Origin of the sequence: Streptomyces sp. NPDC013455 (genome assembly GCF_040632975.1) — a bacterium.
GTDB lineage: Bacteria > Actinomycetota > Actinomycetes > Streptomycetales > Streptomycetaceae > Streptomyces.
On the sequence record NZ_JBEYCX010000006.1, the window covers coordinates 1 to 56,909 of the forward strand.

General features: G+C 73.9%; 48 protein-coding genes and 2 pseudogenes. 31 read left to right on the forward strand and 19 right to left on the reverse strand.

Going from position 1 to position 56,909, the window contains the following annotated elements; genetic code table 11:
• The 4 genes from ABZ576_RS12140 to ABZ576_RS12155 form a co-directional block, all read left to right on the forward strand.
• Positions 1–573, forward strand: a 573-nt coding sequence (locus ABZ576_RS12140) for an alpha-glucosidase C-terminal domain-containing protein (RefSeq protein WP_360739163.1), incomplete at its 5' end; no start/stop codon positions are given.
• Between the two features lie 31 nt (positions 574–604).
• Positions 605–1,969 (forward strand): maltokinase, encoded by a 1,365-nt coding sequence (locus ABZ576_RS12145; protein ID WP_360739165.1) that lies wholly within the window; start codon positions 605–607, stop codon positions 1,967–1,969.
• A 3-nt stretch (positions 1,970–1,972) separates the two neighbouring features.
• Positions 1,973–4,174, forward strand: a complete 2,202-nt coding sequence (glgB, locus tag ABZ576_RS12150; RefSeq protein ID WP_360739167.1) for a 1,4-alpha-glucan branching enzyme — start codon at positions 1,973–1,975, stop codon at positions 4,172–4,174.
• A gap of 91 nt (positions 4,175–4,265) precedes the next feature.
• Entirely contained in the window at positions 4,266–5,354 is a 1,089-nt protein-coding gene (locus tag ABZ576_RS12155) for a glutamate--cysteine ligase (protein ID WP_360739169.1), read from the forward strand.
• A 9-nt stretch (positions 5,355–5,363) separates the two neighbouring features.
• Here the strand turns inward: ABZ576_RS12155 and ABZ576_RS12160 are convergent, their stop codons facing one another.
• The gene (locus ABZ576_RS12160; protein WP_360739171.1) at positions 5,364–5,597 is read right to left on the reverse strand and encodes a DUF6480 family protein; all 234 of its coding nucleotides are present in this window, start codon (positions 5,595–5,597) and stop codon (positions 5,364–5,366) included.
• 149 nt (positions 5,598–5,746) lie between these two features.
• Here ABZ576_RS12160 and ABZ576_RS12165 point away from each other — a divergent pair, with 149 nt between their 5' ends.
• From ABZ576_RS12165 to ABZ576_RS12185, 5 genes and pseudogenes are all read left to right on the forward strand, one after another.
• Positions 5,747–7,642 carry an AMP-dependent synthetase/ligase gene (locus ABZ576_RS12165; protein ID WP_360739173.1) on the forward strand — a complete coding sequence of 632 codons (1,896 nt, stop codon included), beginning with the start codon at positions 5,747–5,749 and terminating at the stop codon, positions 7,640–7,642.
• Between the two features lie 143 nt (positions 7,643–7,785).
• Entirely contained in the window at positions 7,786–8,220 is a 435-nt protein-coding gene (locus ABZ576_RS12170) for an ATP-binding protein (RefSeq protein WP_360739175.1), read from the forward strand.
• A gap of 218 nt (positions 8,221–8,438) precedes the next feature.
• A complete protein-coding gene (locus ABZ576_RS12175) occupies positions 8,439–9,815 on the forward strand; it encodes an NAD(P)/FAD-dependent oxidoreductase (RefSeq protein WP_360739177.1) in 1,377 nt (458 codons plus the stop codon).
• Between the two features lie 3 nt (positions 9,816–9,818).
• A pseudogene (locus ABZ576_RS12180) lies at positions 9,819–10,010 on the forward strand (DUF4287 domain-containing protein); the annotation flags it as partial.
• 96 nt (positions 10,011–10,106) lie between these two features.
• Positions 10,107–12,329, forward strand: a complete 2,223-nt coding sequence (locus ABZ576_RS12185) for an FUSC family protein (protein WP_360739179.1) — start codon at positions 10,107–10,109, stop codon at positions 12,327–12,329.
• A 4-nt stretch (positions 12,330–12,333) separates the two neighbouring features.
• Here the strand turns inward: ABZ576_RS12185 and ABZ576_RS12190 are convergent, their stop codons facing one another.
• Both ABZ576_RS12190 and ABZ576_RS12195 read right to left on the reverse strand, forming a co-directional pair.
• Entirely contained in the window at positions 12,334–13,200 is an 867-nt protein-coding gene (locus tag ABZ576_RS12190; protein ID WP_360739181.1) for an RNA polymerase sigma factor SigF, read from the reverse strand.
• 227 nt (positions 13,201–13,427) lie between these two features.
• Positions 13,428–13,865, reverse strand: coding sequence for an ATP-binding protein (locus ABZ576_RS12195; RefSeq protein ID WP_360739183.1), 438 nt, complete (start codon positions 13,863–13,865; stop codon positions 13,428–13,430).
• Positions 13,866–13,991: 126 nt separating this feature from the next.
• Between ABZ576_RS12195 and ABZ576_RS12200 the strand changes: the two genes are divergently transcribed.
• On the forward strand, positions 13,992–14,234 hold the full coding sequence (locus tag ABZ576_RS12200) for a hypothetical protein (protein ID WP_360739185.1): 243 nt from the start codon (positions 13,992–13,994) through the stop codon (positions 14,232–14,234).
• Between the two features lie 278 nt (positions 14,235–14,512).
• Positions 14,513–14,968 (forward strand): cyclic nucleotide-binding domain-containing protein, encoded by a 456-nt coding sequence (locus ABZ576_RS12205; RefSeq protein WP_360739187.1) that lies wholly within the window; start codon positions 14,513–14,515, stop codon positions 14,966–14,968.
• 4 nt (positions 14,969–14,972) lie between these two features.
• On the opposite strand, the gene ABZ576_RS12210 is transcribed toward ABZ576_RS12205, so the two are convergent.
• Both ABZ576_RS12210 and ABZ576_RS12215 read right to left on the reverse strand, forming a co-directional pair.
• The gene (locus ABZ576_RS12210; RefSeq protein WP_360739188.1) at positions 14,973–16,268 is read right to left on the reverse strand and encodes an MFS transporter; all 1,296 of its coding nucleotides are present in this window, start codon (positions 16,266–16,268) and stop codon (positions 14,973–14,975) included.
• 83 nt (positions 16,269–16,351) lie between these two features.
• On the reverse strand, positions 16,352–16,966 hold the full coding sequence (locus ABZ576_RS12215; RefSeq protein ID WP_360739190.1) for a LysE/ArgO family amino acid transporter: 615 nt from the start codon (positions 16,964–16,966) through the stop codon (positions 16,352–16,354).
• Positions 16,967–17,032: 66 nt separating this feature from the next.
• On the opposite strand from ABZ576_RS12215, the gene ABZ576_RS12220 reads away from it, so the two are divergent.
• Positions 17,033–17,920: a LysR family transcriptional regulator ArgP gene (locus ABZ576_RS12220; RefSeq protein ID WP_360739192.1), complete on the forward strand. Its 888-nt coding sequence runs from the start codon at positions 17,033–17,035 to the stop codon at positions 17,918–17,920.
• Between the two features lie 278 nt (positions 17,921–18,198).
• Entirely contained in the window at positions 18,199–18,450 is a 252-nt protein-coding gene (locus ABZ576_RS12225; protein ID WP_360739194.1) for a WhiB family transcriptional regulator, read from the forward strand.
• A 93-nt stretch (positions 18,451–18,543) separates the two neighbouring features.
• On the opposite strand, the gene ABZ576_RS12230 is transcribed toward ABZ576_RS12225, so the two are convergent.
• Both ABZ576_RS12230 and ABZ576_RS12235 read right to left on the reverse strand, forming a co-directional pair.
• Positions 18,544–18,993 carry a DUF6098 family protein gene (locus ABZ576_RS12230; RefSeq protein ID WP_360739196.1) on the reverse strand — a complete coding sequence of 150 codons (450 nt, stop codon included), beginning with the start codon at positions 18,991–18,993 and terminating at the stop codon, positions 18,544–18,546.
• A 202-nt stretch (positions 18,994–19,195) separates the two neighbouring features.
• Positions 19,196–20,608 carry a M1 family metallopeptidase gene (locus ABZ576_RS12235; protein ID WP_360739198.1) on the reverse strand — a complete coding sequence of 471 codons (1,413 nt, stop codon included), beginning with the start codon at positions 20,606–20,608 and terminating at the stop codon, positions 19,196–19,198.
• A gap of 169 nt (positions 20,609–20,777) precedes the next feature.
• Here ABZ576_RS12235 and ABZ576_RS12240 point away from each other — a divergent pair, with 169 nt between their 5' ends.
• A complete protein-coding gene (locus tag ABZ576_RS12240; protein WP_360739200.1) occupies positions 20,778–21,128 on the forward strand; it encodes a DUF488 family protein in 351 nt (116 codons plus the stop codon).
• 2 nt (positions 21,129–21,130) lie between these two features.
• On the opposite strand, the gene ABZ576_RS12245 is transcribed toward ABZ576_RS12240, so the two are convergent.
• Together ABZ576_RS12245 and ABZ576_RS12250 are read right to left on the reverse strand one after the other, a co-directional pair.
• Entirely contained in the window at positions 21,131–22,804 is a 1,674-nt protein-coding gene (locus ABZ576_RS12245; RefSeq protein WP_360739576.1) for an FAD-binding dehydrogenase, read from the reverse strand.
• A 139-nt stretch (positions 22,805–22,943) separates the two neighbouring features.
• The gene (locus tag ABZ576_RS12250; protein ID WP_360739202.1) at positions 22,944–23,564 is read right to left on the reverse strand and encodes a TetR/AcrR family transcriptional regulator; all 621 of its coding nucleotides are present in this window, start codon (positions 23,562–23,564) and stop codon (positions 22,944–22,946) included.
• Positions 23,565–23,701: 137 nt separating this feature from the next.
• On the opposite strand from ABZ576_RS12250, the gene ABZ576_RS12255 reads away from it, so the two are divergent.
• The 3 genes from ABZ576_RS12255 to ABZ576_RS12265 all read left to right on the forward strand — a co-directional run bounded on the left by ABZ576_RS12255 (position 23,702) and on the right by ABZ576_RS12265 (position 26,469).
• Positions 23,702–24,331 carry an alpha-ketoglutarate-dependent dioxygenase AlkB gene (locus tag ABZ576_RS12255; protein ID WP_360739204.1) on the forward strand — a complete coding sequence of 210 codons (630 nt, stop codon included), beginning with the start codon at positions 23,702–23,704 and terminating at the stop codon, positions 24,329–24,331.
• An 85-nt stretch (positions 24,332–24,416) separates the two neighbouring features.
• Positions 24,417–25,163, forward strand: a complete 747-nt coding sequence (locus ABZ576_RS12260) for an MBL fold metallo-hydrolase (RefSeq protein ID WP_360739206.1) — start codon at positions 24,417–24,419, stop codon at positions 25,161–25,163.
• Positions 25,164–25,194: 31 nt separating this feature from the next.
• A complete protein-coding gene (locus tag ABZ576_RS12265; RefSeq protein ID WP_360739208.1) occupies positions 25,195–26,469 on the forward strand; it encodes a DUF4032 domain-containing protein in 1,275 nt (424 codons plus the stop codon).
• 1 nt (position 26,470) lies between these two features.
• Here the strand turns inward: ABZ576_RS12265 and ABZ576_RS12270 are convergent, their stop codons facing one another.
• Positions 26,471–27,337 carry a universal stress protein gene (locus ABZ576_RS12270; protein ID WP_360739210.1) on the reverse strand — a complete coding sequence of 289 codons (867 nt, stop codon included), beginning with the start codon at positions 27,335–27,337 and terminating at the stop codon, positions 26,471–26,473.
• A gap of 266 nt (positions 27,338–27,603) precedes the next feature.
• Between ABZ576_RS12270 and ABZ576_RS12275 the strand changes: the two genes are divergently transcribed.
• From ABZ576_RS12275 to ABZ576_RS12285, 3 genes are read left to right on the forward strand one after another with little or no spacing between them, the layout of a single operon-like run.
• On the forward strand, positions 27,604–29,280 hold the full coding sequence (locus ABZ576_RS12275) for an FAD-dependent oxidoreductase (protein ID WP_360739212.1): 1,677 nt from the start codon (positions 27,604–27,606) through the stop codon (positions 29,278–29,280).
• Positions 29,277–30,728, forward strand: coding sequence for an ATP-binding protein (locus tag ABZ576_RS12280; RefSeq protein ID WP_360739214.1), 1,452 nt, complete (start codon positions 29,277–29,279; stop codon positions 30,726–30,728). The genes ABZ576_RS12275 and ABZ576_RS12280 overlap by 4 nt, the downstream gene beginning before the upstream one ends.
• The gene (locus tag ABZ576_RS12285) at positions 30,725–31,072 is read left to right on the forward strand and encodes a UBP-type zinc finger domain-containing protein (RefSeq protein WP_360739216.1); all 348 of its coding nucleotides are present in this window, start codon (positions 30,725–30,727) and stop codon (positions 31,070–31,072) included. The genes ABZ576_RS12280 and ABZ576_RS12285 overlap by 4 nt, the downstream gene beginning before the upstream one ends.
• A gap of 24 nt (positions 31,073–31,096) precedes the next feature.
• On the opposite strand, the gene ABZ576_RS12290 is transcribed toward ABZ576_RS12285, so the two are convergent.
• Together ABZ576_RS12290 and ABZ576_RS12295 are read right to left on the reverse strand one after the other, a co-directional pair.
• Complete coding sequence (locus ABZ576_RS12290) at positions 31,097–32,341, reverse strand: SGNH/GDSL hydrolase family protein (protein ID WP_360739218.1); 1,245 nt, start codon at positions 32,339–32,341, stop codon at positions 31,097–31,099.
• 228 nt (positions 32,342–32,569) lie between these two features.
• Positions 32,570–34,351, reverse strand: coding sequence for a M4 family metallopeptidase (locus ABZ576_RS12295; protein ID WP_360739220.1), 1,782 nt, complete (start codon positions 34,349–34,351; stop codon positions 32,570–32,572).
• Positions 34,352–34,664: 313 nt separating this feature from the next.
• On the opposite strand from ABZ576_RS12295, the gene ABZ576_RS12300 reads away from it, so the two are divergent.
• Entirely contained in the window at positions 34,665–35,897 is a 1,233-nt protein-coding gene (locus ABZ576_RS12300) for a serine hydrolase domain-containing protein (protein ID WP_360739222.1), read from the forward strand.
• On the opposite strand, the gene ABZ576_RS12305 is transcribed toward ABZ576_RS12300, so the two are convergent.
• The 3 genes from ABZ576_RS12305 to ABZ576_RS12315 all read right to left on the reverse strand — a co-directional run bounded on the left by ABZ576_RS12305 (position 35,894) and on the right by ABZ576_RS12315 (position 42,091).
• Positions 35,894–37,321 carry a helix-turn-helix domain-containing protein gene (locus ABZ576_RS12305; protein ID WP_360739224.1) on the reverse strand — a complete coding sequence of 476 codons (1,428 nt, stop codon included), beginning with the start codon at positions 37,319–37,321 and terminating at the stop codon, positions 35,894–35,896. The two genes, ABZ576_RS12300 and ABZ576_RS12305, sit on opposite strands and share 4 nt — an antisense overlap.
• A gap of 242 nt (positions 37,322–37,563) precedes the next feature.
• Positions 37,564–40,917: a LuxR C-terminal-related transcriptional regulator gene (locus ABZ576_RS12310; RefSeq protein WP_360739226.1), complete on the reverse strand. Its 3,354-nt coding sequence runs from the start codon at positions 40,915–40,917 to the stop codon at positions 37,564–37,566.
• A 235-nt stretch (positions 40,918–41,152) separates the two neighbouring features.
• A complete protein-coding gene (locus ABZ576_RS12315; protein ID WP_360739228.1) occupies positions 41,153–42,091 on the reverse strand; it encodes an alpha/beta hydrolase in 939 nt (312 codons plus the stop codon).
• A 366-nt stretch (positions 42,092–42,457) separates the two neighbouring features.
• Between ABZ576_RS12315 and ABZ576_RS12320 the strand changes: the two genes are divergently transcribed.
• The 8 genes from ABZ576_RS12320 (at position 42,458) to ABZ576_RS12355 (ending at position 52,604) form a co-directional block, all read left to right on the forward strand.
• A complete protein-coding gene (locus ABZ576_RS12320; protein WP_360739230.1) occupies positions 42,458–43,135 on the forward strand; it encodes an AIM24 family protein in 678 nt (225 codons plus the stop codon).
• 164 nt (positions 43,136–43,299) lie between these two features.
• Complete coding sequence (locus ABZ576_RS12325) at positions 43,300–44,340, forward strand: tetratricopeptide repeat protein (RefSeq protein ID WP_360739232.1); 1,041 nt, start codon at positions 43,300–43,302, stop codon at positions 44,338–44,340.
• Positions 44,337–45,362 (forward strand): polyprenyl synthetase family protein, encoded by a 1,026-nt coding sequence (locus ABZ576_RS12330; protein WP_360739234.1) that lies wholly within the window; start codon positions 44,337–44,339, stop codon positions 45,360–45,362. Before ABZ576_RS12325 ends, ABZ576_RS12330 begins: the two co-directional genes overlap by 4 nt.
• Positions 45,363–45,589: 227 nt before the next feature.
• Complete coding sequence (locus tag ABZ576_RS12335) at positions 45,590–47,215, forward strand: serine/threonine-protein kinase (RefSeq protein WP_360739236.1); 1,626 nt, start codon at positions 45,590–45,592, stop codon at positions 47,213–47,215.
• A 49-nt stretch (positions 47,216–47,264) separates the two neighbouring features.
• The gene (locus tag ABZ576_RS12340; RefSeq protein ID WP_360739238.1) at positions 47,265–48,236 is read left to right on the forward strand and encodes an LLM class F420-dependent oxidoreductase; all 972 of its coding nucleotides are present in this window, start codon (positions 47,265–47,267) and stop codon (positions 48,234–48,236) included.
• 192 nt (positions 48,237–48,428) lie between these two features.
• On the forward strand, positions 48,429–48,854 hold the full coding sequence (locus ABZ576_RS12345; protein WP_360739240.1) for an SsgA family sporulation/cell division regulator: 426 nt from the start codon (positions 48,429–48,431) through the stop codon (positions 48,852–48,854).
• Between the two features lie 364 nt (positions 48,855–49,218).
• Positions 49,219–50,436, forward strand: coding sequence for a S1 family peptidase (locus ABZ576_RS12350; protein WP_360739242.1), 1,218 nt, complete (start codon positions 49,219–49,221; stop codon positions 50,434–50,436).
• A gap of 566 nt (positions 50,437–51,002) precedes the next feature.
• On the forward strand, positions 51,003–52,604 hold the full coding sequence (locus ABZ576_RS12355; protein ID WP_360739244.1) for a TROVE domain-containing protein: 1,602 nt from the start codon (positions 51,003–51,005) through the stop codon (positions 52,602–52,604).
• Here the strand turns inward: ABZ576_RS12355 and ABZ576_RS12360 are convergent.
• A complete protein-coding gene (locus ABZ576_RS12360) occupies positions 52,522–53,859 on the reverse strand; it encodes an MFS transporter (RefSeq protein ID WP_360739578.1) in 1,338 nt (445 codons plus the stop codon). The two genes, ABZ576_RS12355 and ABZ576_RS12360, sit on opposite strands and share 83 nt — an antisense overlap.
• A 7-nt stretch (positions 53,860–53,866) precedes the next feature.
• A complete protein-coding gene (locus ABZ576_RS12365; protein WP_360739246.1) occupies positions 53,867–55,246 on the reverse strand; it encodes an NAD(P)-binding domain-containing protein in 1,380 nt (459 codons plus the stop codon).
• A 233-nt stretch (positions 55,247–55,479) separates the two neighbouring features.
• Between ABZ576_RS12365 and ABZ576_RS12370 the strand changes: the two genes are divergently transcribed.
• Positions 55,480–55,842 (forward strand): metalloregulator ArsR/SmtB family transcription factor, encoded by a 363-nt coding sequence (locus ABZ576_RS12370; protein ID WP_360739248.1) that lies wholly within the window; start codon positions 55,480–55,482, stop codon positions 55,840–55,842.
• 23 nt (positions 55,843–55,865) lie between these two features.
• Positions 55,866–55,982, forward strand: a pseudogene (locus ABZ576_RS12375) (N-acetyltransferase); the annotation flags it as partial.
• A 55-nt stretch (positions 55,983–56,037) separates the two neighbouring features.
• On the opposite strand, the gene ABZ576_RS12380 reads toward ABZ576_RS12375, so the two are convergent.
• Positions 56,038–56,376 carry a metalloregulator ArsR/SmtB family transcription factor gene (locus ABZ576_RS12380; RefSeq protein WP_360739579.1) on the reverse strand — a complete coding sequence of 113 codons (339 nt, stop codon included), beginning with the start codon at positions 56,374–56,376 and terminating at the stop codon, positions 56,038–56,040.
• 68 nt (positions 56,377–56,444) lie between these two features.
• Complete coding sequence (locus ABZ576_RS12385) at positions 56,445–56,774, reverse strand: metalloregulator ArsR/SmtB family transcription factor (protein ID WP_229832930.1); 330 nt, start codon at positions 56,772–56,774, stop codon at positions 56,445–56,447.
• Positions 56,775–56,909: the final 135 nt, after the last annotated feature.

Sequence of the window (56,909 nt, forward strand, 5' to 3'; positions counted from 1 at the left end):
CTGCTGTCCCTGCCCGGCTCGCCGATCCTCTACTACGGCGACGAGATCGGCATGGGCGACAACATCTGGCTCGGCGACCGCGACGCCGTCCGCACCCCGATGCAGTGGACCCCCGACCGCAACGCCGGCTTCTCGACCTGCGACCCGGGCCGGCTCTACCTGCCGACCATCATGGACCCGGTCTACGGCTACCAGGTCACCAACGTCGAGGCGTCGATGTCCTCGCCCTCGTCGCTGCTGCACTGGACCCGCCGCATGATCGAGATCCGCAAGCAGAACCCCGCCTTCGGACTCGGCTCCTTCACCGACCTGCAGTCCTCCAACCCCGCGGTGCTGGCGTTCCTGCGCGAGTACGGCGACGACCTGGTGCTGTGCGTGAACAACTTCTCCCGCTTCGCCCAGCCCACCGAACTCGATCTGCGGGCCTACGACGGACGGCATCCGGTCGAGCTGATCGGCGGGGTGCGCTTCCCCGCCATCGGTGAACTGCCCTACCTGCTGACCCTCCAGGGCCACGGCTTCTACTGGTTCCGGCTCACCCGAGTCGCATCCCGCATCGGCCGCCGCCGCTGAACGCCCGGCGCCGAGGAAAGGACGCGTCACCATGCCGAACACCATCACCCCCCGACCGCGCACGGCGGCCGGCCTCGACGGGCCCTTGGCCTCGCTGGGCGGGCTGTTGCGCGAGTGGCTGCCGAGGCAACGCTGGTTCGCGGGCAAGGACCGGCCGGTCACCGATCTGTCGGTGCTGTCCATGACCGAGCTGTTCCCGGGGTGTCTGCATCTGCTGGTGCACGCCTCGCACGCGCCGGTGCCCACCCCCGGCGGCACTCCCCCGCCCGGGGACTGCTACCAGCTGCTGCTGGGCCTGCGCCCGCACCTCGCGCCGCGGCTGGAACGGGCGTTCATCGGCCGCGCCGAGGGCGGTCCGCTGGCCGGGCTCGCGGTCTACGACGCGCTGCACGACCCGCGCTCGGCCCATCTGCTGCTGGAGCGGCTGCGCCGGCCCGGCGCGGCCGGCCCGCTGCGCTTCGAGGCGGACCCGGCCGCCCATGTGCCCGGCGGACTGCCGCCGCGGCTGCTGGACGCCGAGCAGTCCAACTCCTCGATCGTGTACGGCGACGCGTACATCCTGAAGGTGTTCCGGCGGATCCAGCCGGGCGTCAACCCGGACCTGGAGGTGCCGGCCGCGCTGGCCGCGCAGGGCTGCGCCCGGGTGCCCGCGCCGGTGGCCTGGTTCACCACGACCGCCCCGCGCCCCGCCACCCTGGGGGTGCTCCAGCCGTTCCTGCCGGCCGCCACCGACGGCTGGACCCTGGCGCTGCGGGCGCTCGCCGCGGGGGACGACTTCACGGCCGAGGCCCGGGCGCTCGGCCGGGCCATGGCCGAGGTGCACCTGGCACTGGCCGGGGCGTTCCCGCCGGCCGGGCCGGGCGAGAACGGCCGTACCGCCGAGGCGATGTGCGCGCGGCTGGACGCGGCGGCGCACGCCGTGCCCGGGCTGCTGCCCTACGTGCCCGGCCTCAAGGCCGCGTTCGGGGCACTCGCCACCTGCGACACCGGGCCGCCGGCCCAGCGCATCCACGGCGATCTGCACCTCGGTCAGGTGCTGCGGGCCGGCCGCGACTGGTTCGTCATCGACTTCGAGGGCGAACCGTCCCGCCCGCTCGCCGAGCGGCGGGCCGCGCAGTCCCCGGTGCGGGACGTCGCCGGGATGCTGCGCTCCTTCGACTACGCGGCCCGGCAGCGCCGCCCCTGGCGACCCGAGTGGGCGCGCCGCTGCCGGGAGGCGTTCTGCGCGGGCTACGCGGCCCGCGCCGGCTGGGATCCACGCAAGAAGCACGCGCTGCTGCGCGCGCACGAGACGGACAGGGCGGTCTACGAGGTGCTGTACGAGGCGAGACACCGGCCGGACTGGCTGCCGGTTCCGATGGCGGCGATCAAACGACTCGCCGTGTGGGGAGGCTGACGCATGGCACTGCGCGACACCACCCGTCCCGAGACCGCGGGCCCCGTGCCGCCCCCGGCCGTGCCGCTGGACCCGGCCGACCGCGGCCGGCTGCTCGCCGGCGCGCACCACGATCCGCACGCCCTGCTGGGCGCCCGTCCGGTACCGGGCGGCACGCTGTTCCGGGCGCTGCGGCCCAACGCCCGGGCGGTGAGCGTCGTGATCGACGGGGCGCGCACCGAGATGTGGTCGGAGGGCGACGGTCTCTTCGCGACCGTCCTGCCCTGCCCCGAGGTCCCGGAGTACACGCTGCTGGTGGCGTACGACGGGACCGAGCAGGAGGTGCACGACCCCTACCGCTTCCTGCCCGCCCTTGGCGAGCTGGACCTGCACCTGATCCGGGAGGGCCGGCACGAGCAGCTGTGGCGGGCGCTCGGTGCCGAGCCGATGGTCCACCAGGGCGTGGCCGGCACCCGCTTCACCGTGTGGGCGCCGAACGCGCAGGGGGTGCGGCTGGCCGGGGACTTCACCTACTGGGACGGTACGCAGTACCCGATGCGGTCGCTCGGCGCGTCCGGGGTGTGGGAGCTGTTCCTGCCCGGCATCGGCGAGGGCACCCGGTACAAGTTCGAGATCACCTCCCGCCACGGCCACCGGTTCCTGAAGGCGGACCCGATGGCGCGGCGCACGGAGGTGCCGCCGGACACGGCGTCGATCGTGACGTCCTCGCGGTACGCGTGGGGGGACGCCGACTGGATGGCGCACCGCGGCGACACCCCCGTGCACGAGGCGCCGTTCTCGGTGTACGAGGTGCACCTGCCGTCCTGGCGGCCGGGGGCGACGTACCGGCAGCTGGCGGACGAGCTCCCGGCCTACGTGAAGGAGATGGGCTTCACGCACGTGGAGCTGATGCCGGTGGCGGGGTATCCGTTCAGCGGCTCGTGGGGCTACCAGGTCACGTCGTACTACGCGCCGACGCCGCGGCTGGGCGACCCGGACGACTTCCGGTACTTCGTGGACGCCTGCCACCGGGCCGGCATCGGCGTGATCGTGGACTGGGTGCCGGCGCACTTCCCCAAGGACGACTGGGCACTGGCCCGGTTCGACGGGGACCCGCTGTACGAACCGGGGAACGCGCTGCGCGCCGAGCACCCGGACTGGGGGACGTACACGTTCGACTACGGCCGCACGGAGGTGCGCAACTTCCTCGTCGCCAACGCCGTCTACTGGTGCGAGGAGTTCCACGTCGACGGGCTGCGCGTGGACGCCGTCGCCTCGATGCTCTACCGCGACTACTCGCGGGACTCCGGCCAGTGGGAGCCGAACGTGTTCGGCGGCCGGGAGGACCTGGACGCCGTCGCCTTCCTCCAGGAGATGAACGCCACCGTCTACCGCCGCTGCCCGGGTGTGGTGACCATCGCGGAGGAGTCCACCGCGTGGGACGGGGTGACCCGGCCGACGGACGGCGGCGGGCTCGGTTTCGGGCTGAAGTGGAACATGGGCTGGATGCACGACTCGCTGGAGTACATGCAGAAGGAGCCGGTGCACCGCAAGTACCACCACAACGAGATGACGTTCTCGATGGTGTACGCCTGGAGCGAGAACTACGTCCTGCCGATCTCCCACGACGAGGTCGTGCACGGCAAGCAGGCGCTGGTGTCGAAGATGCCCGGCGACTGGTGGCAGCGGCGCGCCAACCACCGTGCCTACCTCGGCTTCATGTGGGCCCACCCGGGCAAGCAGCTGCTGTTCATGGGACAGGAGTTCGCGCAGGGAGCGGAGTGGTCCGAGGCACACGGTCCGGAGTGGTGGCTGCTCGACGACGGCTACCACTCCGCCGGTGACCACCGGGGTGTGCGGGATCTCGTACGCGACCTGAACACGGTGTACCGGGCGACGCCGGCGCTGTGGCAGCGGGACACCGATCCGGGCGGTTTCCGGTGGGTGCTGTGCGACGCCGCGGACGACAACGTCCTGGCATTCCTGCGGTTCGCCGCGGACGGCGGCGCGCTGCTGGCGGTGTCCAACTTCTCGCCCGTCGTCCGGCACGACTACCGCCTGTGGGTCCCCGACGGGTTCCCCGCCTGGCGGGAGGAGCTGAACACCGACGACGTCCGCTACGGCGGCGGAGGGGTCGGTACCGGGGGGCCGGTGAAGGCGGTCGACGGGTTCCTGGACCTGACGCTGCCGCCGCTCGCCACCGTCTGGCTGGTGCCCGAGCGCTGACCGCCGCAGGTGTCGGCGGCCGTCCCGGGGGCAGTCGGGGTCGTACAGAACGCGACTGCCCCTTGCGGCACGGACAGAAGGGCGGCACCAGGTGCGCACCGTCGGAGTGGAGGAGGAACTCCTACTGGTCGATCCGGACAGCGGCGAGCCGAGGGCGCTGGCATCGGCCGTCCTCGCCCGTGCTGCCCAGGATCATCCCGGGCAGGACGTGTTCGAGAAGGAGCTCTTCGGGCAGATGCTGGAGTTCGCCACGCATCCGCAGTCGGACATGGCGGATCTCGGCGAGGAGATCGTGCGGTGCCGCAAGGAGGCGGCGCGGCACGCCGGGGAGATCGGCTGCGGGGTCGCGGCGCTCGCGACGTCGCCGCTGCCGGTCAGCCCGTCGCTCACGGTGAGCGAGCGCTACCGGTGGCTGGCCGAACGCTTCGGGATACCGACCTGGGAGCAGCTGGTGTGCGGCTGCCACGTGCACGTGTCGGTGGAGTCCGACGAGGAGGGCACGGCGGTCCTCGACCGGCTGCGCCCGTGGCTGCCGGTGCTGCGGGCGGCGAGCGCCAACTCCCCGTTCTGGCACGGCAGGGACACCGGTTACGCCGGCTACCGCAGCCGGGTGTGGAACCGCTGGCCGTCGGCCGGACCGACCGAGCTGTTCGGGACCGCCGAGCGGTACCACCGGCGGGTGAAGGACATGGTGGACACCGGGGTCATCCTGGACGAGGCGATGGCCTACTTCGACGCGCGGCTGTCCGCCCGTTATCCCACGGTGGAGATCCGGGTCGCGGACGTGTGCCTGGGCGCGGAGACCGCCGTACTGGTGGCGACGCTGTGCCGGGCCCTGGTGGAGACGGCCGCACGGGAGTGGCGAGCGGGCCTGCCGGCGCCGGACCCCGGCGTGAGCGTGCTCCGGCTGGCCGACTGGCAGGCCGCCCGCTTCGGCCTGGAGGAGGACCTGCTCGACCCGGTCACCGCACGGCCCCGGCCCGCCGCCCAGGTCCTGCGTTCCCTGCTGGAGCACGTCGGGGACGCGCTCACCGACAGCGGTGACGCGGACCGCGCCGAGCGGGCCGTGGCGGAACTGCTGCGGACCGGCAACGGCGCGCGCGAGCAGCGCCGGCTGCTGGAGCACACCGGCAGCCTGCGCTCGGTGGTCACCGAGTGCGTGCGGCGTACGCAGACCTGAGCGTCCGGTTCACAGGATCAGGATCAGGGCGTAGACCAGGAAGAACGCCGCTACCAGGATGACGAGGGCGAGGATCAGCGTCAGCGGCGCCTTCGCCCAGCCCTTCGTCGGATTGTGCGTCTCCCGGGGCCCGGCCTCGGGCATGCTGCTCTCGGCGGGCGGGGTCTCGCCGGGCGGGACTCCGCCGCCGGGCTCCAGCCCGGTGGTGCGGTCGGGCTCCGGATCGGGGTTCACATGACTCATGTCCCCCGAGTCCCCAGGACGCGGCCACATCATCAGCCGATCACGACTTCGCCGTTCCCGTCACCGAACGCGCTTGCCTGGGCTACATTCGAGCACCGCCGACACCGAGCCGGTCGGCGGAGTGACCCTCCGTACCACAGGAGCAGCGCATGCGGAACGTCGCCCTCGCTCCAGCCGTCGCCCCACCGCTCACCGGCGGCCTCGCCGACAGCGTGTTCGCGACGGCGGACCGGAACCCGACGCTGCCATTGCTGGCGCGCCGCGCCGCTCCCGCCGCGGCCGGCTGGGAGGAGGTGACGGCGGTCGAGCTGCGGGACGAGGTGGTCGACCTGGCCAAGGGCCTGATCGCCGCCGGTGTGTCGCCCGGGCACCGGGTGGCCCTGATGGCGCGCACCCGGTACGAGTGGACGGTGCTTGCCCACGCGCTGTGGGCCGTGGGCGCCGAGGTCGTGCCGGTCCATCCCGCCGCCGCGCGCGAGCAGGTCGAGTGGATCCTGCGGGACGCCGGCTGTGTGGCCGTGGTGGTGGAGGACGAGCAGGGCGCCATGACGGTCGGCACCGTCTGCGCCCGGCTGCCGCGGCTGCGGCACGTGTGGCAGCTGGACGCGGGCGCCCTGCACGAGCTCGTCGAGCGGGGCACGGTCGTGCCGTACACCACCGTGGAGTCGCTGCGCCGGATCGTGCTGCCGGACGCCACGGCGGCCGTCGTCTACACCTCCGGCACCTCGGGGCGTGCGATGGGCTGCGCGCTCAGCCACCGGGGCCTGGCCTACCCCTGCGACACCCTGCTGGCCGGCTGGGCGCACACCGCCGCTCCCCCCGGCGAACAGCCGTCCGTGCTGGCCTTCCTGCCGTTCTCCCACGTCTACGGCATGATGATCATGCTGATGTGCGTGCGCGGCGGGGTGCTGATGGCGCACGAGCCGGAGCTGACCGAGGCGGCCCTGACGTCGGCGCTGAGCACGTTCCGGCCGACGTACCTGTACGGGGTGCCGTCGGTGTTCGAGAAGCTCTACACGACCTTCCTGCGCACCGCCCGACAAGGCGGGCGCGGCGCCCTGTTCGAGCGGGCGGCGGAGACCGCGCGGGAGTTCGCCGCGGCCGAGGAGCGCCGGCGGCTGGGCGCCGGGCCGGGCCCCGGCCTGGAACTGCGGCTCCAGCACGCCCTGTACGAGCGGACGGTGTACCGCAGACTGCGGGCCGCGCTGGGCGGCCGGGTGGTGCGCGGCACCTCCGGCGGATCGGCCCTGGGCCGTGAACTGTGCCTGTTCTACGAGGGCATCGGCGTGTTCGTCCACGACGGGTACGGGCTGACCGAGGCATCCGGCGGGATCACCATGCAGCCGCTCGGCCGGGAGAAGTCCGGGACCGTGGGCCGGCCGCTGCCGGGCACCGAGGTCCGGGTCGCCGACGACGGGGAGATCCTGGTGCGCGGGCCGTCGGTGTTCCAGGGCTACATCAGCGACGAGAGCGCGACCCGGGCCGCGCTGCGCGGCGGCTGGCTGGCCACCGGGGACATCGGCCGGCTGGACTCCGAGGGCTATCTGACGATCACCGGACGCAAGAAGGACATCATCGTCACCAGCGGCGGCAAGAGCGTGGCGCCGGCCCCGCTGGAGCAGCGGCTGCGCATGCATCCGCTGATCCACCAGGCGGTGGTGGTCGGCGACGACCGGCCGTGCGTGGGCGCCCTGATCACGCTGGACCCGGAGTTCCTCGCGCACTGGCGGGCCGCCCTGGCGCTGCAGGGCGACTCGGCGGCCCGGGAGACCCGGGAGGAGAACGCGCTGCGGGAGGAGATCGCGCGGGCCGTCGCCTCCGCCAACAGCGCGGTGTCCCGCGCCGAGTCCATCAGGGTCTACCGTGTCGTCCAGGAACCCTTCGCACCGGAGAACGGGCTGCTCACGCCCTCCATGAAGCTGCGCCGGGACGCCGTCGTGCGGCACTACGCGGCCGACATCGAGGCGATGTACCAGGCGCGCTCGCGGTCCCGGGGTCCGCGGGAGCCGGTGGAGTGGGACGAGCCGGACGACGTCTTCCGCTGAGGAGGCGTGCCGTACGGGGCCGAGGGGAGACGGATAGCCTGCGCGGGTCAGGGAACCCGCAGCGCGAGAGATCAGCGACGACGACCGTCCCGGCCGGATGGGTCCGCACGGGGCCCCTCCGGGCCGGGACCGGGGAATGCGAGATGGTGACGGAGCCGCGCTGGGACGACACGCCCCCCTCGGAGGAGAAGTACGAACGCACGTTCTCCTTCCCCGGTGAGCTGCGCAACGTCACGGGGGCACGGCTCGCCGCGGAGGAGTTCCTGGCAGCGCTCGCCCTGGCGGCTCCGCCGGGGGCGCACGAGTACTGGGACGACATCCTGCTGGTCGTGACGGAGCTGGCCGCGAACGCGATCCAGTACGCGCCCGGCCCGTTCGACCTGCGGATGCGCCGTACCTTCGACGGGGTGCACGTGACGATGCGGGACACGAGCCGGACCCGGCCGGAGCCGCGGCCGTTCCACCCCCGCACGGGCGGCGGCGGGATCGGCTGGCACCTGGTGCACACGCTGTGCACCCAGGTCAGCGTCGTCGTGCACGACCGGGGCAAGGACATCCACGTGTTCCTGCCGTGGTGAGCGTGTGCGACGTGTCGCGGTGACGGGTGTGCGACGTGTAGGTGCGCGTCAACCGGTTACTCCGCTGCCGTGCGGGGGCAGCCGCCCTCCACGCGTTCGTCTGCCTGCCGCGGCCGGGTGGCGCAACCGCCGCCCGCACGGTGGGATCGGAGTTGGCACCCAGCGATCCCGGGCACACGAACGGCGTCGATTCGGACCGCCTGGAGCCGCAGAAAGGGATGGACACCGTGACACGACCCAGGATCCTGGTGGTTGGCGCAGGCTTCGCCGGAGTGGAGTGCGTCCGCCGCCTGGAGCGGAAACTCGCCCCTGACGAGGCCGACGTCACGCTGGTGACGCCGTTCGCCTACCAGCTCTATCTGCCCCTGCTGCCCCAGGTCGCCTCCGGCGTGCTCACGCCGCAGTCGATCGCCCTGTCCTTGCGCCGCAGCAAGAAGTACCGCACCCGGATCATCCCGGGCGGCGCGATCGGCGTGGACCTGAAGGCGAAGGTGTGCGTCGTCCGCACCATCACCGACAAGATCGTCAACGAGCCCTACGACTACATCGTGCTGGCGCCGGGCAGCGTGACCCGCACCTTCGACATCCCCGGCCTGACCGAGCACGCCTTCGGGATGAAGACCCTCGCCGAGGCCGCCTACATCCGCGACCACGTCATCTCGCAGCTCGACCTCGCGGACGCCAGCGACGATCCGGCCGAGCGGGCCGCGCGCCTGCAGTTCGTGGTGGTCGGCGGCGGATACGCGGGCACCGAGACCGCGGCCTGCCTGCAACGGCTCACGCACGCCGCCGTCCAGCGCTACCCGCGCCTGGATCCCGGTCTGATCCGGTGGCACCTCATCGACGTCGCGCCCAAGCTCATGCCCGAGCTGGGCGACAAACTCGGCCGCAGCGCGCAGGAGATCCTCAAGCGGCGCGGGATCGAGGTCTCGCTGGGCGTGTCGATCGACAAGGCGGGCGCGGAGGAGGTCACCTTCACCGACGGCCGGGTGGTGCCGACCCACACCCTCATCTGGACGGCCGGTGTGGTCGCCAGCCCGCTGATCGCCACGCTCGGCGCGGAGACGGTCAAGGGCCGGCTGGCGGTCACCGCGGAGATGTGCCTGCCGGGCCACGACGGGGTGTTCGCCCTCGGCGACTCGGCGGCCGTGCCGGACCTGGCCAAGGGCCAGGAGGGCGCGGTCTGCCCGCCCACCGCGCAGCACGCCATGCGGCAGGGGAAGAAGGTCGCCGACAACGTCATCGCGACGCTGCGGGGCCTGCCGATGCAGCCGTACGTGCACAAGGACCTCGGGCTCGTCGTCGACCTCGGCGGCAAGGACGCGGTGTCCAAACCGCTGGGCATCGAGCTGCGCGGGGTGCCCGCGCAGGCGGTGGCCCGCGGCTACCACTGGTCGGCGCTGCGCACCAACGTCGCCAAGACCCGGGTGATGACCAACTGGCTGCTGAACTCGGTCGCGGGTGACGATTTCGTCCGCACCGGTTTCCAGGCCCGCAAGCCGGCCCGGCTGAAGGACTTCGAGTTCACCGACGCGTATCTGACGCCGGAGCAGGTGCGGGCGCGGGTGGAGGGCGGGGCCGCCGACCGGCCGTGATGTGAGGGACCGGCGAGCTGCCGCCCGTCGGTCGAGGCGGAGTACGGCCGCCCGGCCGGCGAGTGGCAGGAGCCGGTCCGCTCCTCGCCGCCGACCGGGCAGCCGGCGCGGGCCGGCCGGCTGACGTCGGAGCACGGCCCCGGGCACGGGCGCGCGAACGCGCTGGCGGCCGCCGCCCTGGCCGAGGCCGGCTGATCCGGTCCCGCGTGCGATGCTGGTTCCAAGATCGATGAGTGGCACGGGAGAGAGCGCGGCGGCGTGAGGGCAGCGGTACGGTCGGGACGGGTATGGATGTGGGACCGGCTCGCGGCCTCGGATCCCGGGCTGCTCCGGCTCGCCGCGGGACTGCGCACGGTCACCGCCATCGCGCTCACCCTGGCCGTCCTGGCCGTCCTGGCCGTGCCGGTGCCCCAGCTGGTCGCCGGTGCCATGGCGGCGATGGCCGCCACCTTCGCCGTGCGGGAGAAGCAGCGCGACCGGCAGGCGGTGACGCTTGCGCTGGGCCTGCCGGTCGCGCTGGCCTCGCTGTCCCTGGGCACGCTGCTGAGCGGGCGGGTGGTCGCCGGGGACCTGTTCTTCGTCGCCCTCATCTTCTGCGCCGTCTACGGCCGCCGGTTCGGCGACCGGGGTACGGCGCTGGGGCTGATCGGCTTCCAGATCTACTTCCTCTCGCTGTTCGTGCGCGCCACGCCCGCCGCGCTGCCCGCGCTGTACGGGGTCGTCTGCGTGGCGTTCGCGTGCAGTGCCACGGCCCGGTTCGTGCTGCTGCCGCAGACCCCGGCGGGCACGCTGGACCGGCTGCGGCGGGCCTTCCGCGCCCGGCTCGCCCAGTTGCTCGCCAGTCAGGCGGAGTTGCTGGACGCGGGGCCCGACGAGGTCGAGAAGGTGCTGGCGGACCTGCGCACCCGCACCGCGCGATTGCACGAGACGGCGCTGATGATCCAGGGCCGCCTGGAGGACGGCACCTCCGACCCGGCGGTGGCCCGGCTGCTCCAGCGCCGGATCGCGGACGCCGAGATCGCCGCCGAGCGGCTCGGTCTGCTGCTGCTCACGGCGCGCACCGCCGAGCGGACCGACACCCTCACGCTGCACCTGCCGGGCGCCCCGCTGCCCTCCGTGGGCGAGCCGCCGGTCCGCGACGAGGCGGCGGCCGCGCTGCGCCGGGACCTGCGGGCACTGCGGCTGCTGATGCTGCGGCCGGCCGGCGAGGCCGCGGGGACGGCGCTCGCGCAGGTGCGCAACCGGCTGCTCGGTTACCGCGAGGAGGAGAACCTGCCCACGGCGTCACCGGCCGTGCAGGACGTCTTCCGGGGCCTCGGCGAGGCCGCCCGCGCCTCGCTGGGCCTGCGGCTGGCCCTGGACGGGCCGCAGGACGAGTCCGACGATTCACCGGCGACCGCCCGCTCGCGCGAGGAACTGGACGCGGAGGACGCCGCGATCGAGAGCAGCGAGGAGAGCGAGCCCGCGGAGCCGGAGCCGGCCGGCCTGCGGCGGCCCACCACCCGGGCGGCGGTCCAGGTGGCCGTGGGTTCGTCGCTGGCCATCGCCGGTGGTGAGCTGCTGTCCAGCCAGCGCTGGTACTGGGCGGTGCTGACCTGCTGGATCGTCTTCCTCAACACCGCCTCCACCGGCGAGATCCTGGTGAAGGGCTACCGGCGGCTGCTGGGGACGGTGCTCGGCGTGGTGGCCGGCATCGGGCTCGCCGCGCTGGTCGGGCACCACACCTGGACGGCGTTCACGCTGGTGCTGCTGTTCGTCTTCGCGATGTTCTACACCGCTCCCCTGTCGTACACGCTGATGTCGTTCTTCGTCACGGCGATGCTGGGGCTGCTGTACACCCTGCTGAACACGTACAGCGCGGCCGTGCTGGTGCTGCGGGTGGAGGAGACGGCGCTCGGCGCGGCCTGCGGGGTGATCGCGGCGGCGGTGGTGCTGCCGGTCCACACCGACCGCCGCACCAACGACCTGCTGGTGGCGGTCCTCGACCGGCTCGCCGACGTCACCCGGGGCGCCGTCGACCAGTTGAGCGGCGGAACGGGCGGCGACCTGGTGGAGCAGGCCCGGGAGCTGGACCAGGCGCTGGCCGACCTGCGCGCGGCCACCCAGCCGCTGACCCACCCGATCACCCCGCTGCGCTCGCGCCGGGACACCGCGCGCTACGTGGTGGCGCTGCTGGAGACCTGCGCGTACCACGGGCGTTCGCTGGCGGCGACGGCGGAGCTGCTGCCGACGCACCCCTCGATCGCGGCGGATCCGCGGCTGCGCGGGGCGTGCGGGCGGATCGTGCACAACATCGAGGCGATCGCCGCGCATGTCGCCGACCCGCGGGCGGGGGCCGCGATCGAGACCGGCTCCAGCATCGCGTCGATGCTGGAGCCGGGTACTGCGCGGACCCCCCGCTACGGGCGGGTGACCGACCGGGTGCTGCGCCACCTCCAGCGGCTGGACGAGGCGGTCTCCGGTCTGAAGCGGCCGCTGGGCGTCGCCGGCGGTCCGGCGCGCCCAGGCGGGTGAGCGCTCACCGCGGGTCGGAACCGGGGCGGCGGCTGCCGAGCACCTCGTCGCGGACCCGGGCGCAGCTGCGGCTGATCAGCCGCGAGACGTGCATCTGGGAGATGCCCAGCCGGTCCGCGATGCGGCTCTGGGTCATGTCCTCGAAGAAGCGCATGTAGAGAATGGCACGTTCGCGCTCGGGGAGCCGGCGCAGCCCTTCCTTGGCGGCCTCGCGGTCGACCACGACGTCGTAGGACGTGTCCGGTGCGCCGAGGGTGTCGGCGAGGCTGTAGCCGTCGTCCCCGGTGGACAGCTCGGCGTCCAGTGACAGGGTGCTGAAGCTCTCCAGCGCCTCCATGCCGGCGGACACCTCTTCCTCGGTGAGTCCGGTGTGGGCGGCGATGTCGGCGACGGTGGGTTCGGGGCTGCCGGGGTTCTGGGTGAGGTCGCGCCGGGCCACGCGGACCCGGTTGCGCAGTTCCTGCACCCGGCGCGGCACCCGCAGGGCCCACATCCGGTCGCGGAAGTGCCGCTTGACCTCCCCGGTGATGGTCGGTACGGCATAGCTCTCGAAGGCGCCGCGGGACGGGTCGAACCGGTCGATGGCCTTGACCAGCCCGAGTGCGGCGACCTGGCGCAGGTCCTCGACGGACTCGCCGCGGTCGCGGAAGCGTCCGGCGATCCGGTGGGCCATGGGCAGCCAGGCGGTGACGAGTTCGTCTCGTACGGCGTCGCGCTCAGGGCCGTCGTCCAGCTCCGCCAGCCGGACGAACAGTTCCGCGGTGTCGGGGGCGTCGTCGTGGCTGCGCCGGGCGGGCGCCGCGGCGTCGGGGGCTGTCGTGCCGGTCAGGGCGGACGTGCCGGGACGGCTTGTCGACATGTCGGTCAGCATGCGGAATCGCTCCTGAACGTGGTTTCAGGGCATGGACCACATTCCGAGGTCCTGGCCCGAACGGTGGTGTCAGGGTTGCCGCGGGGTTGCCACCGGGCCCGCCAGGAGGGGGCCCAGGCAGCGGTGATGCTCCCCGCTGGGCGCGCGCCTCCGGTCCGAAGCACGAGATTCCGTCTGCCCCCCGGCCTCACGCGCAAACGCCGGTGCGCGGAACTTCGCGGACCGCTTCAGCGGAGCGGGACGACGGCCGTGATGCGCTTGCCGCCGAGGGGCAGCTCCGCCACCCGGACGTCACGGGCCAGCAGGCAGACGATGGGCCAGCCGCGGCCGCCGGGCCCGGTGCGGTCCTGGTCGCCGCCGTCCGGGGCGGCCACCGGGAGTTCGTCGCTGCGGTCGCTCACCGAGACGTACACCCCGCCGGAGTCGACGTCGACGTCGAAGCCGGTGATGCCGCCGCCGTGCACCAGGGCGTTGGTGGTGAGCTCGGAGGTGACCAGCAGGGCGTCCTGGACCGCCTGCGGGGGGCAGGGGAGCGCGCGGGCGCGGCACCTCTCCGTCATCACGCGCTTGACCGCTCTGCGGGCGTCGGCCGGCCGGCACGGCACCCTGGGGCGCGGCTCCGGCAGGGTCGCGGAGGAGCTGGACCGGTGCTGCTTGTCGCGCATCCTTTACTCCCTGAGCGGTGCCCGTATTGCCAGATTCCCTCCTCATTCGGCTCACCCTGGAAGACCCGTTTCAAACACCCTGGGTGCCGGTGCCATCACCGGCGGCCTCGCGGGTACCCGTGGGGCATGACGGATGTGGTGGACGCGGACGAGTTGTTGCGGCGGATCCGGCGCGGCCGGGAGCGCGCGGCCGAGGAGGAACGGGCCTGGCGGGAGCGGGCCCAGAGCCTCACGGCGACGGATCCCGAGGGCGCCCGGGAGGCGGCCCAGCGGGCCCGGTCGTTCGAGGCGGTCCTGCTGGTGCTGGGGGAGATCGTCCGCCCGGGCGGCGACCCGGCGCGGTCGGACGGAGTGAAACAGGTCACCTGACCCGCTTTCGGTTACCCAAAAGCACGGCAGATGGTTTACGGTTCATCCATACGTGATGCCGGAGCGGCGCGGAACCGTCCTTCCCCCCTCCCCGCGTCACCGCATACGGCCCTGGCTGGTTTCCCCCGTCCAGCCAGGGCTTTTTGCTGCCCTCACGGCGGCGCCGGGAGCCGCGGCAGGACACGAAACCGCTTCCTCCGAGGTGCTCGGGGCGGCGGCAGCGGCTGAAATGGGATGCAGCACCGCACGTCAACGCCGCCGGCGAGGAGCCCCGCGCCATGACCAAAGCGATCAAACTGCTCACCGCCCTGCCCCAGGCGCAGCGCGAGCGCCTGATGGAGCTGGCCAAGGAGGTGTCCTTCCGGGAGGACACCCGGATCTTCGAGGCCGGCGGCACGGCCGACCGGTTCTGGGTCATCCGCTCGGGCGCGGTCCACCTCGACCAGGAGGTCACCTCCCGGCAGCGGGTGACCGTGGCCAGCCTCGGCGCGGGCGACATGCTCGGCTGGTCCTGGCTGTTCCCGCCGTACCAGTGGGACTTCGGCGCGGTCGCCTTCAGCAACGTACGGGCCTACGAGTTCGACGGGCCCTCGGTGCTCGCGCTGTGCGTGGAGGACCCGCTGCTCGGGCTCTCGGTGGTGCGGACGGTGGCCGAGATCCTCGCCCACCGTCTGGAGACGACCCGCGGGAAGCTGATGGAGCAGTACACGTCCCGAAGGCGCGGGCCGCTGTAGGCGGTCAGATCCGGTAGCGCCGCAGCGCCGGGACGGCGAAGGCCAGGGCCAGCATCACGACGACGACCAGCGCGCCGCCGCCCGCCACCGCGGCGCGCGGTCCGAACGCCGAGCCGGCGGTGCCGTGCAGCACGTCGGCCAGGCGCGGACCGCCCGCGACGACCACGGTGAACACCCCCTGCATCCGGCCGCGCATCTCGTCGGTCGCCGCCGACAGCAGGATCGCCCCACGGAACACCATCGAGACCATGTCGGCGACCCCGCCCGCGGCGAGGAACGCGAAGGCGATCCAGAGGTTGCCGCTGAGCCCGAACCCGGCGACGGCCACTCCCCAGCCCACCACCGCCCCGATCACCATCCAGCCGTGCCGGCGGGCCCGCGAGAACACGCCGGAGAACAGCCCGCCGAGCACCGCGCCGACCGGGATGCCGGCGAACAGCACGCCGAGCGCGAGCCCCTCGCCCCAGGAGCCGTACGTCTCCGCGGCCAGCTGCGGGAACAGGGCGCGGGGCATGCCGAACACCATGGCGACGATGTCGGCGACGAAGGACAGCAGCAGGACCTCGCGGCGGAGGATGTACCGGAACCCGGCGGCTATCTCGCGGACTCCGGCCCGGCGGGCAGCGGCCTCGCCGAGCGGCGGCAGCGCGGGCAGCCGGACGACGGCCCACATGGTCACCGTCAGCGCCAGGGCGTCGATCAGGTACAGCTCCGGCAGCCCGACGACCGGGATGAGCGCACCGGCGAGCAGCGGGCCCGCCACCAGGCCGGTCTGCATCACCGTCGAGCCGAGCGCGCCCGCGGCGGCCAGCTGATCGGCCGGGACCAGGCGGGCGATGGAGGCGTTGCGGGCGGGCGCGTTGAGCCCGAAGAAGGCCTGCTGGAGCGCGAGCAGCGCCATGAGGACGACGACCGACTCCAGACCGGTGACGGCCTGCGCCCAGAACAGCAGCGAGGTCACCGCGATGCCGCCGTTGGTCACCAGCAGCAGCTTGCGGCGGTCCACGGTGTCGGCGACCGCCCCGCCCCACAGCGCGAAGGCCACCATGGGCAGGAGACCGGCCAGGCTCGCGTAGCCGACCCAGGCCGAGGAGTGGGTGATGTCGTAGATCTGCTTGGGCACCGCCACGGCGGTGAGCTGGCTGCCGACGGCGGTGACGATGGTCGACGACCACAGGCGCCGGTAGGCGGGGATGCGCAGGGGCCGGGTATCCATCGCCCAGCGGCGCCAGCCGCGCCGGGGCGGTTCGGCCGCCGGCGCGTCGGTGGCGGTCTCGGTGCTGCTCTCGCTCGTGTTCACGGATGTCCTGGTTGCTCGTTACACCTTTTTGCTTCGAGAGCCTAACTATCGCAGCAACACCCGTACACTTCGAACGCATTCGATCAGGAACCGGCGACCAGGGTCGCGCCCAGGCCCAGCATGGTGACGGCGACCAGGCCGTCCAGCACCCGCCACGCGGCTGGCCGGGCCAGGAACCGGCCGAGGAGCCGGGCGCCGAAGCCGAGCGCGGCGAACCAGCAGAGGCTGGCGCAGGCGGCACCGGCCCCGAAGGTCCAGCGCAGCGGGCCGCGGTCGGCGGCGATGGAGCCGAGCAGGAACACGGTGTCCAGGTAGACGTGCGGGTTCAGCCAGGTCATCGCCAGGCAGGTGAGCACCGCCCGGCGACGCGAGCCGGCCCCTTCACCCTCCGCCCGCAGCCCGGTTCCGGGCCGCAGCACCCGGCGGGCTGCCAGGGCGCCGTAGCAGAGCAGGAAGACACCGCCGACCAGGCCGATCGCGCGGAGCGCGCCCGGCCAGGCCACGACCACCGCACCGACCCCGCCGACGCCGAGGGCGATGAGCACCGCGTCGGACAGGGCGCAGATGCCGACCACGGCGAGGACGGCGTCCCGGCGCACCCCCTGACGCAGGACGAAGGCGTTCTGGGCGCCGATGGCGACGATCAGGGACAGGCCGGTGCCGAAGCCGGCGGCCGCGGCGGTCAGGGCGTGGTTCATGCGGGAGACGCTAGGAAACACCCCGCCCCAAGTACAGCTAAACATTTTCACGTACCCTTAGCTCTCGTGATGTCGGAGCTTCCGGTCGAGCAGGTGCGGACCCTGCTGGCCGTGGTGGACGAGGGCACCTTCGACGCGGCCGCCGCCGCGCTGCACGTGACGCCGTCGGCGGTCAGCCAGCGGGTCAAGGCGCTGGAGCAGCGCACCGGCCGGGTGCTCCTGCAACGCACCAAACCGGTGCGGCCCACGGAGTCCGGCGCGGTGCTGGTGCGGTTCGCCCGGCAGCTGGCCCGGCTCGAGCGGGACGCCTGGGGAGAGCTGGGGCTGAGCGGCGGCGGGGAGCCGACCCGGGTGTCGGTCGCGGTGAACGCGGACTCGCTGGCGACCTGGTTCCTGCCGGCCCTGACCCGGGTCGCGGGCCTCTGCTTCGAGCTGCACCGGGAGGACGAGGACCACACGGCCGCGCTGCTGCGCGAGGGACTGGTGATGGCGGCGGTGACCTCCTCGCCCGATCCGGTGCCCGGCTGCACGGTCCGTCCGCTGGGCCGGATGCGCTACCTGCCGGTGGCCGCCCCCGCGTTCGCCGCGACCCACCTGGACGGGCGGCCCCTGGCGGAGGCGCTGCCGGCGGCACCCGTCGTGACCTTCGACCGCAGGGACGACTTCCAGGACGGCTTCGTCCGCCGCCTGGGCGCCGGCGCGGCCGGGCGGCTGCGGCACTCCGTTCCCACCTCGGAGGGGTTCGTGGAGGCCGTCACCGCGGGGCTCGGCTGGGGCATGGTCCCGGAGGCGCAGGCCGGCCCCCTGCTGGACCGGGGGCGGCTGGTCGTGCTCGCCCCCGGCGCGTGGATGGACGTGGCGCTGCACTGGCAGCAGTGGCGACTCGACTCCCCCGCCCTGGCGGCCCTGGCCGACGCGGTGATCACCACGGCGGCGGAGACACTGCGCCGCTGAGACGCGCGGGCCCGGGCCCCGCGGGCGGGTTCCCGGGCGGTCCCAACTCCCCCGCGTCCGGGGCCGGTCGGGCGGCCCGGCGCTCTCGCGGCTCCGCTTTCCCCCCAGTTGACCGCGCGCGCTGCCCGCGCGGCCGCAAGTCCCCCCGGGCGACCGGGATGCGTTCCTTCTCCGATTCCCCTCCGGTTGTGCCGTTTCACACCGCCCCGACCGGTCACCCGAACCCGGAACGCAATCGACAGGACACGGACGACTTCGATCCGAGCCAGGAGACTTCGATGGACAACTGGCGTGACCATGCCGCGTGCCGCCACGAGGACCCCGATCTGTTCTTCCCGATCGGCACCACCGGCCCGGCGCAGGTGCAGACCCAGCAGGCCAAGGCGGTGTGCGGGCGCTGCCCGGTGCGCGAACAGTGCCTGGACTGGGCGCTGGACTCGGGCCAGATCATCGGAATCTGGGGCGGTACGACCGAGCTGGAGCGCCGGGCGCTGCGCCGCCGCGCACGCTCCCGGCCGCGCTCGGGCTGACCCGTCGCGGACCCGCCCCGGGCGGTTGCGGGCGGGCCCGGGCAACGGAGCCGGCCGGGGCGGATCCGCCCCGGCCGCCGGCCTGCGGGGGCTTCAGCGGCCCCCTCGCCGCAGGGTCCCCCACTCCCGCTGCTGCCGGGCCACCTCGTCACTGGCCGCGTCGATCACCTCGCCGGCGATCCAGCACAGCGGCTCCACGTCGGCGACCAGCGGCTCGTTGTCGGGGCCCCGGCCGGTCTCCCGTCCCCGCAGGACCCAGGGGCGCACGCCGGGGCCCTTGTCGTGCGGCAGGTGCGCGTAGTCGTACAGCCGGCGCGCCACCCACAGCTCCGGGGAACGGTCCTCCCACCACTCCTCGACGTCGAGCGGGTTGGCGGACAGGCCCGGCATGGGGACGCCGGTCAGCTCGTCGGTGCTGGAGACGTCATCGAGGTCGGTGCCGGGCCCCTTCGACCAGCGCACGTACAGGCCCCGGTGCCGTTCCACCAGGCGGGCCAGCTCGGCCAGCGTGGTCACGACCGGCAGGTCGTCCGGTGCGCTCATGGCTTGACCTCCCTCTGCTGCGCGTCGCGCGACCGGAGTACCCCCGGCGCGCGCGAGGAATCGGATCACACTCCTCCGCTCTCCGGGTCCGCCCCGGACACCATTGCCGGGGCTCTCCGCGCCCCCCTGGCCCCGGAAGAGTCCCTGATCCGGGAGGGGGCCCTTGTCGTCCGCGCCCGGCCCGTGCGGAACCTGTCAGGACTCAGGCGCTGTCCGGCTTGCCCTCCGTGTACAGCCAGGTGTGGAGCAGTCCCCCCAGCCGCTTCCCGGACGTCCGCTCGGCGAGCCGGACGAACTCCGCCGTCGTCCCGTGCCCGGCGCGGTGCCCGGTCGCCCAGGCGCGCAGGATCCGCAGGAAGTCCCGGTCGCCGACGGCCCGCCGGAGTGCGTGCAGGGCCATGGCACCGCGGGCGTAGACGGGCGTGCCGAAGATCCGCGCGCCGCTGCCGGGGTCGCCGGGCGGGTAGGCCCACAGCCCGTCGCTCGCGGGGCGGGCGTAGAGGGCGTCGAAGGTGTGCTGGGCGCTCGGGCCGCCGTGCTGTTCCGCGTAGAGCCACTCGGCGTAGGTGGCGAAGCCCTCGTTGAGCCAGATGTCCTTCCAGGCGGTGAGGGAGACGGAGTCGCCGAACCACTGGTGGGCGCTCTCGTGGACGAGGGTGTCCAGGTCGGGCGCGGAGTCGTAGACCGGCCGGGTCTGGGTCTCCAGGGCGTAGCCCACGTCCGGGGCGTGGTCGACGATCGAGCCGGCGGCCCGGAACGGGTACGGCCCGAACAGCTTGCTCTCCCACTCCAGTACGGAGGGCAGTGCGCGCAGCACGGGCGCGGCGGCGCGCGCCTCCCGGGGGTCCACGGCGTTGTACACCTGGACGCCGTCGCGGGTGGTGTACCGCTCGACCTGGAACTTCCCGATGGTGGCGGTGGCCAGGTAGGCGGCCATGGGCTGGGCGGCGCGCCAGCGGAAGGTGGTCAGCCCGTGCGCGGTGCGCCGGCCGAGCAGGACGCCGTTGGCGACCGCGGTGCGCCCCTCCGGCACGGTGATCGTGAAGTCGTACGACGCCTTGTCCCGGGGGTGGCCGTTGGCCGGGAACCAGGTCATCGCGCCCTGCGGTTCGCCCGCGACGAACGCGCCGTCGTCGGTGGGGATCCAGCCGTCGGCCGAGCCGTCGGGGTCGGTGACGGGCTCCGGGGTGCCGTGGTAGGCGACCGTGACACGGAACTCCTGTCCCTCGCGCAGGGTCCGGCGCGGGGTCACGACGAGTTCCTGGCCGTCGCGCCGGAAGGCGGCCGGCGTGCGGTCGACGGTGACGGCGGTGACCTGAAGGCCCCTCAGGTCCAGGTCGAAGCGGCCGAGCCGGTGGGTGGCGCGGGCCGTGAGCTCGGCCGTGGCGTCCAGGCGGTGGGAGCCGGTGTCGTAGCGGAGCGTCAGATCGTAGTGGCGGACGTCGTAACCGCCGTTGCCGCTGAGCGGGAAGTAGGGGTCGCCCGCACCGGACGCGCCGGTCGTGCCCGTCGCCGGGGGTCCGGCGGCGCCGAGGAGCGCCGCCACGGCGACGGGGACGGTGGCGTAGGCGGCGGTGCGGCTGCGGCGGGCGGGCAGTTGGCGGGACGGCGTCACGTACGCTCCTCCGAGGGGGTGGCCGGTGATCGACTGGCCGCCAGACTAGGCGCGGCGGGCGCCCCGGCTCCGCCCTGTTCCGGTCAAGTCCGCTCGCGTCGCCGCCCGGCGGGCGGGGCGCGCCGCAGTACGCTCGCGGAACCGTCCGCGACCCGAGGAGGGCCCCGCCGTGAGCGTGCGCGTGCGCCGTGTCTACGAACCGCCCGAGCCCGACGACGGCCTGCGCGTGCTGGTCGACCGGCTGTGGCCGCGCGGCCTCGCCAAGGACGCGGCCCGGGTCGACGAGTGGCCCAAGGGGCTCACGCCGTCGACCGAGCTGCGCACGTGGTACCACGCGGGCGAGGGGTCGTACGAGGAGTTCCGCCGCCGGTACGAGGCGGAACTCGATGCTCCGGAGGCCGCCGGTCTCCTCGACGGCCTGCGCGCCTCGGCCCGTGAGGGGCGCGTGACGCTGCTGACGGCGTCGAAGGCGCCGGAGCGCAGCCACGCCACCGTGCTGGCGTCGCTGCTGGACGGCTGAGGTCAGCCGGTCTGCTTGGCCGCGGCGCGGCCGGCCGCGCGCCCCGAGAACAGGCAGCCGCCGAGGAACGTGCCCTCCAGGGCGTTGTAGCCGTGGACGCCGCCGCCGCCGAACCCGGCCACCTCGCCGGCCGCGTACAGCCCCTCGATCGGCGTGCCGTCGCCGCCGAGGGCACGGGAGTCCAGGTCGGTCTGGATGCCGCCGAGGGTCTTGCGGGTCAGCACGCGCAGCCGGACGCCGATGAGGGGGCCCGCGGCGGGATCGAGGATGCGGTGCGGGGCGGCGACCCGGCCGAGCCGGTCGCCGATGTAGCGGCGGGCGTTGCGGATGCCCTGGACCTGGGCGTCCTTGCTGTAAGGGTTGGCGATCTGGAGGTCGCGGGCCTCGATCTGGCGGCGTACCTCGGCCGCGTCCAGCAGCGGCTCGCCGGTGAGAGCGTTCATCTTCTCGACCAGCTGCTCCAGGCTGCCGGCGGTGACGAAGTCGGCGCCCCGGTCGAGGAACGCCCGCACCGGACCGGGGGCGCCCTTGCCGAGCAGCCGGTCGCGGAGCACGGCCCCCCGGTCCCTGGCCGTGATGTCGGGGTTCTGCTCGGACCCGGAGAGCGCGAACTCCTTTTCGATGATCTTGCGGGTGAGGATGAACCAGGAGTGGTCATACCCGGCTATGTCCTCGGTGGTGCGCAGGTGCCTGAGGGTGCTCAGGGTGTCGTAGCCGGGCAGACAGGGCTCGGGCAGCCGGCGGCCGAGGGCGTCGAGCCAGACGGAGGACGGGCCCGGCAGGACGCGGATGCCGTGTCCGGGCCAGATGGGGTCCCAGTTCTGCAGGCCCTCGGTGTAGTGCCACATGCGGTCGCGGTTGACCAGCCGCACGCCGGCCTCGGCGCTGATGTCGAGCATGCGGCCGTCGACGTAGGCCGGGACACCGGTGACCATCTCGGCAGGGGGCGTGCCGAGCCGTTCGGGCCAGTACCGGCGGACGATGTCGTGGTCGGCGCCGATGCCGCCGGTCGTCACGACGACGGCCTGCGCGGTCAGTTCGAAGTCGCCGGTCCGTTCCCGGCTGGAGGCGGCACCGCGCGGTGCGTCGTCGGGGGCGAGGAGGGTGCCGCGCACCCCGCGTGCGGTGCCGCCCTCGACGAGCAGTTCGTCCACCCGGTGGCGGTGGTGGAAGGTGAGCAGCCCGTCCCGGGCGGCCTGCCGGGCGTACCGGACGAAGGGCTCGACCACCCCGGTGCCGGTGCCCCAGGCGACGTGGAAGCGGGGGACGGAGTTGCCGTGCCCGTCCGCCCGGAGGTCGCCGCGCTCGGCCCAGCCCACGGTGGGCAGCAGCTCGATGCCGTGCCCCTGGAGCCAGGACCGCTTCTCCCCGGCCGCGAACTCGACGTAGGCGCGCGCCCAGCGCACCGCCCAGGAGTCCTCGTCCTCCAGCCGGTCGAACCGGGCGCTGCCCTGCCAGTCGTTCCAGGCGAGGCCGAAGGAGTCCTTGATGCCGAGGCGGCGCTGTTCGGGCGAGTCGACGAGGAAGAGCCCGCCGAAGGACCAGAACGCCTGGCCGCCGAGGTTGGCGGCGTTCTCCTGGTCGACCAGGGCCACCCGGCGGCCCCTGCTGGTGAGTTCGTGCGCCGCGACGAGGCCGGCGAGACCGGCTCCGACGACGATGACGTCCGCGTCCATGGCGACTGTGTCCTTCCTGAGGGTGCTCGTACGGCCGACGCGCCCCGGCCGGGCCCGGCGCGACGGAATCCGTCCGGCCGGGCCGGTGCCGGCGGTGCCCGCCCGGCCGGGCTCGTGCGGGGTGCTCATGCGGAGGTGTTCATGCGGGGCCGCGGCTGCCGTCCGTGAGCAGCGCGGTGAGCAGCTGCTCCAGCCAGGCACGGGCGGCTTCGACGTCCCTGTCCAGCAGCAGCTGGGTGGTGACCCCGTCGTAGGCGGCGACCACGGCGTGCGCGGCGCCGTCGGCGTCGCCCAGGACGGCGGGCAGCCGGGTGTGGCCCCGGGCCCGGGAGAGCCGGTCGGCGATGGCCTGCCGGAGCCGGGTGCGGTGGTCGAGCAGGGCACGGGCGACGGCCGGGTCGCGGGCGGCGTGCACCAGGAAGTCGGTCTTCACCAGCAGCCAGTCCACGTCGAGCAGCAGCACCTCGGTGACCCGGTGCACGGAGGCGGGCACGTCCAGGCCGGGCCCGTCCTGGGCCAGCGCCTCGGCCACCTGGGCGGCGATGAGGTCGGCGCGCTCCTGGTACAGGGCGAAGAACAGTTCGTCCAGGGTGGCGAAGTTCGAGTAGAAGGCGCCCCGGCTGAAGCCGGCCGCCTCGCACACCTCCTCGATGGAGACCCGCCCGAACCCCTTGGCGGCGAACACCGTGAAGGCCGCGTCGAGCAGCCGGGCGCGGGTGCGCAGCCGGCGCCGGGTGACGCGCTTGGGTGTGTCGTCCATCGGTGGCCGCCCCTCCTCGTCCCGATACACGAACGTATCGGATGCACCGATGTATCGAAAAGCCCCGGGAACGACTGGCCTGCCGTACGGCGTGATCACAATGGAACGTATTTTCGATTCGGGCGTACGCTGGACCCATGGCCACGCACCTCCAGGGCTCCCTGTTCGACCAGACCGACGAGCTCCGGCTCGGCCCGCTGGACGGGCTGCGCCGGACCGAGCTGGGCGCCGGCGCCTGGATCGACGTCCTGCCCGGCTGGCTGAGCGGCGCCGACGCGCTGTTCGAACAGCTGGCGGCGGACGTGCCCTGGCGTGCGGAGCGGCGCACGATGTACGACCACGAGGTCGCCGTACCGCGCCTGCTGGCCTGGTACGGGGAGCTGGACCCGCTCCCCCACCCGGTGCTGGACGAGGCCCGCACCGCCCTGTCCCGGCACTACGCCGAGGAGCTCGGGGAGGCGTTCACCACCGCCGGGCTGTGCTTCTACCGCGACGGCCGGGACAGCGTGGCCTGGCACGGGGACCGGATCGGGCGGGGCGCCCGCGAGAACACCATGGTCGCGATCCTCTCCGTCGGCGCACCCCGCGACCTGCTGCTGCGCCCGGCCGGCGGAGGCGGCGGCACAATGCGCCGCCCCCTCGGCCACGGCGACCTCATCGTGATGGGCGGATCCTGCCAGCGCACCTGGCAGCACTGCGTGCCCAAGACCACCCGGGCCACGGGACCGCGCATCAGCATCCAGTTCCGGCCCCGGGGAGTGCACTGACGGCCGCGGCCGCCCTCTTGCGCGGCCGGGTGCCGCATCTGGTTGGCTGTCCCCGACGATCAGCCGCTCAGGGCCCGGGGAGATCATGACCGCTCACGTCCAGCAAGTCGCCGACGGCACCCACCTGGTGACCGGCCACCACGTCAACTGGGTGATCCTCAAGGACGGTGACGCCGTCACGCTGATCGACACCGGGTATCCCGGGGACCGCCGGGGACTGCTGGAGTCCCTCGCGGCGGTGGGCGCCGCACCGGAGGCGGTCACCGCCGTCCTGATCACCCACGCGCACAACGACCACCTGGGCTCGGCCGAGTACCTGCGCGCCGCCCACGGCACCCCCGTCCTCCTCCATCCGGCCGAAGTCCCGCACGCCCGGCGGGAGTTCTTGCAGCAGGCGAGCATCGGCGACGTGGTCCGCAACGCCTGGCGGCCCGGCGTCCTGCCCTGGGCGGTGCACGTGATCCGCGTCGGCGGGACCGAGAACCACCCGGTCACGGCGCCCGAGCCGTTCCCGGCCGAGGGTCCGCTCGACCTGCCGGGCCGGCCGGTCCCGGTGCACACCCCGGGCCACACGGACGGCCACTGCGTCTTCCACCTGCCCGACGCGGGCATCGTGATCTCCGGGGACGCCCTGGTCAGCGGGCACGCCACCTCGCGGGTCGAGGGCCCGCAGCTGCTGCCGGACTTCTTCCACCACGAGCGCGCGCGGGCGCTGGCCTCCCTGGACCTCATCGCGGCACTCGACGGCGACACCCTGCTGCCCGGGCACGGACCGGTCCACCGCGGTCCGGTACGGGCCGCGGCCGAACAGGCACGGGACCGGGCCTCCTAGAACAGGCGCGCGGGGCCTTAGGGTTCGTGCCATGGCCTTGCAGATCAGCGCCACCAACCCGGAGCACCCCGCGCTCCTGCTCGCCCTGCCCTGGGACACACCGCTGGAGGAGTGGCCCGCGGAGCACCTGGTACCCCTCCCCCGCGGCATCTCCCGGCACGTGGTGCGCTACGCGCACGCCGGCGACGAGGTGATCGCCGTCAAGGAGCTGGCCGAGCGGCCCGCGCTGCGCGAGTACGAGCTGCTGCGCGACCTGCACCGGCTGGGCATCCCCGCCGTCGACCCGCTGGCCGTGGTCACCGGCCGCGCCGACCCCTCGGGCGCCCCGCTGGAGCCGGTGCTGGTCACCCGGCACCTGCGCGGTTCGATGCCGTACCGGTCGATGTTCGAGACGACCATGCGCCCGGCGACCATGCACCGGCTGATGGACGCCCTCGCCGTGCTGCTGGTCCGTCTGCACCTGGCCGGGTTCGCGTGGGGCGACTGCTCGCTGTCCAACACCCTGTTCCGGCGGGACGCGGGCGCCTACGCGGCCTACCTGGTCGACGCCGAGACCGGCGACCTGCATCCCCGGCTCAGCCCCGGGCAGCGGGAGTACGACCTCGACCTGGCCCGGGTCAACATCAGCGGCGAGCTGCTGGACCTGGAGGCGTCCGGCGCGCTGCACCCGTCCGTCGACCCCGTCGCGTTCGGCCACGAGATCTGCACCCGCTACCAGGGGCTGTGGCAGGAGCTGACCCGCACCTCGGTGTACCCGGCGGGCAAGTACCACTACATCGAACGCCGGATCCGCCGTCTGAACGACCTGGGTTTCGACGTGGCCGAGATGCAGATCGAGCACTCGTCCAACGGCGACTCGGTCACCTTCGTGCCGAAGGTCGTCGACGCCGGCCACCACCAGCGCCAGCTGCTGCGGCTGACCGGCCTGGACGCCGAGGAGAACCAGGCGCGGCGGCTGCTCAACGACCTGGAGAGCTGGATGGCCACCCAGGACGACTACGCGCCCGGCGACCGCCCCCCGGGCTCCCGGCCCGGCGCGGGCGGCGCGGACCCCCACACCGCCCGGCCCGAGGTGCTCGCGCACCGCTGGGTGCGGGACGTGTTCCGGCCGACCGTGCGGGCGGTGCCGCCGGAGCTGCGCGGCACCATGGACCCGGCCGAGATCTACCACCAACTCCTCGAACACCGCTGGTACCTGTCCGAGCGCGCCCAGCACGACATCGGGCTGGACACCGCCGTCCGGGACTACGTCGAGAACGTGCTGCCCCGGGCCCGCGCCACGGCGGAGCCGCCCGGACCGCGGTAGCTCACTCGTGCGGTACGACGGCCACCGGGCAGTCGGCGTGGTGCAGCACCCCGTGCGCGACCGAGCCGATCCGGGCGCCGACGGCCGTACGGCGGGCCCGCCGCCCGACGACCATCAGCTGGGCCCGGCCGGCCACCGACAGCAGCACCTGCCCGGCACTGCCCATCTCCACGTGCTCCGCGACGGGCACCTCGGGGAACCGCTCCCGCCAGGGCCGCAGCGCCTCGGCCAACGCCTGCCGCTCGTAGGGTTCCAGACCGCCCGCGTCGTCGAGCAGCTTGAGCGAACCGGGGCTGTAGGCGAAGACCGGCGGCAGGGTCCAGGCCCGTACGGCCCGTACGGTGGCGCCCCGGGCCGCGGCGGTCTCGAACGCGAACCGCAGCGCCGCCGCGCTGTCCTCGGGGCCGCCGTGCTGGCCGACCACGACGTCCCGGCCGGCCGCCTCCGCCGCGGCGTCGGCCCCGGCGCGCACCAGGACCACGGGCCGGGCCGCCTCCGCGATCACCTGCTGGCCGACCGACCCCAGCAGGAACCCGACGACGGGTCCGTGCCCGCGCGAGCCCAGCACCAGCAGTTCGGCCCCGGCCGCCGCGCCGGCCAGCGCCTCCGCGGCCCCGCCCTCCACCACGTCGGTGGTCACCGTCAGCTCCGGGTGCCGCTCGCGGACCCCGCGCACGGCCTCCGTCACGCCCTCCGACACCCAGCCGTGCTGGGTGTCGCGGTCCGCGGTGGCGAGCGCCTCGGCGTACTCCCAGGCGTGCACCACGCGCAGCGGCAGCCCCCGGCGGACGGCCTCCCGGGCCGCCCAGCCCAGCGCGGCCAGACTCTCCTCCGTGCCGTCCACCCCTGCCGTGATCGGGCGTGTCATCCGTGGGCCTCCTCGTCGTCGTCACCGCGTCCTCGTGGTGCTGGTGCCCACTATCGAACACCAGCGGGCACGGGCACGACGATCTCTCCCGGAGCCACCGCACCGGCCTCCCCGGGTGCGGGCGCACCGGACGGTCGTCGTGGGGCGGGCGGCGGTTCCCCCGCGGGCGAGCGGAACCCGGGGAACCGAACATACGATGGCCGGGAACCGGTGCGATGGTCCCCACGACACCGACCCGGGAGACCGACGCTCGGGTGGGGAGACGTATGGCACAGGCCGCCGATGCCGCGCGGACCGTCATCCTGACCGTGGACGACGACCCGGGGGTATCCCGCGCCGTCGCCCGCGACCTCAGGCGCCGCTACGGCGAGTCGTACCGGATCGTGCGCGCGGAGTCCGGCGAGTCCGCCCTGGACGCGCTGCGCGAACTGAAACTGCGCGGTGACCTGGTGGCGGTGATCCTGGCCGACTACCGCATGCCGCAGATGAACGGCATCGACTTCCTGGAGCAGGCGCTCGACGTGTACCCGGGGGCCCGGCGCGTGCTGCTCACGGCGTACGCGGACACCAACGCGGCCATCGACGCGATCAACGTCGTCGATCTCGACCACTACCTGCTCAAGCCGTGGGACCCGCCGGAGGAGAAGCTCTACCCGGTGCTGGACGACCTGCTCCAGTCCTGGCGCACCAGCGCCTACAAGCCCGTGCCCAGCACCAAGGTGGTGGGGCACCGCTGGTCGGCGCGGTCGTCCGCGGTGCGCGAGTTCCTGGCCCGCAACCAGGTGCCCTACCGCTGGTACTCGGTGGAGGAGCCGGAGGGCGGGCGGCTGCTGGCGGCGGCCGGCCGGGACGGGCAGCGGCTGCCGGTGGTGATCACCCCGGACGGGTCGGTGCTGGTCGAGCCCGAGGCCCCGGAGCTGGCCGCCCGCGTGGGGCTGGCGACCACGCCGACGGCCGACTTCTACGACCTGGTCGTGATCGGCGGCGGCCCGGCGGGGCTCGGCGCGGCCGTGTACGGGGCCTCGGAGGGGCTCAGGACCGTCCTGGTGGAGCGGTCGGCGACCGGTGGGCAGGCCGGTCAGAGCTCCCGGATCGAGAACTACCTCGGCTTCCCGGACGGCGTCTCCGGTGCCCAGCTCACCGACCGGGCGCGGCGGCAGGCGGCCAGGTTCGGCGCCGAGCTCCTGACCGCGCGGGAGGTGACGGGGCTGGAGGTCAACGGCGCGGCCCGCCTCGTGCGGTTCGCGGACGGCTCCGCGATCGGCGCACACAGCGTCATCCTGGCGACGGGCGTGCAGTACCGGCAGCTCCAGGCCCGGGGCTGCGCCGATCTCACCGGCTGCGGGGTGTTCTACGGCTCGGCGCTGACCGAGGCGGCCGCCTGCCAGGGGCACGACGTGTACATCGTCGGCGGCGCCAACTCGGCGGGCCAGGCGGCGATGTACCTGTCCCGGTTCGCCAAGTCGGTGACGTTGCTGGTGCGCGGCCCCGACCTGTCGGCGTCGATGTCGTCCTACCTGATCCAGCAGATCGACGACGCCCCGAACATCTCGGTGCGCAGCCACACGGTGGTGGACGGCGCGCACGGCACCGGGCGGCTGGAGCGGCTGACGCTGCGCCATGTGACGACCGGCGAGACCGAACGGGTCGACGCCCAGTGGATGTTCGTCTTCATCGGCGCCGCCCCGCTGACCGACTGGCTCGGCGACACCGTGCTGCGCGACGAGCGCGGCTTCATCCTGGCCGGGCCGGACCTGACCGCCGACGGACGGCCGCCGGCGGGCTGGGAGCTGGACCGGCCGCCGTACCACCTGGAGACCAGCGTTCCCGGCGTGTTCGTCGCGGGCGACGCGCGCGCCGAGTCCGCCAAGCGGGTCGCGTCCGCCGTCGGAGAGGGAGCCATGGCCGTGATGCTCGTCCACCGGTACCTGGAGCAGTCGTGAGCGGTCGGACCGTGGCGTGCAGCCCGCAGGAGATCGGCTCGCTCTTCCTCTTCGAGAAGCTGAGCCCACAGCAGTTGGGCCGGCTGTGCGCCCAGGGGCGGGTGGAGCTGTTCCCGCCCGGTCCGGTGTACACCGAGGGCGACCCGGCCACCTGCTTCTTCGTGATGATCGAGGGCACCGTCGTGCTGTCCCGGCGGGTCGGCGGTGACGACGTGGAGGTCACCCGCACCTCGCAGCCCGGGGTGTACGCGGGCGCCATGCAGGCCTACCTCGGCGACCGGGTGCGGCAGGTCTACAACAACTCCATGCGGGTCACGGAGCCGACACGCTTCTTCGTGCTGCCGGCGGACCTCTTCGCGGACGTGATGCGCGAGTGGTTCCCGATGGCCGTGCACCTGCTGGAGGGGCTTTTCTTCGGCTCGAAGAACACCCAGGCGATGATCGGGCAGCGGGAACGGCTGCTGGCGCTGGGCTCGTTGTCGGCGGGGCTCACGCACGAGCTGAACAATCCCGCCGCGGCGGCCGTCCGGGCCACGGCGACACTGCGGGAGCGGGTCGCGAAGATGCGCCACAAGCTCGGCGTGATCGCCGGGGGGTCCTTCTCCCCCGACTGCCTGGCGAACCTGATCGAGATCCAGGAGCGCACCGCGGAGCGGGTGGCGAAGGCACCGGCGCTCAGCCCGCTGGAGGCCGCCGACCGGGAGGACACGCTCACCGACTGGCTGGAGGACCACGGCATCGACCAGGCCTGGCAGGTGGCGCCCACCTTCGTGCAGGCCGGGCTCGACGTCGACTGGCTGGAGCAGGTCGGGGCGGCCGTGGACGAGGAGATCCTGCCGGGCGCGGTCGGCTGGCTCAACTACACCGTCGAGACCGAGCTGCTGATGAACGAGATCGAGGACTCCACCACCCGCATCTCGCACCTCGTCGACGCGGCCAAGCAGTACTCCCAGCTGGACCGGGCGCCGTACCGGGTGGTGGACGTGCACGAACTCCTCGACAGCACGCTGCTGATGCTGTCCGGGAAGATCGGGGCGGGCATCGAGGTCGTCAAGGAGTACGACCGCACGCTCCCGCCGGTGCCGGCCTACCCGGCCGAACTGAACCAGGTATGGACCAACCTGATCGACAACGCCGTCTCGGCCATGAACGGCGCGGGCGGCCAGGGCACGCTGACCGTGCGGACGGCGCTCGACCACGAGCGGCTGATGGTGGAGTTCCGGGACACCGGGCCCGGCGTCCCGCCCGCGGTCAAGGACCGGATCTTCGACCCGTTCTTCACCACCAAGCCGGTCGGCGAGGGCACCGGACTGGGTCTGGACATCTCCTGGCGGATCGTCGTCAACAAGCACCACGGCACCCTGCGGGTGGAGTCGGTGCCCGGAGACACCCGCTTCCAGGTGCTGCTGCCGCTGACCGCCGGGACACCCGACGAGGAGCAGGCATGAACGACGACGGAATCGACCCGCGGGTGCCGCCCAGCGGTCCGGGCTGTGCGGAGTGCGAGGAGGCCGGCGGCTGGTGGTTCCATCTGCGCCGCTGCGCGCGGTGCGGGCACATCGGCTGCTGCGACGACTCCCCGGCCCGGCACGCGACCGCCCACTACCGGGCGACCGGACACCCGCTGATCCGCAGCTTCGAGCCGGGCGAGGGCTGGTTCTGGGACTACACCACCGACGAGTTGTACACCTCCGGGCCCGAACTGGCCCCGCCGGCCAGCCATCCCGCCGACCAGCCGGTCCCGGGTCCGGCGGGCCGGGTGCCGGACGACTGGGAGCGGACGCTGCGCTGAACCCCGGCGGAGGCCGCGGGCGGATCACCCCGGCAGGCCGCGGGCGGCTCGGCGGGCGCAGTCGAGGCTGCCCGGGGGGACGGCGTCCGCCAGGGCGCGCATGCCCCGGTCGTTGGGGTGCAGGTGGTCGCCGCCGTCGAAGGACGGCAGCATCCGCTCCGGGTCGTCCGGGCTGCGCAGGACGCCGTCGAAGTCGACGACGGCGTCGAACTCCCCGGCGCCGCGCAGGAAGGCGTTGACCTCCCGCCGTACGGCCTCGGCGGACGGGTCCCACTCCGGCCGGCCCTTGAACGGGCCGACCGTGGCGACGGCCGCGCAGGTGCCGGCCGCGTGCAACCGCCGGGCGATCTCGCGGTAGCCGGCGATCAGCTCGGCCGCCGTGACGCCGCTGTGCGCCTTGAGGTCGTTGACGCCCTCGAAGAGCAGGACGGTGCGCACTCCGGGCTGGGACAGGACGTCCCGGTCCAGCCGGTGGATCGCGGCCTGTCCGGCGCCGTCCGCGAGCAGCTTGTTGCCGGAGATGCCCTGGTTGGCCACGCCCTGCACGGCCGTGCCGGCCGTGCTCAGCCGCCGGGCGAGGTGGTCGGGCCAGCGGCGGTTCAGGTCGGTGCCGGACTGCCGTCCGTCGGTGAGGGAGTCGCCGAGCGCGACCACGGCACCGGCGGCCGGGGCGGAGGCGCGTACGGCGACGGAGTCGACGTACCACCAGGATCCGGTGGTCCGCGTCCAGTGGGCGCCGCTCTCGTCGGCGGTGTGCTCGCCCCGGCCGGTGTACGACGTCTGCATCGCCATCCGGTGGCCCGTGGCCGGTCCGGCCGCGGTCGGGGTGCGCAGGCTGACGACCAGGTCGGCGTCGGCCGGGACGCTGCCGGGCAGCGGGTCGCTCCAGACGGCGGCGCCCGCCGGGACGGTGACCGTGCGGGCACCGCCGAAGGTGAGCGGCCGGTTGCCGCCCGGCCGCAGTGCGGCCCCCCGGTCGCGCAGGCCGGCGTGGACACCGTCCAGGGTCAGCGGCCGGTCGCCGAAGGCGTTGGTGAAGCGGACCCGCAGGTCGCTGCCGCCGACGCTGGTGTGGACGACGAGCCGGTAGCCCCGGCCGGCCGTGCCCTCGCCCAGGCGGTCGGCGCTCGCCGCCCAGGTGACCACGCTCGGTGCGCGGGCGGCGGGCCCGGGCGGCGTACCGGCGCGGGCCGGGGGCGCGTACGGGCAGGCGACGGCGGTGAGCAGCGCGGCGGCGGCGCGGCAGCAGCGCCCGGCACGCCCGCTCACCGGGCGGGTTCCCGGAGCGTGCCGGTCTCGCCGGGTGGCACGCGGACCGTACGGAACGCACTTGCACATCCCACGGAGGTCATGGTGCCGTCTGCGCCGCGCGTCCGCACCTCGGTGAGGTTCCCGTCCCGCCGTTCCCGGCCGGGCGAGCCGCCGCCCGGACCCGCGCATGCGGATGCCCCGCGCGGGGCGGGGCATCCGGTGGTGCTGGGGTGTTTCCGGCGTCCGTCAGTGGGCGCGCGGCGTGTTGGCGGCGGTGACGTTGACCGCGGCCCACGACTTGTCGACCGTCTTGTACTCGGTGCTGCTCGCGCCGTACAGGTCCTTGGCCGCCTTCAGCGTCGCGACGCGCGCCTGGTGGAAGTCGGTGGTGGAGACCATGTAGCGGGTGAGCGCACGGTAGTAGATGGCGGTGGCCTTGGTGCGGCCGATGCCCTTGACCGTGACGTTGTGGTACGTCGGCGAGTTGTAGTTCACGCCGTTGATCGTCTTCTTGCCGCTGCCCTCGGCGAGGAGGTAGTAGGCGTGCGAGGAGACACCGGAACCGGCGTGCACCTCGGTGTAGTAGGTGTCCGGGGACCAGTAGTCGATCGCGCCCTCGAGCTTGTCGAGCGACGGGTGGTCCAGACGGCGCAGGAACTTCTGGGCGAGGCCCAGCTTCTCGCCGACCAGGTAGTCCGCGGTGTCCTTCGAGTTCTTGGCGTAGAACTCGACGTTCGAGCCGAAGATGTCCGCGAGCGACTCGTTCAGCGAGCCCGGCTCGCCGTACTGGTTGCCGTCGGAGTCGACGAACGTCGGCTGGAGGTTGGCGGTGGCCTCGACCACGCCGTGGGTCAGCTCGTGGCCGGTGACGTCGAGGACGACGAGCGGCTTCTTGAACATCTGGCCGTCGCCGTCGCCGTACAGCATGCAGTTGCAGGTCGGGTCCCAGAAGGCGTTGGCGACCTTCTTGCCCCAGTGCACCATGGCCTGCGCGGGCTTGCTGTTGTTGCGGATGCCCTTGCGCTTGAACGTGGACTTGTAGAAGTCCAGCGTCTTGGTGATGCCGTACTGGGCGTCGGCGGCGGCGGTGGCGCGGCTGGTGGTCTTGCCGTTGCCCCACACGTTGGTCGTGTTGGTGAACTTCGAACCGGCGCTGAACTTCTCCGTGTACGAGTTCTTGGCGTCCCGGGTCTCGGTGCCGTACCGGTTCGGGTCCTTGAGCTGGTAGTGGCCGCGCGAGGTCTGCGTGGTGGTGAGACCGACGGTGCCCACGAAGAGGGTCTTGCCGGTGCCCTTGGCGGCCGACGGGTAGGTGACGCCCGAGGCGCTCGAGCCCACCAGGCCGGAGGTCGCGGCGGCGGAGCCGATGCCGGTGGCCGGGTCGGCGGTCTCGCCGCGCTCGCTGAGCGTGTCGAGCAGCTTCGGCGACAGGAACTCGTCGCTGTCGGGCGTGTTGCTGCGCACCTTGCCGCTGACCGCGTCCACGACGACGGTGTGCGAGCCGCCCTCGGCGGTGACGGTCACCTGGTAGGCGAGGGCGGAGGCGCCACCACGGGCGTCCAGCACGAGCTGGGCGGTGCCCGCGTCGCCCTCGGCGGCCTTGGCCGCCTTGGCCGCGGCCTGCGCCGCCGTGAGCTGGGCCTTGGCGGCCGCCGGCTTGACCGTGTGGCCGGCCGCGCGGGTCACGCCCGTGTAGGCGAGCTTCCGGTCGAGGTGGACGATCAGGTCTCCACCGAGCACCGGAAGCTCGTTGTGGGAGCGCACGAATCGGACGTGCCGGGCGCCCTCGGGGTCGATCATGACGTCCTGGGCGTGCAGTTCGTCGCCCTTCGAGACGCCGGTCGCCGAGGCGTGCGCGAAGGCCGCGGTGCGCGCCGCCTCCACCACCGCCGTGGCGTTCGAGGCGGCGGAGGCGGCGGACCGCTCCACCTTCTGGGAGGGGCCGGCGAAGGCCGTGCCGGCCAGGCCAGTGGCAGCCGTCGTCACCGCGACGGCGACCGCCACGGTGCGTATGTGCGGTCTACGCAATCTGATCAGGGTTCCTTCGTTCGAAGGCGGCCGGGAAGTCACCAACCGCCTTGAGACATGACGCAGTTGGGCGCCACGGGGGCTGGTCTGGCCCCGGGGGGTAACCCTGACGGATCAGTCATGTGCGCGTAAAGCCGGAATGATCCATTTCGCGAACTTCTATGGCAATCCTTTACGAATGGCCGCCACAGAGTGATCACAGGAGCACCAACTGTGTGTCGGCTATGGAGACGTTGCCTCGATCCTCTAGGTTCCCGGCAGGGAATGTGACCGATATCGCATCAGATACCGGACCGATGGGAGTGGGTAGGGGATGGTCTCAGCAACGGTGGGGCGGGGAGCCGTTCTCGGAGCGGTCGCGCTGTCGCTCCTCGCGGTCCCGGCGCGGGCCGCGACCGCGGAGCAGGACACCCCGGCGGCGGCAGCCGGACTGCCGGCGCCCGACACCGCGGGGCTGGCCGCGGTGCTGCGGTCCGCGGTGGCCCAGGGCGCGCCGGGCGCGCTGGCCCGGATCGACGACCAGGGGCGGACCTACCGGGTCACCCGGGGGGTGGCCGACCGCGTCACCGGGCGGGCCATCAGCACCGACGACCGGTTCCGGGTCGGCAGCGTCACCAAGACCTTCTCGGCCGTCGTCCTGCTCCAGCTCGTCGACGAACACCGGCTCTCGCTGGACGCGCCGGTCAACCGCTATCTGCCGGGGCTCCTGCCGGACGACCGGATCACGGTCCGTCATGTGCTGAACCACCGCAGCGGCCTGTACGACTACACGAACGACATGTTCGCGCAGAGTGTCTCCGGCTTCGAGGCGGTCCGCAAGAAGGTCTTCACCTACCGGCAGCTGGTCGCCCTCTCCCTGAAGAAGCCCCGCACCAACGCGCCCGGCGCCGCCTACTCGTACTCCAACACCAACTTCGTCGTCGCCGGGCTGCTCATCGAGAAGCTCACGGGCAAGCCGGTGAAGACCGCGTACCAGAACCGCATCGTCAAGCCGCTGAAGCTGGCCGACACGTTCTACGTCCACCCGGACACCGCCATCCCGGGGCGTTACGCCCGCGGCTACCTGACTCCCGACAAGTCCGGCGCCGCACTGGTCGACGCGACGGCACAGACCGTCTCCTGGGCGCAGAGCGCGGGGGCGGTCATCTCCAGCGCGCGGGATCTCGACACCTTCTACAGCGCGCTGCTCGGGGGCAAGCTGCTCTCCGCCGCGCGGCTCGCCGACATGAAGAAGTTCACCAAGGTCGGCAGCACCACGGCGTACGGGCTCGGGCTGCGGCGGCGCGATCTGTCGTGCGGGGTGTCGGTGTACGGGCACACGGGTGCGGTGCAGGGTTACTACACCTACGCGTTCACGTCCAAGGACGGCAAGCGGAGCCTGACCGCCGTCGCCAACACGTCGAACAACGGCAAGGTGCTCGACACACTGGCGGGGGCCCTGGAATCGGCGTTCTGCGGCAAGCCGAAGTCGGCGGGGAAGACGCCGGTGGACGAGAAGACGGTGGAGGAGGGGACGGTCGAGGAGGGGACGGTGGAGGAGGGCTAGCGCGGCCGCGGCCCGGCCTGCCGGGACCCGGGGCCGGGCCCGGGACGGGACGGCTGGACGGCGGGTCCGGCGGGTCCCGGTGACGCCGTGGATCCGGCGGGTCCGAAGAAGACCCTGGATCCGGCCGGTCCCGGTGGGGCCATGGCTGCGGGTCCGGTGGGGTGACCGGGGGCCGCCCCGGCGAGCAGCCGACGGGCGGTCAGGGCCAGGGAGGTCTCGACCAGGTCGGCGGGGCGCGCGAGGGAGCGGCCGGTGAGCTGCTCGTAGCGGCGCAGGCGGTTCAGGACGGTGTTGCGGTGGCAGTACAACCGCTCGCTCGCCCGCTGGGCGGAGCCGTCGCAGGCCAGCCAGGCGGCCAGGGTGTCCAGCAGCACGTCGGCGTCGGCGGGTTCGAGCCGCGCCAGGGGACCGAACGCGCGCTCGACCAGGAGGGCGGCGAGATCCGGACAGGTCAGCACGAGCGCTTCGGGGAGATGAGCGGAGAGCCGCACGGAACCTCCCGTGCCGGCGCACAGCCCCAGTGCGGTGTCCGCCAGCCGGCGCGCTCCGCCGACGGCGGCCAGCCCGTCGACGACGGGACCGATCCCCACCCGCGTACCGGGCGGCGGCTCGGCCACTGCCGGAACGAGGCCGTCCACGGCCAGGACGATGCCGTGGTCCGTCTCCGCGCCGGCGTGCCAGTGAACCCGCGCACCCGCGGGCAGCAGGGCCCGGACGGTGCCGGGGGACCGCACGCCGGCCACCGCGACGACGGCGTACCGCCCCCGTTCGGGCAGGCCGAGGGTCCGCGCGGTCTCGGGGAGGTCCGCGATGCGCCCGGTTCCGTCGAGCAGGGCGGCGGTCAGCAGCCGCACCCGGTCCTCGCGCCGCCGTGCCAGCCGGCGTTCCGTCTGCCGGTAGGCGTCCGCGACGAGCGTGCAGTGCTCGTCCACGAAGTCCCAGACGTCGCCCGCGACATGCACCAGGAGGCGCATGTCCTCGGGAGCGGTGCGGGAGGTGACGTCGACGAGTTCCTGCCACACCAGGGAGCCGCCCAGCCGGAAGGCGTGCAGCACCGCGTCCAGGGGCAGTCCCTGTTCGGCACGGCCGACGCCGATGCGCCAGGAGCAGCGGCGCGCGGCCTCGCGGCTGCCGCGTGGGTCGAGCAGGGAGGAGACACTGTGCCGCAGCGAGCGGTGCGCCTCCTGCCAGGTGCCGGGCCGGTCCTCGTCGAGCGCGGCCCGGTAGGCCGGTTCCTGCTCCCGCAGGGCGGTGAGGAGCCGGTCGGTGAGCCCGGGGAGGTCGTGCAGGAGCACGCGGGCGGCGCGGTGCAGCGCCCGCAGGGCTTCGGCGTCGATCGGTGAGCGGGCCCGCGGGGCGTGGGAGCGGGGTCCGGGCTGCGGCCCCGGGCCGCGGACGGGGCGTGGCCGTACGGCAGGGTGCATCGCGGTTCTCCCCCAGGGTCGGCTCTCCGGCGGTGCCCGCCGCGCCGGTCCGCGGGGCCGGGGCCCGGCCGCCGCACAGCCGCCGCGGCGGGCGCCGCACGACTCGTCGTGCTCCAAGATTGACATACCGCCCGGTCGGTCCCCAGGGGTGTGCAGCGGTCTTTTCGGCCCGCTGCACCGGGCGGACCGGTGCCGCCCGCGAGCGGACCCCGGGACCGGCGAAGACGTAGCGCAGGTGGTGGTCAGAGGTGCGCAGCGGTCCTTCCCGCCTGCTCCACCAGGCGGACCAGTTCCACCCGCGAGCGCACGCCGAGGACGGCGAAGACGTTGCGCAGGTGGTAGTCGACGGTGCGGGTGCTGACCGACAGGCCCAGCGCCACCTCCCGGTTGGTGAGGCCTTCGGCGACACCGCGGGCGATCCGCAGCTGCTGCGGGGTCAGCCGGGCCAGTCCCTCCGGCGGCTCACCACCGCCGGCGGCGGCCCCCGCGGCGCCCGCCGCCGCGCTCACCCCGTTGGCCCGCAGTTCCGCCGCCGCCTGCTGGGCCCACGGCCGGGCGCCGCAGCGCTCGAAGCCGAGCAGGGCGGCGTGGAGGTGCGCGCGCGCCTCGCGCAGCCGGCGGCGCCGGCGCAGCCACTTGCCGTAGAGCAGCTCGGTACGGGCTCGTTCGAAGTCGCCGACGGCCTCCTCGTGCCGTCGCAGCGCCTGCCGGTACAGCGGGTCGGCCGCCTCGGGCGGGGCCAGCAGGGCGCGGCAGCGCAGCAGTTGGGCGGGGGCCTGGGGGTCGGCGTCGCACGCCGCCCAGCGCGCGAAGTCCTCGACCGCGTCGCGGGCCGGGTCCGGCTGCCCGGCCAGCGCGCACGCCTCCACGTAGCACGGCACGGCGAGCATCCAGACGGCGAAGTGACCTCGGCGCGGCCCGGGCCGCACCAGCGGGCCGAGCCGGTCGGCGGCCTCGCGGGGCCGGCCGTGGCCCAGATCGGCGCGGGCGGTCGCCCACTGGGCCAGGGTGGCGGCCTGCGCCAGTCCGTGCCGGCGGGCGGTGTCGAGCGCGGCCGCCGCGTGCTCGGTCACGGTGTCGGCCCCGCCCGCGATCGACGCGGCCAGGGCCAGTACGGCGTGGTGGTGGGCGGCCGTGTTCCGCTGCCCCGTGCGGTAGGCGCTGCGCAGTCCCTCCTCGGCGCGCGTACGGGCCAGCGCGTGCCGGCCGGACCGGAGTTCGCCGTAGGCGAGGTACTCCAGGGCCTGCGCCTCGTACACGGCCGACCGGCTCGTACGGGCCACCGCGAGCGCCCGCGAACCGGCCCGCACGGCGGCTTCGACATCCCCGATCAGCAAAGCCGCGGAGGCCGCCCGCAGGAGCCACCGGGGGTCGTCCACGGGGGACGCGGACCGCTCGGGTGGCGGTGGCGCGGACGGCGGCCGTCCCCCGCCCCTCCCCCCGGCCGGCACCGGGGCGCCCTCGTCGGTCGTGTGCGCCGCGCTCGCGGTGCCGTTCACCGTCCACGCGCGGTCCACGACCCGTCGCAACGGCGCGGCCGCCTGGTCGAAGCGGCCCTGGAGGACGGCCCGCATACCCGCCCGGTGATCGCTCAGGGCGGCGGACGGCCCGCCGGCACCGGTCGACGCGGTCACCGGCCGGGGGGCGGCGGGTGGAGGCGGAGGCGGAGGCGTGGCAGTGTGGGCCGCGGGGGGCTTGGGTGCGCGGGGTTGGGGCGCGGATGGCCGGGCCACGTGGTCCGGGTCTTCCGTGGAAGGCGCTCGGTGACCGCCCGAGCGGTGGCGGACCCCGGCCGGTTCTTCCGTCAGGGCCCGCAGGCACGCCGTGTGGTCGCCCGCCGACCAGGCGGCGTCCGCGGCGGCCAGGGCGGCCTCGGCGGCCCGCTCGGGATCGTGCGGCGCGAACAGGGCCGCGGCGAGCAGCAGGGTCTCGCAGGCGTCGGCGACCGGGCCGTTCCCGCGCAGCACCGTCCCGCGCAGCAGCTCCGCACGTGCGCGTTCCACGGGAGGTGCGGGGCGGCCGCGGGTGGTGTCGAGCAGCCGCAGCGCCCGGTCCGACTGCCCCGCCAGCAGCGCCTGTTCGGCGGCGGCCGTGTACCAGCGGGTCTGCCGGGCACCGTCCGTCGTGAGTTCGGCGGCACGCGCGTGTGCCGTGCAGCGCAGTTCGGGCGGGGCCGCCGACGACGGATCGGCCGCCGCGGCCGCGAGGTCGGCGGCGAGTGAGGGGGCGGGGGCCGTGGCGGCGAGTGAACGGTGCAGCAGCGCCGGGAGGCCGCGCCCGTCGGGCAGCGCGCGGGCCAGCGCGTCGTGGGCGGCTCGGCGCCGGGCGGCCGAGGCTCCGGCGTACACCGTGCGGCACAGCAACGCGCTGCGGAAGCCGGTCCGACCGTCCTCTTCGGCAAGCAACTCCGACCGCTCGACGGCCCCGACGGCCCCGAAGAGCTCGGCGTACTCGGACTGCCCGTCGCCCCGGGCGGCCCTGACGTACGCGGCGGACTCGGAGTGCTCGAAGTGCTCGGCGTGCTCGGAGTGCTCGGAGTGCTCGGACTCCTCCACGTGCACGGCGTCCCCGGCGTACTCGGCGTACTCGGCGTACTCGGCGTCCCCGGCGTACTCGGCGTACTCGGCGTACTCGGCGTACTCGGCGTGCCGTGCCGTGCCGGAGAGGAGCGCGGCCGCGCGGCGGACCAGATCGGTGTCGGCGGTCGGCTCCCCCGTCACCTGGACGGCTGCCGCCGTCACGAGCAGCAGGTCCCGGTGCCCGGGAGGCAGGCAGGCGAGGTGGCCGCCGGCCAGCGCGGTGAGGGTGTCGGCGTCGGCCAGGTGCCGCGGCAGGGGCGTGTGGCCGCGCAGCTGAGCCGGTGTCAGCCGGCCGAGCAGGCGCAGGAGCAGTCCGGGGTTGCCGTCGGCCACGGCCACGACCTCCTCGCGCACCCGTGGATCGAGGGCGCCCCCCGCCGCCTCGTCCAGCAGGGACGCCGCGTCCGCCGGGGTGAGCGGGTCGAGGCGCAGCAGCGGCAGTCCGCTGAACGCCGGGGCGAGGGCTCGGTGCCGGGAGACGGTGAGCAGGAGCGCGAGCCGGCCCCCCTCACGGACGCGGCCCCCCTCACGGACCCTGCCCTCCTCACGGACCCTGCCCCCCTCACGGGCGCGGCCCTCGTCACCGACGCGACCCCCGTCGCGGACGCGGGCGGCGAGCCGGGCGAGGGCGGTGCGGGAGGCGGCGTCCCACAGGTCGGCGTCGTCCACGCAGAGGAGGAGGGTCCGGGGCGCTGCCGTGGCCGCCAGGGCGTCGGCGAGTTCCCGCACGGGCCCGGCGGCGTACGCGGCTGGCACCCCGGCCGCACCGCACAGCGCGCGGAGCCCGCTGAGCGGCTCCCGGGAACGGGGGCGGGGCGCCGGCACGGTGACGGCGGGTCCCCCGGTGAAGGCGCGGGCGGCGAAGGCGAGGAAGGCCGAGCGTCCGCCGCCGGGTTCGCCGGTCACGACGCACACCCCGCCGCGGCGCAGCCGGGTCAGCAGCGCCTCGGCCCCAGGACGTTGCGGACCCGGCCGGTACCGCGGTGCGGCGGCTTCCAGGGTCGTCTGGTCGGTCATTCCCGCGACCTTACTGACGCGTCAGTAAGTGCGGAAGCCGTTCGTCCGGGTCTCCGACGCAGCCGACTGCCGCGTCACCTGCGTGTTTCCGCGCAACCGGCACCTCACGGCTTGTGCCGTGGCACAACGCGCGGCCGGACGCGCGGTGCACCGGCACAACGCCGGCGGCGACCACCGAACAGGCTGGTCGCCGCCGGGACGCGGACGGACGGTCAGGGCGCGGCCGTCCGCGGCGTCAGGAGGTGTGCGGGCAGTTGCCCCGGTACTCCTCGATGGTCAGGCTCGGCTGCGGCACCGGGCACAGGAACTGCTCGTAGCGGGTGTCGTTGTCGATGAACCGCTTCAGCCACGAGATGCTGTACTTCGCGATGGTCGTGTTCGAGGTGTTGGGCGTGAAGTGGGTGGCGCCGTTCAGCTCCAGGTAGGCCCGGTCGAGGGAGCTCGGGAGCGAGCTGTAGAACGGCTGGGCGTGGGAGGCGACCGGGGCGATCGTGTCGCCGTCGGCGCCGAAGATCAGGGTGGGGGTCGTGACCTCGGGCCAGGTCTTGTCGAGGTTCCACGGCGTGAGCGGGATCGCCGCCTGGAGCGAGGGACGCGTCTTGGCGGCCTCCAGGCTGCCGCCGCCGCCCATCGAGTGACCCATCACGCCGAGACGGGTGGAGTCGATCCGGCCACGGACGGAGCTGCTCCGGGTGAGGTAGTCCAGGGCGGCGAGCAACTGGTCGCCCCGGGAGTCGGGCTGGTCCAGCGTGGTGAGCGTGTCGATGGTGAACACCACGAAGCCCTGGGACGCCAGACGCGGGCCGAGCCAGGAGATGGAGGACTGGGTGCCGGTGTAGCCGGGCGAGACGGCCACGGCTCCGAAGGTGCCGTCGGCGGTGCTGGTCGGGTAGTAGATGGTGCCCCCGCCGAACCCGGTGACGGCGAGCCGGGAGACGCTCGTCTCCGAGACGGCGTACGGGCCGCGCAGCGCCTCGATGCTGGATACGCTCGGCGCCGGGCCGCGCTCGTAGGGGTTGTCCGCCCCGTGGGCCGCCGGCCCGCCGAGCGTGGTCAGGCCGACGACGGCGGTGACCGTCGCGGCGAGGGCCGCGAGTCGGCCGGTACGACGGCGGGAGCGGGCCGGGCGCGGACCGGGGGCCGGTGCCGTGGTGCTGGTGCGCGGGTGCTGCACGACGAGTCGTCCTCTCTGTCGTGGGGAGCCCGTCCGGATGCGGGCGGCACGCGCGGGCGTGCCGGGGCCGGAGGGCGCCACCGTGGGGCTGGCGGTGCCACTGTCGGCGCTGCGGGGGCGGGACCGGACCGGCAATGTCACCGGTCTCGTGGAGCCGCTCACGGCCGGGCCGGGCACGTCGCACCGGCCGGCGAGACCGCGCCGGACGCCTCGCACCGGCGGCACGGCCGGGCCGGGCACGTCGTACCGGCCGTCGCCGGCCGGGAGTTCACGCGGACCGGTGCCGGCGGCGCCGGGGCTTCGTGGCCGGACCGGTACGTTCCGTGATCTTGGCGGAACGCTTGCGTCCGGGACACCATGCCCGGCATGAAGGGTGACCTCTTTTCCAGTCAGCACGTGGTGCAGCCGGCCGTGCAGCCGGGCATGTCCGTGGAGAACGCCAAGTGCATCCGGTACACGGTGAACGGCGAGATGTACGCCCGGCAGGGCGCGATGGTCGCCTACCGCGGCAGTCTCGGATTCGAGCGCAAGGGGCAGGGCGTCGGCGGCATGCTCAAGCGTGCCGTCACCGGCGAGGGACTGCCGCTCATGGCGGTGCGCGGGCAGGGTGACGCCTGGTTCGCGCACGAGGCGCAGAACTGCTTCATCGTGGACGTCGAGCCCGGTGACCGGTTCACCGTCAACGGCCGCAACGTCCTGTGTTTCGACGCCTCGCTGTCGTACGAGATCAAGACGGTGAAGGGGTCGGGCATCGCCGGCGGCGGCCTGTTCAGCAGCGTCTTCAGCGGGCAGGGCCGGCTCGGCCTGGTGTGCGAGGGCAATCCGCTGGTCATCCCGGTCTCCGCGCAGGCACCGGTGTACGTCGACACGGACGCGGTGGTCGGCTGGACCGCGCACCTGGAGACCTCGCTGCACCGCTCGCAGTCCATCGGCTCAATGCTGCGCGGCGGTTCCGGGGAGGCGGTGCAGCTGATGCTTCAGGGCGAGGGGTACGTCGTGGTGCGGCCGAGCGAGGTGACACCCCAGAAGGCGCAGCAGCACTGAACCTTCACAAGTGACCCCGCGGCGCGGGCAACCCCCACCGCCGTACCGACGTCTTGATCGGCAACAGACCGAGCCCCGGCCCCTCGGGCCGGGGCATCTTTCCGAGACGCTATACACGGGATCTATACACGATATGTATACGCTCCGTGTATAGAAGGGTACGCATGTACGGCAAGGCTTTCGCCCCGGAGTACCAGGGCGCCCTGACCACCCTGTCCGTGAACTCCTCGCTGACCGACGTGCTGGCCGAGGCCACCGAGCGGCTGCACGAGGCCGAGCGGGCCGGGCACCCCGGCGAGGCGGCCCGCTGCGGGCTCGCCGTCGCCGAGGCACACCGTCGCCTCGGCCAGGTACGGGACGCCGACCGGGCCTGGAAGGCGAGCTACCGAGCCGCCCGGGAGGCCGGCGACACCGCCGCGATGGCCTGGGCACTGTGGAGCGGCGGCACCCTGGCCCGGCAGCGCGGGGCGTTCCCGCTGGCCTGGCGGCTGCTGGGGCTCGCGGCCGAACTCGGCGAACGCGGCGGGGACGTCGTGGTCCGCGGCTACTCGCTGGCCGGCCTCGCGGAGACGGGCCGGATCCAGGGCGACTATGAGGCGGTCGGCCGGCTGCACGAACAACTGCTGGCCGAGGCCCGCCGGCGCGGGGAGGCCCGGCACACGGTGTGGGCGCTGGAGGGCATCGCCCAGATGCACCGCAACACCGGTGACCACGACAAGGCGTACGCCCTCTTCGCGGAGGCAGCGGACATATCCGGCCGGGCCGACGACCGGCGCGGCCACGCCTGGGCGCTGCGCGGGCTCGCCGACGTCCTCTCCGTGCGCGACGGCGACACCGCGCGCGCCCTGGAGCTGCTGGCCGAGGCGGAGGCCACCTGCCGGGAGATGAACCTCTCCAGCGCGCTCGCCTACAACCACAAGATGCAGGGCAACGTGCTGTACCGGGCGGGCCGTTACGCCGAGGCCCGGGACCGGTACGAGCTGGCGCTGACGGAGTTCCGCACGATGAGCGAACCGCGCGGCGAGGCTTTGTCCCGGCTGGGCCTCGCCAAGTCCCTCGCCCGGCTCGGCCGCGACCACGCCGAGACGGCCGCCGAACTGGCCGACCTGGCACGGACGCTGGAGCGCAGCGGGCTGCGGCACGCCCGGGAGATGGTGGCCCGCGCCCAGCGGGAGTTCACCCTGGACGCGGAGGCCGTACGGTGACCGCGCTCACCTCGCCGGTACGCGGGTCGGCCCCGCCGGTCCTCACCCGGTGCCGCGAGCTGACGCGGCCCGCGCTGCGGGCAGCGGTGCAGCGGCTGCACCCCTGGGTGGCGGAGATGGCCGCCTACTCCTTCGGCTGGTGCGAGGTCGGCGGGGCGCCCGCCACCGCGCCCGGCGGCAAGGGCGTACGGCAGGCACTGGCCGTCCTCGGCGCCGAGGCGGCCGGTGCCGACGGCCGGGCCGGCGTCCCCGCGGCGGTCGCGGTGGAGCTGGTGCACGCCTTCTCTCTGCTGCACGACGACATCATGGACGGCGACGCGACCCGGCGCCGCCGGCCCGCGGTGTGGCAGGCGTACGGCACCGGTCCGGCCGTCCTGGCCGGCGACGCCCTCTTCGCGCTGGCGGTGGACACCCTCGCCGCCGCCCCCGGGGGCCCCGGGGCGGTGCGGCTGCTCTCGGCGGCCCTCACCGATCTGGTGCGCGGGCAGGCCGACGACCTGCTGTTCGCCACCCGCCCCTGGACCGGGCCGGAACGGGTGACCGTGGGCGAGTACACGGCGATGGCGGAGGGGAAGACCGGTGCGCTGCTGGGCTGCGCCGCCGCGCTGGGCGCCACGCTCGGCGGGGCGTCCCCGGACACGGCCGGCGTGCTGGACCGGGCCGGGCGGCACCTCGGGGTCGCCTTCCAGCTGGTCGACGACGTGCTCGGCATCTGGGGCGACCCGGCCGTCACCGGCAAACCCGTGGGCGGTGACCTGCGGGAGCGGAAGAAGACCTTCCCGGTGCTGGCCGCGCTCGGCTCACCGGCGGCACGGCGGTTGCCCGCACTGCTCGGCTCACCGGAACGCGCCCAGGAGGCCGCCGCGCTGATCGAGGCGGCGGGTGGCCGTACGGCGGCGCTGGCGGAGGCCCGCTCCCACACGGCGTCCGCCCGGGCGCTCCTCGCCTCCGCACCCCTGGCCGCCGGGGCCGCCGGGGAACTCGCCGAGCTGCTGGAGTTCCTGGTGGGCCGGGAGCTGTAGCCGGTGCGGCGGCGCCCGGACCGACCCTCGCATCACCGTCGGTAACTCACAGGCTGGGCGGCAGCCGGGCGCGGGCGTCCCGAACCGGCGGCCCATGCGACCAATCGAATGAAAGGCGGCGCACGGCTTCGGGGCGAGATTTCCCCGAACGCGCGCCGGTGCCGTTGAACGCGCCCCGGCGCCCGTCGCGTACCTCTGGGAGACGGAACAGGGGTTCTCGGCAAGGGATGACCATGGTCAAGGCGCATGCCTCCGGGCACGAGTTGGTCGCCGGGCGGTACCGGCTGCTGGAGGTCCTCGCCCGCGAGACGAACCACGTGTGGTGGTACGCCGAGGACGTGCCGGCCGGACAGCCCCGTCTGGTGGCGCGGACCGACCTGCCGGAGCCCGCCGAGGAGGACACCGCGCGCCGCGTCGCCGCCCGGGTCATGCGCACCTCGGAGACCATGCGGCTGCTGCGTCCCGGACAGGTCGCCGCGGTCGTGGACGCCGTCGTGGAGGCCGGCACGTTGTGGACGGTCACCGAGTGGATCGACGGCACGCCCCTCGTTGAACTCCTCGCCCGGGAGGGCTCGTTCCCACCGGCGCGGGCGGCCCGGACCGGCCTGGAGCTGCTGGACGTGCTCCAGGCCGCCCACGACGAGGGCATCACACACGGCGAGCTGAGCCCCGGGCAGGTCTTCGTGCGGGACGACGGCCCGGTCGTCGTCACCGGGTTCGGGCTGGCGGGGGCGACGCTCGTGCCCCGGCTGACCGCACCGTCGTACGCCTCACCGGAGCAGGCCCGCGACGAGCGCATCGGCCCGGCCGCCGACCTGTGGGCGCTGGGCGCGCTGCTCTACACGATGGTCGAGGGCCGGCCGCCGTTCCGGGACCGCGGCCGGCCCGACGCCACGTTGCAGGCGGTGGACCGGCTGCCGTTGCGCACCCCGCTGCGCGCGGGCCCGCTCACCCGGGCCGTACGGGGACTGCTGCGCAAGGACGCGCGGGAACGGCCGACCCGGCCGGTGGTCCGCGCCTGCCTGACCCGGGCGCTGAGCGAGGACGCCGACGCGGACCGGGAGCCCGTGCCCCGGCCCCGGCTGCGCGCCGCGTACACGGGGGTGCGCCGCGCCGGGCCGGGGCGGAGCGGACGGGCCCTGGCCGCCGGCGGCGCGCTCGCCGTGGCCGCCGTGGCCGCCGCGGTGCTGGCCGGCACGTACGCGCTGCGGGACACGGCCCCGGCCGGCGCCCCGCCCCGGGCCGCCGCCCCGGCCACCCCCACCGGCGGACGCACCGGCGGTGCGATCACACCCACGGCCGCCCCCACCGGCACACCCACCGCCACGTCCTCCGCCGCGCCGACCACCGCCCCCGCCTCCCCCGCCGCCCCGGCCAGGCCCGCCCTGCCGGCCGGCTACCGCCGGTACACCGCCCCCGAGGGCTTCTCGGTGGCGCTGCCCGACGGCTGGAAGCGGCTGGCCACCTCCCGGGCCGGCGACCTGGCCTACCGCGTCACCTTCGGCCGGGACGACGCCTCCCCCACCCTCGCCGTCACCTACAGCGAACGCGTCGGCCCGGACCCGGTCGCCGTCTGGCGGGACGACGTCGAGCCAGGGCTCGCCGGACTGCCCGGCTACCGGCGCGTCGGCGCCATCCGGGCCACCACCTACCAGGGCCGCGAGGCCGCCGACCTGGAATGGCTCTCGGGATCGGGCAGCACGCGCGTGCACACCTTCGGGCGGGGATTCCTGCTGGGAGGCCGGCGGGGCTTCTCGCTGCGCTTCACCACTTCGGCCGGGACCTGGGAGGACGAGGCCAGCCGGCTGGCGCTGACCACGATCCTGCGGACGTTCCGCGCGCCCGCGGACTGACCTGTCCGGTCGGCCGTTTTCCGGCCGCCGAGCCGGGGACTCGCCTCGTATGGTGCAAATCGGATACACGATGATGACCGAGCAGACCGGTCCGCGGGACCTGGTGGACCACGTGGTGAAGGCCGAGGAGGTCGGTTTCGACTTCTCGGTGATCTCCGACCACTACTTCCCGTGGCTGCGCTCCCAAGGGCACGCCCCCTACGCGTGGAGCGTGCTGGGCGCCGCCGCCCAGGCCACCTCGCGGATCCCCCTGATGACCTACGTCACCTGCCCGATCCTGCGCTATCACCCGGCGATCGTGGCGCAGAAGGCGGCCACCGTCCAGCTGCTGTCCGAGGGCAGGTTCCGGCTCGGACTGGGCGCCGGCGAGAACCTCAACGAACACGTCGTGGGCGGTGGCTGGCCCCCGGTCGACGTACGCCACGAGATGCTCGAGGAGGCGGTGGAGATCATCCGGGCGCTGTTCGAGGGCGGCCATGTCACGCATCACGGACAGCACTACGACGTGGAGTCGGCCCGGCTGTGGGACCTGCCCGAACAGGCGCCGCCGATCGGCATCGCCGTCTCCGGAGAACAGTCCTGCAAGCTCGCCGGGCGCCTCGCCGACCTGGTCGTCGCGACCGAGCCCAAGGCGGGCCTGCTGGACGCCTTCGACCGGCACGGCGGCAGCGGCAAGCCCCGGGTCGGTCAGCTGCCGGTGTGCTACGACCCCGACCGGGACACGGCCGTCAAGCGCGCCCACTCGCAGTTCCGCTGGTTCGGCCTGGGCTGGAAGGTGAACGCCGAGCTGCCGCACCCCGACTCCTTCGAGGCCGCGACCCAGTTCGTGGACGAGGACGACGTCGCCTCCGCGATCCCGTGCGGCGACGACCCCGACGCCTTCGTCGAGGCCGTACGGCCCTACGCGGAGGCGGGTTTCGACGAGATCGCCCTGGTGCAGATCGGCGGTGACACGCAACCGGAGTACCTGGACTGGTCGGCGAAGACCCTGCTGCCGGCGCTGCGGGAGGCGTTCGACTGACGCCCTGCGCGGGCGCCTCCGGAGGCCGGGGCCGCCACGGCACGCGCACGCGCCCCGCTCGGCGGGACGGGCCGCCCGTGAGCGCGGCCCGCGGCCGAGCGGGGACCGCGGTAATCAGCCGCACGGGTGAGCATTCTCAGCGCTGCGGGGGTACTAGAGGGCTCTACGACGATCGTCTCCGGAGGTCCCCGCGTGAACTCCTTCGTGCACAAGACGCTGGTTGTGCAGCTCCTCGCGCACGGCACCGGCCGGTGCCCGGTGCTGGCCCACCTGAGCTACCACGCCGACGACCCGTTCGCCGTCACCGCCGCCTTCGCCCACGACGGCCGGGTGCTGGCCTGCTGGCGGCTGGACCGGGAGATGCTCTCGGCCGGCCTGGCGGGACCGGTGGGCGTCGGTGACGTGCGGATGCGGCCGGCCGACACCGGTGTCTGGCAGGAGCTGCGGATGGAGTTCCTCGGGGACGCCCGGCCGGACGGCAGCCGGCACCACGCGGTGGTGTTCGCCTGGGCGCCCGCGATCGCCGCGTTCCTGCGCGAGACCCACCACATCGTGCCGCCGGGCCAGGAACGCCTCCCGGTGGACGAGCTGTTGGAGGACATCCTTTCCGCGGGCTGACCCGCCGCGCGCACACCCGGTCCGCCGGCCGTCGCCACGACGGGACCCCTCGACGCCCGTGAGGGCGGCCGTCGACGCCCCCCGGCGAGGATGTCCGTCGAAGTCTCCCGAGCGAAGAGCCGATGCCGGTCACGTATCCGCCCGCCTGTGAGGCGGGCGGATACGTGACCGGCATTCGTCAACGAGGCGGCCGCTCGGGCGAGTTGGCACAGTGACCCACGCCCCCCCCGTGTGCCGTGCGACTTTCCGAATTGGCATGGACCTGACGGCACAAGCGGGCTAGGCTCTCCCCCGCCACGCATGAGAGCGCTCTCAGACATCGGCTGTTCCATCCCCACCCCTGGAACGACGAAGGGCAATTCCCTTGAGACGCAGACGACTCACGCATGTCGCACTGGCGGCACTCCTGTCCCTCGGCGGGCTGAGCGCGGCGGGGACGATCCCCGCGGCGGCGGCCGGCTCGGCGCCGTCCCCCTCGTCCATCGGGTCCGTCGCATCCAGCTCCGCCGCATCCAGCTCCGCCGCCTCCTCCCGGCCCGCCTCCGACGGACTCGTGAGCGCCATGCAGCGCGATCTCGGGCTCACGCGGCGGCAGGCCGAGGCACGGATCGCGGCCGAGCGGACCGCCGCAGCCCTCGCCCCGAAGGTGCGCCGGACGGCCGGCGAGGCCTACGCGGGCTCCTGGTTCGACGCCGGGCCGGGGCGCCTGACGGTGGCGCTCACCGCGGACGCCTCGGCGGACACACGCCGCGCCATCAGGGCGGCCGGGGCCGAGGTCCGGTCCGCCGAGCACACGGCCCGCCGGCTGGACGCCGTCAAGGCGCGCCTGGACCGGCTGTCCGCCCCGTCCGGGGTGAGCGGCTGGCACGTCGACCCGGTGGCCAACACGGTGGTCGTCGACGTCGTACGCGGCGACCGCGCTGACAACGATGTCCGCAACTTCGTGTCCCGGGCCCGCGAGACGGGTCCCGTCACGGTCAGGACGGTCTCCGCCGCACCGCGGACCTTCGCCGCGGGAACCGTCGGCGGCGACCCCTACTACACCGGCAACGTCCGCTGCTCCATAGGCTTCTCGGTGTACGGCGGCTTCGTGACCGCCGGGCACTGCGGCCGGCCCGGTGCCGGGGTCAGCGGCTGGGACGGCTCCTACATCGGCACCTTCCAGGGCTCCTCCTTCCCCGACAACGACTACGCCTGGGTCAGCGTGGGCAGCGGATGGTGGACCGTGCCGGTGGTGCTGGGCTGGGGCACGGTGCCCGACCAGCTCGTGCGCGGCTCGGCCGTGGCGCCCGTCGGCTCCTCCGTCTGCCGCTCGGGATCGACGACGCACTGGCACTGCGGGACGGTCCTGGCGACGAACGAGACCGTCAACTACAGCCAGGGCGCCGTGCACCAGCTGACGAAGACGAGCGTGTGCGCCGAACCCGGTGACTCCGGGGGCTCCTTCATCACCGGGGACCAGGCGCAGGGCGTCACCTCGGGCGGCTGGGGCAACTGCTCCAGCGGCGGCGAGACCTGGTTCCAGCCGATCAACGAGATCCTCGGCCGGTACGGCCTGACGCTGCACACGTACACGGGCTGACCCCGCGCCCGTACCGGGCACCCGTGCTCCCTCCGGGGGCTCCGCGCGCACGGGCGGAGCCCCCGTTCTCATCGTCGCCCCCTCCCCTCACGGGCCGGGAAAGTGCCCCTCCCCCCGGGCCGTGGAAAACCGCCGCACGGGCCGGGAAAGACCGCCTCACGGTCCGGGAAAGACGGCCTCACCGGCGCCCTCGGCTCCCCCCTCCCCCCGCGTCCGTGAACCGCCCCGCCGCCGGTCGCCTGACCGGCTCGCCCGGCTGGACCTGGTCACCGTTCAACTGCACGGGTTCCCCCAAGCCCGCCCGACGAGGTGGAGGCCCGCCGACCCGTTAATCGGTGGTGCACGCCCCGGGGCCCCTGTACCTTGGCGACGCGACCGCGCCTTCCGATGCGCTCGGCTGCGGCTACTTCCTTCTGACAGCCAAGTGACGCCGCCGCCCCTTCTGATCTCGGCAGGCGCGGCCGTCTTCCCCCTCGTCGGCCTTGCGCCCGGGGCCGTCCTGCCCGTCGATCCAGGAGGATTCGCTGCCTCGTCACGCCCCACGCGTCTCCAAGACGTGGTCCGAGATGCTCGTGGCCCCGCACGTCGCGGCGGCCGCCCGCTCCCAGCCCCCGCAACGGCACCCGCACCGGCCCGCCCGGCCCGGCTCCCGCACCCATGAAGGCGGTCCGGCATTCACCCGGGAGCCCCGCGAGGAGCTCTTCCTCCTCGCGGTCGGTAACTTCGTCTCCCAACGGACCTTCTACGAGACCGGTGAGGAGCGGGACGACCGGTACGTCCGCCTCGTCGGCCGACTCGCCGTCGAGGACCCGGAGTGGACGGCCGGCCTGCTGCGCTGGCTGCGCGGTGAGGGCAACATGCGCACGGCGTCCCTGGTGGGGGCCGCCGCCTATGTGAGGGCCCGGCTCCGGACCGGGGCGAGCGGAGGCCCGTCCAACCGGGCCGTGATCGACTCGGTGCTCCAGCGCGCCGACGAGCCCGGCGAACTGCTCGCCCACTGGATCTCGGCGTACGGGCGGAACGTGCCGCAGCCCGTGAAGCGGGGCATCGCCGACGGCGTACGCCGGCTGTACACGTCCCGCTCCCTGCTCAAGTACGACACCGCCTCCAAGCCCTTCCGCTTCGGTGACGTGCTCAACCTGGTGCACGCCTCCCCCGACCCGGACAAGCCCTGGCAGGGCGCGCTCTTCCGGTACGCCCTGGACCGCCGCCACCACCCGGAGCGGGCTGTTCCGCCGGACTCCGACCCCATGCTGACGGCCCACCGGACGCTGCTGGCGACCGCCGCGGACGAGCGGCGGGCGCTGGTGACCGGGCCGGGCGGCGCCGAGCGGCTGGCCGCGGCGGGCATGACGTGGGAGGCCCTGGCGGGCTGGCTCCACGGGCCGATGGACGCCGCCGTCTGGGAAGCCGTGATTCCCACGATGGCGCCCATGGCGCTCCTGCGGAACCTGCGGAACTTCGACGAGGCGGGGGTCTCGGACGACGTGGCGGCCCGGGTCGCCGCACGGCTCGCGGACGCCTCCGAGGTCGCCCGGTCCCGGCAGTTCCCCTTCCGCTATCTCGCCGCCCACCAGCACGCGCCGTCGCAGCGCTGGGCGGCCGCGCTGGAACAGGCGCTGGGCCACTCTCTGACCAACGTACCGGCCCTGCCCGGCCGGACCCTGATCCTGGTGGACCGGTCCGACTCCATGTTCTGGGACACCGTCTCCGAACGGTCCGAGTTGACCCGGGCGGACGCGGCGGCCGTCTTCGGCACCGCGCTGGCCATGCGTGCCGAGCGGGCGGACCTGGTGGAGTTCGGCTGGCGCAGCGCGGAGGTGCCGTTCCGGCCGGATGAGCCCGTGCTCGACGTGCTGAAACGGTTCCACGCCCTCGGGGGCACCCACACCACCAAGGCGGTGCGGACCCATTACGGGGAACACGACCGGGTCCTGATCGTCACCGACGAGCAGGCCGCCCCCGCCGGCCCCGGCGGGCCGGCCGAGCCGGTCCCGGCCGACATCCCGGTATACACGTGGAACCTGGCGGGGTATCAGCCCGCCCACGGACCGACGGGCCCCCACCGGCACACCTTCGGCGGCCTCACGGACGCCGCGTTCCGGATGGTCGGCCTGATCGAGGCCGGCCGCGAGGCCGCCTGGCCGTGGACCGCCGCATCGGACTGATCCGACCCGACGGCCGGCCTCCGCCGGCACCCGCTGCCTGGCTCTTGCCGCGTACGGATGTCGCCGTGGCCACCAGAGCGGACGCCGCCCCGAGACCGGCGAGCACTCCGAACAACTCCGGGTGGCCTCCCAGAAGCAATGCGAGGGTCGCTGCCGCGAAGGGCGCGAGAGCCGAGGCCGTCATGGCCGGGGCACTGAGGATCGCGGAGAGCCGACCGTAGTGCCGTGTGCCCCAGCGGTCGGTGATCGCGGTCGCCTGGAGGAGGGTGAGGTTGCCGCGGACCACGCCGGCCGCGATGGACACCGCGACCACCAGGCCGTACGGGCCCGGCGTGACGGCGAAAGCCGCTGTGGTCAGGGCGCCGAGCGCGATGAGGGTTGTGGTGCGGACCGTCGCGCCGGTATGGCGGGCCAGCGGCGCGTAAAGGGTGCGGCCGAGAGTCTGGCCTGCGCCGCCGAGGCCGAGAGTCCAGGCCGCTTGGGCTGTGGTGTAGCCGCGTTCGAGCAGGAGGGGGACGAGGGTGACGACGACGGCGTTCATCGCGAAGGCCGAGAGCGTGAGCGCGATCGCGAGCAGGAGGAACGGTCGGCTTCGGGCTACGGTGCCGGGGCTCGCGTCCGTACCGACCAGGGAGGGTTCCGCCGGGGGCCAGGGTGCTCTGAGGGCGATCGCGTGGGCCGGGATCGTGACGGCGGCGAGGATCGCCACCAGCACCAGATAGGTCTCGCGCCACGACAGTCGGTCGGCCAGGGCGGCGGTGAGGGGGGCGAAGACGGTCGAGGCGAGGCCGCCGGCGAGGGTGACGATCGTGAGGGCGCGGACGTGGTCAGGAGCCCACCAGCGGGTGAGCGCGGCGAACGCGGGCTGATAGAAGGTGGCAGCCATGGCGAACCCACCCAGCAGCCAGCCGGCGAAGAACACCGGCAGGTTCGGCGCCAGGGCCACGATCACCAGACTCAGGACCCCGGCCACGGAGCCTGTCGTCATGACCGTGCGGGGGCCGCGACGGTCGACGATGCGGCCGACCCGGATTCCGGCGAGGCCAGAGACGACCAGGGCGGACGAGAACGCCGCCGTCGTGGCGCCGGCGGACCAACCGCTGTCGGCGGTGATCTGCGGGTTCAGGACCGGGAAGGCGTAGTAGACGATGCCCCAACTGGTGATCTGGGTGGCACAGAGCGCAGGCAGGACAGCGCGAGGCCGCGACCGGCCCCCTGCTCCGGCCGCGGCTTTGCGGGTGTGAAGGTCGGTCATCGAGAGGTCAGCAGCATCCGCCGACGGCGACCGCTTCACTCGCATCCCTGTCGGTGGTGGCGACCGTGCCGGCGCCGGTCGCGCAGCAGCCGCCGTCGGGCGTGGTGTCGGCGGGCTGATCGAAGAGGCCGGCGCCGCCGCAGACCCCGGTCTCGGGGAGTACGAGCTCGACGCGCTCGGCGGACTCACGGTCACCGGCGATGGCCGCGACGACCGACCGGACCTGCTCGTAGCCGGTGAGGGTGAGGAAGGACGGAGCGCGGCCGTAGGACTTCATCCCCACCAGGTACACGCCCTCCTCCGGGTGCGCCAGCTCCTTCACTCCGTGCGGGTACACCGTGCCGCAGGAGTGCTGGTTCGGGTCGATCAGCGGGGCCAGCCCGACGGGGGCCTGGAGCCGTTCGTCGAGACCCAGACGCAGTTCGTCGAGGAAAGTCAGGTCGGGGCGGAAGCCGGTCAGGACGATGAGCTCGTCGACGGGGTCGAGCCGACGACCGTCCTCGGAGACCAGGACCAGGCGCTCGCCGTCGCGCTCGATCGCGTCCGTGCGGAAGCCGGTGACGGCGTCCGCGTACCCCTCGTCGACCGCGGCCTTCGCCGCGAGGCCGAGGGCTCCACGGGCGGGGAGCTGGTCGGCGCTGCCCCCGCCGAAGGTGTTGCCCGAGATGCCGCGCCGCAGGATCCATGTCGCCCGGGTGTCCGCACCGTCCCGGGACTTCGCGAGGGCGGCGAGCGAGGCGAGCGCGGTGAAGGCGGAGGCTCCGGAGCCGATGACAGCGGTGCGCCTGCCTGCGTAACGGGCGCGCACGGCGGGGTCCCTGAAGTCGGGAACCCGGTAGGAGATCCGCTCCGCCGCCGCGCGCTCGCCGAGGGCCGGGAGTCCGTCGCCGCCTGCCGGACCCGGAGTGGACCACGTACCGGAGGCGTCGATCACGGCCCGGGCGAGGACGCGCTCCTCGCGTCCGTCGCCGTAGCGGATGTGCACGGTGAAGGGCTGCTGTCCGCGGTCGGCGTCGGCGACGCGGTCGCGTCCGGTGCGGGAGACGCCGGTGACCCGGGCATCGAGCCGGACCCGGTCGCCGAGGACGTGTGCGAGTGGCTGAAGGTAGGCGGCCGCCCAGTCTCCGCCGGTCGGGTAGGTGTCCGCATCGGGCTTCACCCAGCCGGCCTGGACCAGGAGCTTCTCGGCGACCGGGTCGACGACCTCGCCCCAGCGGGAGAAGAGCCGCACGTGGGACCACTCCCGAACCGCGGTTCCCGCCCGGGTGCCGGCCTCCAGAACCAAGGGCTCCAGGCCCCGGCCGACGAGGTGCGCGGCAGCTGCCAGACCGGTGGGCCCGGCTCCGACGACCACGACGGGCAGTTGGTCGGTGGCGGTGACGTTCACGGCGCTTCCCCTTTTGATTCGACGCTTGTCGATCTCTTGCGCCTTCAGCATGGCACTTGATTCGACATCGGTCAACATAGACATTCGTCGAATCAATGACTTCGGGTGCTTGCCGATGGAGAAGAACGGGGTGCGCGCGACCGCCGATTCGGGTTGTGGCGCCACACGCCGCAGCGGCCGGTCCGCCCGGCGGAGCCTTGGGCGGCTGGTTCGACATGTGTCAACATAGATGGATGTCGAACGGTGAGATGCCGCCGGTGCTGGAGCCCGGGATAGTGCCCTGCTGCCCGCCTCTGGACGAGCGGCCACTGACCGCCGGGGAGGCCGAGCGGACCGCTGTGATGTTCAAGGCGCTGGGCGATCCGGTCCGGCTGCGGCTCTTCTCCTCCGTCGCCTCGCACGAAGGCGGCGAGGCATGCGTCTGCGACATCTCCGATGTCGGTGTCTCCCAGCCCACGGTCTCCCACCACCTGAAGAAGCTGAAGGAGGCCGGGCTGCTCTCCTCGGAGCGGCGTGGTACCTGGGTGTACTACCGCGTCGAGCCCACCGTTCTCGCGGCCATGGGAGCCCTCCTCACCAAGGCCGCCTCGGCCTGACGGCCGGCCACGCCGACGAGACCGGCCGGGTGCCGGGGTGGGGGGCCGTCACGAGGGTCTCCGATCGGTGCGCGTACGCCGGTGCCGTCGAGCACTCCGTGTACGTGCACACCGGTGCACGGGGACGTGGCGTCGAGTCGGATCACGGCAGAATCGGTGCTGCCGCCCCGCGTTCGGGAACGGCGGCGCCGAACGTCAGGAGGCGCGGGCCGCCGGAGAGAGGTCTTCCCTGCCGGCCTTCTCGGTGCCGGCGAGAAACGCGCCCAGCGAAGCCAGGACGCCGGGCGCGGGACGGTAGTACACCCAGGTGCCGCGCCGCTCGGAAGTGAGCAGGCCCGCTTCCCGGAGCTTCTTCAGATGGTGGGAGACCGTGGGCTGGGAGACGCCCACGTCGGCTATGTCGCAGACGCATGCCTCGCCGCTGGGGTGCGATGCCACTCTGGACAGGAGGCGGAGCCGGACGGGGTCGGACAGCGCCTTGAACATCGCCGCCATGATCTCGGCGTCCCCTTCGGACAGCGCGGCGGTCACGATGGGCGGGCAGCAGGCGGTAGCGGTCGCGCCGGATATGTGCGGGGTCGGCTTGGTCAAGGGGCCGGTCCTCACGCCGAGGCCGCGGGGCGGCCCATGACGGCGTCGGCAGCGCTGGGGAAGCAGGCCACGCAGGCGACGTTGATGGAGTAGAGCATCGAGGTCCCCTGGCGCTCGCGCAGGACGAACCGCACGTCGGCGAGCAGCTTCAGGTGGTGGGACACCGTCGACTGTCCGACGCCCATCCGGTCCACGATCTCTCCGACACTCATCGGCCCGGTCGCCAGGGCGAGGAGGTTGAGAATCTGCACACGGGTGGGATCGGAGAGGGCCTTGAACCAGGTCGCGTAGGACTCGGCCGTGGTTCGGTCGATCAGCTGGGCATTCATCGTACCGCTCATGATCCATCGATGTTATTCGATGACCACCCACGACGGCAAGGTTCATCCCGTACAGGATGGGTCCGCACAGACCCGTCGACGCCCCACGTGTGAACGAAACCGCCGGCACGAGTGGCCGCGCAGACGCCGCACAGA

Excerpts from the sequence above, each read along its gene's own strand:
- ABZ576_RS12145 (WP_360739165.1), top strand. The coding sequence starts at position 605 with ATGCCGAACACCATCACCCCCCGACCGCGCACGGCGGCCGGCCTCGAC.
- glgB (WP_360739167.1), top strand. The coding sequence starts at position 1,973 with ATGGCACTGCGCGACACCACCCGTCCCGAGACCGCGGGCCCCGTGCCG.
- ABZ576_RS12160 (WP_360739171.1), bottom strand. The coding sequence starts at position 5,597 with ATGAGTCATGTGAACCCCGATCCGGAGCCCGACCGCACCACCGGGCTG.
- ABZ576_RS12165 (WP_360739173.1), top strand. The coding sequence starts at position 5,747 with ATGCGGAACGTCGCCCTCGCTCCAGCCGTCGCCCCACCGCTCACCGGC.
- ABZ576_RS12170 (WP_360739175.1), top strand. The coding sequence starts at position 7,786 with ATGGTGACGGAGCCGCGCTGGGACGACACGCCCCCCTCGGAGGAGAAG.
- ABZ576_RS12175 (WP_360739177.1), top strand. The coding sequence starts at position 8,439 with ATGGACACCGTGACACGACCCAGGATCCTGGTGGTTGGCGCAGGCTTC.
- ABZ576_RS12185 (WP_360739179.1), top strand. The coding sequence starts at position 10,107 with ATGTGGGACCGGCTCGCGGCCTCGGATCCCGGGCTGCTCCGGCTCGCC.
- ABZ576_RS12190 (WP_360739181.1), bottom strand. The coding sequence starts at position 13,200 with ATGCTGACCGACATGTCGACAAGCCGTCCCGGCACGTCCGCCCTGACC.
- ABZ576_RS12195 (WP_360739183.1), bottom strand. The coding sequence starts at position 13,865 with ATGCGCGACAAGCAGCACCGGTCCAGCTCCTCCGCGACCCTGCCGGAG.
- ABZ576_RS12200 (WP_360739185.1), top strand. The coding sequence starts at position 13,992 with ATGACGGATGTGGTGGACGCGGACGAGTTGTTGCGGCGGATCCGGCGC.
- ABZ576_RS12205 (WP_360739187.1), top strand. The coding sequence starts at position 14,513 with ATGACCAAAGCGATCAAACTGCTCACCGCCCTGCCCCAGGCGCAGCGC.
- ABZ576_RS12215 (WP_360739190.1), bottom strand. The coding sequence starts at position 16,966 with ATGAACCACGCCCTGACCGCCGCGGCCGCCGGCTTCGGCACCGGCCTG.
- ABZ576_RS12225 (WP_360739194.1), top strand. The coding sequence starts at position 18,199 with ATGGACAACTGGCGTGACCATGCCGCGTGCCGCCACGAGGACCCCGAT.
- ABZ576_RS12230 (WP_360739196.1), bottom strand. The coding sequence starts at position 18,993 with ATGAGCGCACCGGACGACCTGCCGGTCGTGACCACGCTGGCCGAGCTG.
- ABZ576_RS12245 (WP_360739576.1), bottom strand. The coding sequence starts at position 22,804 with ATGGACGCGGACGTCATCGTCGTCGGAGCCGGTCTCGCCGGCCTCGTC.
- ABZ576_RS12250 (WP_360739202.1), bottom strand. The coding sequence starts at position 23,564 with ATGGACGACACACCCAAGCGCGTCACCCGGCGCCGGCTGCGCACCCGC.
- ABZ576_RS12255 (WP_360739204.1), top strand. The coding sequence starts at position 23,702 with ATGGCCACGCACCTCCAGGGCTCCCTGTTCGACCAGACCGACGAGCTC.
- ABZ576_RS12260 (WP_360739206.1), top strand. The coding sequence starts at position 24,417 with ATGACCGCTCACGTCCAGCAAGTCGCCGACGGCACCCACCTGGTGACC.
- ABZ576_RS12265 (WP_360739208.1), top strand. The coding sequence starts at position 25,195 with ATGGCCTTGCAGATCAGCGCCACCAACCCGGAGCACCCCGCGCTCCTG.
- ABZ576_RS12270 (WP_360739210.1), bottom strand. The coding sequence starts at position 27,337 with ATGACACGCCCGATCACGGCAGGGGTGGACGGCACGGAGGAGAGTCTG.
- ABZ576_RS12275 (WP_360739212.1), top strand. The coding sequence starts at position 27,604 with ATGGCACAGGCCGCCGATGCCGCGCGGACCGTCATCCTGACCGTGGAC.
- ABZ576_RS12285 (WP_360739216.1), top strand. The coding sequence starts at position 30,725 with ATGAACGACGACGGAATCGACCCGCGGGTGCCGCCCAGCGGTCCGGGC.
- ABZ576_RS12300 (WP_360739222.1), top strand. The coding sequence starts at position 34,665 with ATGGTCTCAGCAACGGTGGGGCGGGGAGCCGTTCTCGGAGCGGTCGCG.
- ABZ576_RS12305 (WP_360739224.1), bottom strand. The coding sequence starts at position 37,321 with ATGCACCCTGCCGTACGGCCACGCCCCGTCCGCGGCCCGGGGCCGCAG.
- ABZ576_RS12310 (WP_360739226.1), bottom strand. The coding sequence starts at position 40,917 with ATGACCGACCAGACGACCCTGGAAGCCGCCGCACCGCGGTACCGGCCG.
- ABZ576_RS12320 (WP_360739230.1), top strand. The coding sequence starts at position 42,458 with ATGAAGGGTGACCTCTTTTCCAGTCAGCACGTGGTGCAGCCGGCCGTG.
- ABZ576_RS12325 (WP_360739232.1), top strand. The coding sequence starts at position 43,300 with ATGTACGGCAAGGCTTTCGCCCCGGAGTACCAGGGCGCCCTGACCACC.
- ABZ576_RS12335 (WP_360739236.1), top strand. The coding sequence starts at position 45,590 with ATGACCATGGTCAAGGCGCATGCCTCCGGGCACGAGTTGGTCGCCGGG.
- ABZ576_RS12340 (WP_360739238.1), top strand. The coding sequence starts at position 47,265 with ATGGTGCAAATCGGATACACGATGATGACCGAGCAGACCGGTCCGCGG.
- ABZ576_RS12355 (WP_360739244.1), top strand. The coding sequence starts at position 51,003 with ATGCTCGTGGCCCCGCACGTCGCGGCGGCCGCCCGCTCCCAGCCCCCG.
- ABZ576_RS12360 (WP_360739578.1), bottom strand. The coding sequence starts at position 53,859 with ATGACCGACCTTCACACCCGCAAAGCCGCGGCCGGAGCAGGGGGCCGG.
- ABZ576_RS12370 (WP_360739248.1), top strand. The coding sequence starts at position 55,480 with ATGTCGAACGGTGAGATGCCGCCGGTGCTGGAGCCCGGGATAGTGCCC.
- ABZ576_RS12385 (WP_229832930.1), bottom strand. The coding sequence starts at position 56,774 with ATGAGCGGTACGATGAATGCCCAGCTGATCGACCGAACCACGGCCGAG.